At 73.6% G+C, this 55,798-nt stretch carries 52 protein-coding genes and 4 pseudogenes (2 of these 56 running past the window's edge); 29 read left to right on the top strand and 27 right to left on the bottom strand.

The annotated features are described in order from the left end of the window. A protein-coding gene (locus DRB89_RS17095) for a transglycosylase domain-containing protein (RefSeq protein ID WP_112463325.1) crosses the window boundary here: on the top strand, positions 1–235 show its 3' end. Its footprint begins 1,916 nt before the window's first position; only the last 235 of its 2,151 coding nucleotides appear in the window; its start codon lies off the left edge, out of view; it ends in the stop codon at positions 233–235. 87 nt (positions 236–322) lie between these two features. On the opposite strand, the gene DRB89_RS17090 is transcribed toward DRB89_RS17095, so the two are convergent. The 4 genes from DRB89_RS17090 to DRB89_RS17075 form a co-directional block, all read right to left on the bottom strand. Further along, a complete protein-coding gene (locus tag DRB89_RS17090; RefSeq protein WP_112446821.1) occupies positions 323–1,783 on the bottom strand; it encodes a catalase in 1,461 nt (486 codons plus the stop codon). Positions 1,784–1,833: 50 nt separating this feature from the next. Next, entirely contained in the window at positions 1,834–3,909 is a 2,076-nt protein-coding gene (locus tag DRB89_RS17085; protein ID WP_204357633.1) for an ATP-binding SpoIIE family protein phosphatase, read from the bottom strand. A gap of 277 nt (positions 3,910–4,186) precedes the next feature. After that, entirely contained in the window at positions 4,187–4,918 is a 732-nt protein-coding gene (locus DRB89_RS17080) for a DUF402 domain-containing protein (protein ID WP_112446822.1), read from the bottom strand. Between the two features lie 112 nt (positions 4,919–5,030). Continuing rightward, positions 5,031–6,446 carry a class II fumarate hydratase gene (locus DRB89_RS17075; RefSeq protein WP_112446823.1) on the bottom strand — a complete coding sequence of 472 codons (1,416 nt, stop codon included), beginning with the start codon at positions 6,444–6,446 and terminating at the stop codon, positions 5,031–5,033. Between the two features lie 107 nt (positions 6,447–6,553). On the opposite strand from DRB89_RS17075, the gene DRB89_RS17070 reads away from it, so the two are divergent. After that, positions 6,554–8,095, top strand: a complete 1,542-nt coding sequence (locus DRB89_RS17070; protein ID WP_112446824.1) for a ricin-type beta-trefoil lectin domain protein — start codon at positions 6,554–6,556, stop codon at positions 8,093–8,095. 87 nt (positions 8,096–8,182) lie between these two features. Here DRB89_RS17070 and DRB89_RS17065 read toward each other — a convergent pair whose 3' ends face one another. Further along, positions 8,183–8,950: a glycerophosphodiester phosphodiesterase gene (locus DRB89_RS17065; protein ID WP_112446825.1), complete on the bottom strand. Its 768-nt coding sequence runs from the start codon at positions 8,948–8,950 to the stop codon at positions 8,183–8,185. 53 nt (positions 8,951–9,003) lie between these two features. Between DRB89_RS17065 and DRB89_RS42995 the strand changes: the two genes are divergently transcribed. After that, the gene (locus DRB89_RS42995; protein WP_162688611.1) at positions 9,004–9,366 is read left to right on the top strand and encodes a hypothetical protein; all 363 of its coding nucleotides are present in this window, start codon (positions 9,004–9,006) and stop codon (positions 9,364–9,366) included. A 53-nt stretch (positions 9,367–9,419) separates the two neighbouring features. On the opposite strand, the pseudogene DRB89_RS17060 reads toward DRB89_RS42995, so the two are convergent. After that, positions 9,420–9,545, bottom strand: a pseudogene (locus tag DRB89_RS17060) (fumarate hydratase C-terminal domain-containing protein); the annotation flags it as partial. 187 nt (positions 9,546–9,732) lie between these two features. After that, positions 9,733–10,284, bottom strand: a pseudogene (locus DRB89_RS17050) (PadR family transcriptional regulator); the annotation flags it as partial. 135 nt (positions 10,285–10,419) lie between these two features. Here DRB89_RS17050 and nadE point away from each other — a divergent pair. Continuing rightward, positions 10,420–11,250 (top strand): ammonia-dependent NAD(+) synthetase, encoded by an 831-nt coding sequence (gene nadE, locus DRB89_RS17045; RefSeq protein WP_112449201.1) that lies wholly within the window; start codon positions 10,420–10,422, stop codon positions 11,248–11,250. A 304-nt stretch (positions 11,251–11,554) separates the two neighbouring features. Beyond that, positions 11,555–11,842, top strand: coding sequence for a hypothetical protein (locus DRB89_RS42990; RefSeq protein WP_162688610.1), 288 nt, complete (start codon positions 11,555–11,557; stop codon positions 11,840–11,842). A gap of 142 nt (positions 11,843–11,984) precedes the next feature. Here the strand turns inward: DRB89_RS42990 and DRB89_RS17035 are convergent. The 4 genes and pseudogenes from DRB89_RS17035 to DRB89_RS17020 form a co-directional block, all read right to left on the bottom strand. Beyond that, positions 11,985–12,137: pseudogene (locus DRB89_RS17035) on the bottom strand (DNA alkylation repair protein); the annotation flags it as partial. Positions 12,138–12,208: 71 nt separating this feature from the next. After that, positions 12,209–12,616 carry a peptidoglycan-binding domain-containing protein gene (locus DRB89_RS17030; protein ID WP_112453482.1) on the bottom strand — a complete coding sequence of 136 codons (408 nt, stop codon included), beginning with the start codon at positions 12,614–12,616 and terminating at the stop codon, positions 12,209–12,211. Between the two features lie 98 nt (positions 12,617–12,714). Beyond that, entirely contained in the window at positions 12,715–13,704 is a 990-nt protein-coding gene (locus tag DRB89_RS17025) for a helix-turn-helix domain-containing protein (protein WP_162688609.1), read from the bottom strand. Positions 13,705–13,950: 246 nt separating this feature from the next. Further along, positions 13,951–14,337 carry a hypothetical protein gene (locus tag DRB89_RS17020; RefSeq protein ID WP_112449199.1) on the bottom strand — a complete coding sequence of 129 codons (387 nt, stop codon included), beginning with the start codon at positions 14,335–14,337 and terminating at the stop codon, positions 13,951–13,953. Positions 14,338–14,448: 111 nt separating this feature from the next. On the opposite strand from DRB89_RS17020, the gene DRB89_RS17015 reads away from it, so the two are divergent. Next, on the top strand, positions 14,449–14,637 hold the full coding sequence (locus DRB89_RS17015; protein WP_112449198.1) for a DUF6381 family protein: 189 nt from the start codon (positions 14,449–14,451) through the stop codon (positions 14,635–14,637). 31 nt (positions 14,638–14,668) lie between these two features. Here DRB89_RS17015 and DRB89_RS44575 read toward each other — a convergent pair. From DRB89_RS44575 to DRB89_RS16995, 4 genes and pseudogenes are all read right to left on the bottom strand, one after another. Then, positions 14,669–14,821: pseudogene (locus tag DRB89_RS44575) on the bottom strand (iron-containing redox enzyme family protein); the annotation flags it as partial. Between the two features lie 251 nt (positions 14,822–15,072). Further along, complete coding sequence (locus DRB89_RS17005; protein WP_343234524.1) at positions 15,073–15,555, bottom strand: methyltransferase domain-containing protein; 483 nt, start codon at positions 15,553–15,555, stop codon at positions 15,073–15,075. 298 nt (positions 15,556–15,853) lie between these two features. After that, entirely contained in the window at positions 15,854–18,280 is a 2,427-nt protein-coding gene (locus tag DRB89_RS17000) for a SpoIIE family protein phosphatase (protein ID WP_112449197.1), read from the bottom strand. Further along, positions 18,277–22,311, bottom strand: a complete 4,035-nt coding sequence (locus DRB89_RS16995) for a HAMP domain-containing protein (protein WP_112449196.1) — start codon at positions 22,309–22,311, stop codon at positions 18,277–18,279. Before DRB89_RS16995 ends, DRB89_RS17000 begins: the two co-directional genes overlap by 4 nt. Before the next feature lie 241 nt (positions 22,312–22,552). On the opposite strand from DRB89_RS16995, the gene DRB89_RS16990 reads away from it, so the two are divergent. Continuing rightward, complete coding sequence (locus DRB89_RS16990) at positions 22,553–22,990, top strand: ATP-binding protein (protein WP_112453481.1); 438 nt, start codon at positions 22,553–22,555, stop codon at positions 22,988–22,990. A gap of 12 nt (positions 22,991–23,002) precedes the next feature. Here the strand turns inward: DRB89_RS16990 and DRB89_RS16985 are convergent, their stop codons facing one another. Then, entirely contained in the window at positions 23,003–23,347 is a 345-nt protein-coding gene (locus DRB89_RS16985) for an STAS domain-containing protein (RefSeq protein WP_112449195.1), read from the bottom strand. Between the two features lie 212 nt (positions 23,348–23,559). On the opposite strand from DRB89_RS16985, the gene DRB89_RS16980 reads away from it, so the two are divergent. The 5 genes from DRB89_RS16980 to DRB89_RS45975 all read left to right on the top strand — a co-directional run bounded on the left by DRB89_RS16980 (position 23,560) and on the right by DRB89_RS45975 (position 26,731). Then, positions 23,560–24,486 (top strand): SigB/SigF/SigG family RNA polymerase sigma factor, encoded by a 927-nt coding sequence (locus DRB89_RS16980; RefSeq protein ID WP_112449194.1) that lies wholly within the window; start codon positions 23,560–23,562, stop codon positions 24,484–24,486. Positions 24,487–24,495: 9 nt separating this feature from the next. Further along, positions 24,496–24,927: an STAS domain-containing protein gene (locus tag DRB89_RS16975; protein ID WP_112449193.1), complete on the top strand. Its 432-nt coding sequence runs from the start codon at positions 24,496–24,498 to the stop codon at positions 24,925–24,927. Beyond that, on the top strand, positions 24,924–25,907 hold the full coding sequence (locus DRB89_RS16970) for a sensor histidine kinase (protein WP_112449192.1): 984 nt from the start codon (positions 24,924–24,926) through the stop codon (positions 25,905–25,907). The genes DRB89_RS16975 and DRB89_RS16970 overlap by 4 nt, the downstream gene beginning before the upstream one ends. 182 nt (positions 25,908–26,089) lie before the next feature. Beyond that, positions 26,090–26,521: an ATP-binding protein gene (locus tag DRB89_RS16965; protein WP_112453480.1), complete on the top strand. Its 432-nt coding sequence runs from the start codon at positions 26,090–26,092 to the stop codon at positions 26,519–26,521. A gap of 87 nt (positions 26,522–26,608) precedes the next feature. After that, positions 26,609–26,731: a hypothetical protein gene (locus DRB89_RS45975; RefSeq protein ID WP_275431898.1), complete on the top strand. Its 123-nt coding sequence runs from the start codon at positions 26,609–26,611 to the stop codon at positions 26,729–26,731. Positions 26,732–26,750: 19 nt separating this feature from the next. Here the strand turns inward: DRB89_RS45975 and DRB89_RS16960 are convergent, their stop codons facing one another. Further along, the gene (locus DRB89_RS16960) at positions 26,751–27,821 is read right to left on the bottom strand and encodes a mechanosensitive ion channel domain-containing protein (RefSeq protein WP_112449191.1); all 1,071 of its coding nucleotides are present in this window, start codon (positions 27,819–27,821) and stop codon (positions 26,751–26,753) included. A gap of 227 nt (positions 27,822–28,048) precedes the next feature. On the opposite strand from DRB89_RS16960, the gene DRB89_RS16955 reads away from it, so the two are divergent. The 3 genes from DRB89_RS16955 to DRB89_RS16945 all read left to right on the top strand — a co-directional run bounded on the left by DRB89_RS16955 (position 28,049) and on the right by DRB89_RS16945 (position 30,175). After that, entirely contained in the window at positions 28,049–28,498 is a 450-nt protein-coding gene (locus DRB89_RS16955; protein WP_112449190.1) for an SRPBCC family protein, read from the top strand. A gap of 5 nt (positions 28,499–28,503) precedes the next feature. Further along, positions 28,504–29,328 carry a DUF1206 domain-containing protein gene (locus DRB89_RS16950; protein ID WP_112449189.1) on the top strand — a complete coding sequence of 275 codons (825 nt, stop codon included), beginning with the start codon at positions 28,504–28,506 and terminating at the stop codon, positions 29,326–29,328. Positions 29,329–29,566: 238 nt separating this feature from the next. Further along, positions 29,567–30,175, top strand: coding sequence for a response regulator transcription factor (locus tag DRB89_RS16945; protein WP_112449188.1), 609 nt, complete (start codon positions 29,567–29,569; stop codon positions 30,173–30,175). Between the two features lie 78 nt (positions 30,176–30,253). Here DRB89_RS16945 and DRB89_RS16940 read toward each other — a convergent pair whose 3' ends face one another. The 5 genes from DRB89_RS16940 to DRB89_RS16920 form a co-directional block, all read right to left on the bottom strand. Beyond that, positions 30,254–32,080 carry an ABC transporter ATP-binding protein gene (locus DRB89_RS16940; protein ID WP_112463324.1) on the bottom strand — a complete coding sequence of 609 codons (1,827 nt, stop codon included), beginning with the start codon at positions 32,078–32,080 and terminating at the stop codon, positions 30,254–30,256. Then, positions 32,077–33,945, bottom strand: coding sequence for an ABC transporter ATP-binding protein (locus DRB89_RS16935; RefSeq protein ID WP_112463323.1), 1,869 nt, complete (start codon positions 33,943–33,945; stop codon positions 32,077–32,079). The genes DRB89_RS16940 and DRB89_RS16935 overlap by 4 nt, the downstream gene beginning before the upstream one ends. A gap of 68 nt (positions 33,946–34,013) precedes the next feature. Beyond that, positions 34,014–34,151, bottom strand: a complete 138-nt coding sequence (locus DRB89_RS16930) for a SapB/AmfS family lanthipeptide (RefSeq protein WP_112449185.1) — start codon at positions 34,149–34,151, stop codon at positions 34,014–34,016. Positions 34,152–34,226: 75 nt separating this feature from the next. After that, on the bottom strand, positions 34,227–36,782 hold the full coding sequence (gene lanKC, locus DRB89_RS16925) for a class III lanthionine synthetase LanKC (protein WP_112449184.1): 2,556 nt from the start codon (positions 36,780–36,782) through the stop codon (positions 34,227–34,229). Positions 36,783–36,873: 91 nt separating this feature from the next. Beyond that, positions 36,874–37,458 carry a VanZ family protein gene (locus DRB89_RS16920; RefSeq protein ID WP_239516192.1) on the bottom strand — a complete coding sequence of 195 codons (585 nt, stop codon included), beginning with the start codon at positions 37,456–37,458 and terminating at the stop codon, positions 36,874–36,876. A gap of 136 nt (positions 37,459–37,594) precedes the next feature. On the opposite strand from DRB89_RS16920, the gene DRB89_RS16915 reads away from it, so the two are divergent. Then, entirely contained in the window at positions 37,595–38,491 is an 897-nt protein-coding gene (locus DRB89_RS16915; protein ID WP_112449183.1) for a YihY/virulence factor BrkB family protein, read from the top strand. On the opposite strand, the gene DRB89_RS16910 is transcribed toward DRB89_RS16915, so the two are convergent. Beyond that, entirely contained in the window at positions 38,436–38,990 is a 555-nt protein-coding gene (locus DRB89_RS16910; protein ID WP_239516191.1) for a helix-turn-helix transcriptional regulator, read from the bottom strand. The genes DRB89_RS16915 and DRB89_RS16910 overlap by 56 nt on opposite strands. Before the next feature lie 135 nt (positions 38,991–39,125). Here DRB89_RS16910 and DRB89_RS16905 point away from each other — a divergent pair, with 135 nt between their 5' ends. The 3 genes from DRB89_RS16905 to DRB89_RS16895 are packed head-to-tail and all read left to right on the top strand — an operon-like array spanning position 39,126 to position 40,442. After that, complete coding sequence (locus DRB89_RS16905; RefSeq protein WP_112448644.1) at positions 39,126–39,479, top strand: VOC family protein; 354 nt, start codon at positions 39,126–39,128, stop codon at positions 39,477–39,479. Continuing rightward, positions 39,479–39,931, top strand: coding sequence for a pyridoxamine 5'-phosphate oxidase family protein (locus DRB89_RS16900; protein WP_112448643.1), 453 nt, complete (start codon positions 39,479–39,481; stop codon positions 39,929–39,931). The genes DRB89_RS16905 and DRB89_RS16900 overlap by 1 nt, the downstream gene beginning before the upstream one ends. A gap of 55 nt (positions 39,932–39,986) precedes the next feature. Continuing rightward, a complete protein-coding gene (locus DRB89_RS16895; protein ID WP_112448642.1) occupies positions 39,987–40,442 on the top strand; it encodes a DUF1801 domain-containing protein in 456 nt (151 codons plus the stop codon). Positions 40,443–40,479: 37 nt separating this feature from the next. Here DRB89_RS16895 and DRB89_RS16890 read toward each other — a convergent pair whose 3' ends face one another. The 3 genes from DRB89_RS16890 to DRB89_RS16880 form a co-directional block, all read right to left on the bottom strand. Further along, a complete protein-coding gene (locus DRB89_RS16890; RefSeq protein WP_112448641.1) occupies positions 40,480–41,325 on the bottom strand; it encodes a GNAT family N-acetyltransferase in 846 nt (281 codons plus the stop codon). Between the two features lie 103 nt (positions 41,326–41,428). Further along, positions 41,429–42,229 (bottom strand): PaaX family transcriptional regulator C-terminal domain-containing protein, encoded by an 801-nt coding sequence (locus DRB89_RS16885; protein ID WP_112448640.1) that lies wholly within the window; start codon positions 42,227–42,229, stop codon positions 41,429–41,431. Between the two features lie 9 nt (positions 42,230–42,238). Next, complete coding sequence (locus tag DRB89_RS16880) at positions 42,239–43,897, bottom strand: AMP-binding protein (RefSeq protein ID WP_112453395.1); 1,659 nt, start codon at positions 43,895–43,897, stop codon at positions 42,239–42,241. A gap of 184 nt (positions 43,898–44,081) precedes the next feature. Between DRB89_RS16880 and DRB89_RS16875 the strand changes: the two genes are divergently transcribed. From DRB89_RS16875 to DRB89_RS42985, 3 genes are all read left to right on the top strand, one after another. Beyond that, positions 44,082–45,242, top strand: a complete 1,161-nt coding sequence (locus tag DRB89_RS16875; protein ID WP_112448639.1) for an acyl-CoA dehydrogenase family protein — start codon at positions 44,082–44,084, stop codon at positions 45,240–45,242. Further along, complete coding sequence (locus tag DRB89_RS16870; RefSeq protein ID WP_112448638.1) at positions 45,239–45,637, top strand: RidA family protein; 399 nt, start codon at positions 45,239–45,241, stop codon at positions 45,635–45,637. The genes DRB89_RS16875 and DRB89_RS16870 overlap by 4 nt, the downstream gene beginning before the upstream one ends. 170 nt (positions 45,638–45,807) lie before the next feature. After that, positions 45,808–46,164: a hypothetical protein gene (locus tag DRB89_RS42985; protein ID WP_162688608.1), complete on the top strand. Its 357-nt coding sequence runs from the start codon at positions 45,808–45,810 to the stop codon at positions 46,162–46,164. A 57-nt stretch (positions 46,165–46,221) separates the two neighbouring features. Here the strand turns inward: DRB89_RS42985 and DRB89_RS16865 are convergent, their stop codons facing one another. Further along, positions 46,222–47,604 carry an aminopeptidase P family protein gene (locus DRB89_RS16865; protein ID WP_204357712.1) on the bottom strand — a complete coding sequence of 461 codons (1,383 nt, stop codon included), beginning with the start codon at positions 47,602–47,604 and terminating at the stop codon, positions 46,222–46,224. A 172-nt stretch (positions 47,605–47,776) separates the two neighbouring features. Here DRB89_RS16865 and DRB89_RS16860 point away from each other — a divergent pair, with 172 nt between their 5' ends. The 7 genes from DRB89_RS16860 to DRB89_RS16830 form a co-directional block, all read left to right on the top strand. Beyond that, a complete protein-coding gene (locus DRB89_RS16860; RefSeq protein ID WP_112448637.1) occupies positions 47,777–50,173 on the top strand; it encodes a collagenase in 2,397 nt (798 codons plus the stop codon). Between the two features lie 79 nt (positions 50,174–50,252). After that, positions 50,253–51,434 (top strand): FAD-binding oxidoreductase, encoded by a 1,182-nt coding sequence (locus DRB89_RS16855; RefSeq protein WP_112448636.1) that lies wholly within the window; start codon positions 50,253–50,255, stop codon positions 51,432–51,434. Positions 51,435–51,520: 86 nt separating this feature from the next. Then, entirely contained in the window at positions 51,521–51,856 is a 336-nt protein-coding gene (locus tag DRB89_RS16850; RefSeq protein WP_204357711.1) for a (2Fe-2S)-binding protein, read from the top strand. Next, a complete protein-coding gene (locus DRB89_RS16845; RefSeq protein ID WP_112448635.1) occupies positions 51,837–53,318 on the top strand; it encodes an NAD(P)/FAD-dependent oxidoreductase in 1,482 nt (493 codons plus the stop codon). The genes DRB89_RS16850 and DRB89_RS16845 overlap by 20 nt, the downstream gene beginning before the upstream one ends. A 79-nt stretch (positions 53,319–53,397) precedes the next feature. Then, positions 53,398–54,327 carry a dihydrodipicolinate synthase family protein gene (locus DRB89_RS16840; protein WP_112448634.1) on the top strand — a complete coding sequence of 310 codons (930 nt, stop codon included), beginning with the start codon at positions 53,398–53,400 and terminating at the stop codon, positions 54,325–54,327. A gap of 31 nt (positions 54,328–54,358) precedes the next feature. After that, the gene (locus tag DRB89_RS16835) at positions 54,359–55,363 is read left to right on the top strand and encodes a proline racemase family protein (RefSeq protein WP_112448633.1); all 1,005 of its coding nucleotides are present in this window, start codon (positions 54,359–54,361) and stop codon (positions 55,361–55,363) included. Next, a protein-coding gene (locus tag DRB89_RS16830) for a proline racemase family protein (RefSeq protein WP_239516190.1) crosses the window boundary here: on the top strand, positions 55,360–55,798 show its beginning. 596 nt of this gene lie beyond the right edge of the window; 439 of the gene's 1,035 nt are visible here — the first part of the coding sequence; it begins with the start codon at positions 55,360–55,362; its stop codon lies beyond the right edge, outside the window. Before DRB89_RS16835 ends, DRB89_RS16830 begins: the two co-directional genes overlap by 4 nt.

The raw sequence follows: 55,798 nt of genomic DNA, 5'->3' as shown, positions 1-55,798 counted from the left end.
CCGCGCGGGCGGCTCCAGCTTCCCGGCCGCGATCTGGAAGCACTACACGCTGGCCGCGCTCAAGGGCCAGGACAGCGGCTCCTTCGACCTGGAGGAGGCCGAGATGGGCAAGGTGCAGACGCCGACCGGCAGCACCTCCCCGACGGGCACGCCGAGCCAGACCACCACGCCGACGCCGTCCGGGCCCACGCCCTCGGCGCCCAGCCCGACCCGCACGCCGGTGCCGGAACTGTAGGCGCTGAGGCCCGAGGACGGGAACGAGGAAGGGCCACCGCCCCGCAGCCGCGGGGCGGTGGCCCTTCCTCGTTCCCGTCCTCGGGCCTCAGCCGGAGACCGCCGCCGCGATCCGGTCGCCGAGCGCCTTGTCCACGTTGCGCCAGTACCGCACGGCCCGCTCCAGGACCGGGGCGCTGACCCCGTCCAGCAGGTGCCCGCTGATGTTCGACACCAGCCGGTCGCGGGCCGCATCGTCCAGCACCTCGCGGACCATCGTGCCGGGCTGCCCCCAGTCGTCGTCCGCGCTGTGCAGGCCGTACGCCTCGCGGACCATCTCGCCCGCCGAGGCCCAGCCGGCCGGCTCGCCGAAGCGGGCCGTGTCCGCCGCGGGGCCGCCGTAGGAGTTGGGCGCGTACGGGCGGGCCGCGGCCGAGGCCTCGAAGCGCATCGCACCGTCCTTGGAGTACGAGGAGACGAGCGAGCGGGCCCGGTTGGGCGGCAGTTGCGCGTAGTTGGCGCCGATCCGGTAGCGGTGCGTGTCCGGATACGAGAACAGCCGGCCCAGCAGCATCTTGTCCGGCGACGGACCGATGCCCGGCACCAGGTTCGAGGGCTCGAAGGCGGCCTGCTCGATGTGGATGAAGTAGTCCGCCGGGTTCTTGTCGAGGGTCATCCGCCCGACCTCGATCAGCGGGTGGTCGGCGTGCGGCCACACCTTGGTCAGGTCGAAGGGGTTGAAGCGGTAGCCGGCCGCGTCCTCGAAGGGCATCACCTGGATCCACAGGGTCCAGCTCGGCGGCTCACCGCCCGCGATCGAGTCGAACAGGTCCCGCCGGTGGCGGTCGGGGTCCTCGCCGGCGATCCGGTCGGCATCGGCCTGCGTCAGGAACTCGATGCCCTGGTCCGTCTTGAAGTGGTACTTCACCCAGAACTTCGCGCCGCCGCCGTTGACCCACAGATAGGTGTGCGAGCCGTAGCCGTTCATGTGCCGGTACGACTTCGGGATGCCGCGGTCGCCCATCAGCCAGGTCACCATGTGCGCGGACTCGGGGGAGAGGGTCCAGAAGTCCCACTGCATGTCGTGGTCGCGCAGCCCGTTGTCGGGACGGCGCTTCTGGGAGCGGATGAAGTCCTGGAACTTGATCGGGTCGCGGACGAAGAACACCGGGGTGTTGTTGCCGACCAGGTCGTAATTGCCGTGCTCGGTATAGAACTTGAGGGCGAAGCCGCGCGGGTCCCGCCAGGTGTCGGGCGATCCCTGTTCACCGGCGACCGTCGAGAAGCGGGCCAGCATCTCGGTCCTTCGGCCCGGCTGGAAGACATCGGCCTTGGTGAACTGGCTCACGTCGTTCGTCACTTGGAAGACGCCGTAGGCGCCCGCGCCCTTGGCGTGGACCACCCGCTCGGGCACCCGTTCCCGGTTGAACTGGGCCATCTTCTCGATGAGGTAGTGGTCCTGCATCAGGATCGGGCCGTCGGCACCCACGGTGAGCGAATGCTCGTCGCTCTCCACCGGAATGCCGACGTTGTCGGTCGTGTACGGGATCTTCTGCGCGTCCTGGGTCACGAGCGTCCTCCCCATGGGTCGGTTGGGTCGCTTCGTCTGCTTCTGCCCAGTCAACGCCGATCATGCGCCCCCGGCAATGCGAGCTCGAACCAGACCACCTTTCCGCTGCTCAGCCGGGTGGCACCCCACCGCTTGGCCATCCGGTTGACCAGGAACAGGCCGCGGCCGCCCTCGTCCGTGTCCCGCGCGCGGCGCTGGCGCGGCAGCTGCGGGGAGTCGTCGCCGACCTCGCAGCGCAGCACGTCCGTGCGCAGGAGGCGCAGCGTGACCGGCCGCTCCGCGTACCGCACGGCATTGGTCACGACCTCGCTGACCAGCAGCTCCAGCGAGTCCTGGAGCTCCTCCAGCCCCCAGCGGGCCAGCGCGCGGCGGGCGAACCGGCGCGCCCGGCCCGGAGCGGTCTCCTCCGGGTCCAGGAACCAGTACGCCACGTCACTGGGCGCGATCCCGTCGAAACGGGCGGCGAGCAGCGCGATGTCGTCGTCCCGGTCACCCGGGCCCAGCATGTCCAGGATGTCGTCGCACAGGGCCTCCAGCGGCGGCGGGTGGTCCAGGCCCGTCAGCTGCGCGGTCGTGGCCAGGCGCTCGCGGAGCTGCTCGATGCCGGTCCACACGTCCCGCAGCCGGGACTCGACCAGGCCGTCGGTGTACAGCACGAGGGTGGCCCCGGCGGGGGCGTCCAGCTCCACCGCCTCGAAGTCCACGCCGCCGACGCCGATGGGGGCGCCGGGGGGTACGCGCAGCACCTCGGCGCGCCCGCCCAGGTGCAGCAGGACCGGCGGCGGGTGGCCGGCGTTGGCGATGGTGATCCGGTGCGAGACCGGGTCGTAGACGGCGTAGAGGCAGGTGGCCATCCGGTCGGAGCCCAGCCGCTGCGCCTGCTCGTCCAGGTGGTGCAGGACCTCGGCGGGCGGCAGGTCGAGCTGCGCCAGCGTCTGGGCCGTCGTACGGAGCTGTCCCATGATCGCCGCGGAGGTCATGGAGTGGCCCATGACGTCGCCGACGACGAGCGCGACCCGGCTGCCGGGCAGGGGTATGGCGTCGTACCAGTCGCCGCCCACCCGGGCCGTCTCGGCGGCGGGCAGGTAGCGGCTGGCCAGGCGGACCCCGGTGGGCTGCGGGAGGCTGTCGGGCAGCATCGTGCGCTGGAGCTCGTCGGCGATGTACGCCTCGCGCCCGTAGAGCATGGCCTTGTCGATGCCCAGCGCGGTGTGGGTGGCCAGCTGGGCGGCGACCAGCAGGTCGTTCGTCTCGAAGGCGGGCCGCTCGGGGGTGCGCAGGAACACCGCCGCGCCGATGACGCGGCGGCGGCCCCGCAGCGGGGCGAGGATGGCCCGCTGCCCGCGCGGTACGGGGTGGTCCGCGCCCAGCAGCTCCGGCAGCGCGGCGCGGGCCGCGGCGGAGGACCCGAAGACGGGCCGTACGCCGCGCAGCACCTCGGCGAGCGCCCCGCCGGGGCGGATCTCGCACAGCTCGGCGGCGGGCAGGTCGCCCTGCGGGCCGACCAGGGCCAGCTGGCTGAAGTCGAGCTCGCCGTCCGAGGTCGTCGCGCCGGCGCCGGCGGCCGCGGCGGTGAACTCGTCGATCGGCCGGAGCCGGTCGGTGCGCCGGAGCCTTAAGACGACGGGCCCCACGGGCCGCTCGTCGCCCACGGGCAGCGGGTCGCGCAGGTAGACGAGGATGGCGTCGGAGAAGGTCGGCACCGTGGCCCGGCACAGCCCGAGCACGATCTCGTCCAGGTCGATGCCGCGCGCGATCCGCCGCGTGGCCGCTCCGACGAACCGCAGCCGGTCGCCTTCGCGCCGGGCGATGGCCTCCGGGGCGTTGCCCTGTGCCGCCTGTGCCGCCTGTGCCGCCTTTGCCGCCTGTGCCACTTGGGCCGCCGGGGCAGCGGCGGCCGCGGCGCGCGCTGCCTCGGTGTCGCGGGCGCCGCTGTTCGCGGCGGCGGTCTCACGGGGGCGGGGGAGGCCGGAGGCGGGCTGGTCGGCCCCCTGGACCTGCGCATGCGTGCGTACGGCCTCGGCGGCCGGGACCGGGGCCTTGCCGTGGCCCAGCTCATCCGTGCGGCCGCCGGAGGCACCGGCAGCCGGCTGTGAGCCCTCCTGAGAGGTGGGGTACTCCGTCACGCGTGGCATTCCGTCCGTTTGCGCTCGATGTGCGCTGCACTCAACTCGGTCAGTCGCGGTATACCCGCTCAGCGGCGGGGACACCACCACCCCGCGGTTCCTCCCCCAAACTTAATCCGGGGGGACCCCCGCCCGCTCATCGCCTCTCGTCGTGCGCCGGCCTCCGGTCAAGTCCCGCGTGCGGCACGAGATTCGAGGTCGGACCCTCTCGCGGCGACGCCACACGCTGCCGCGGAGGACGATCCTACGGTCGCACCCCCGGGGCGCATCAAGGGTCTCATGAGGTCATATGCGCCGGAGTGCGGTCCCAGTCCTTCGGCAGCACCGGAACCTCCCAGGCCGGGTCCGGCCGCCAATCCTGCCAGGCTTCCGAGAACGGCGGGCCCCAGGCCTCGATCACGCCCACCGCGGCCCGCCCGGCGGCCCGCACCCGGTCCGCCTGTTCCGGGTCCATCAGCCCGGACCGCTGGGCCTGCGCGAACTCGTCCTCGTCCCGCCATTTCCACGTGCGGTCCGGATAGACGGAGACGTCGAGGAAGTGGTCCACGGAGTCGATCCCGCCGGACCACCGCGTCCGCGGCTCCTCGAGGTTCACGTACCAGCTCTTGAAGCGCCAGCCGTGCTCCCAGAACAGCCACACCGACCACGGGTCCCCGGGCCGCGCCAGCTTCAGCACGCCCGCCCCGAACCAGCGCGACCGTACGGTGGTCCGCGGCGCGGTGTACCGGGTGGCGAGCGGCTCCTCGTGGACCGGGGTCCCGTCGGCGAGCACCGGTTTGACGCACTCGGTCCCCGGAGCCATCCACACGGCGAGCAGCTCGTCGGTGTCGGCGACCACGGTGACGGGCCGGCAGATGTGCACGGCGCCCTTCAGGCCGGGCGCGTGGTCGCGGTAGCGCCACAGGATCTGCTCCCCGGGCGCCCAGTGCCCGCCGTGGCGCGCGTCCTGTGCCGAGTCCCGCGCGGCACTGCGCGCACTGCCGCCCCCGCGGCCTCCGGTACCTGTCATGGCCAGATCTTAGGGCGGGGGCCCGGGGAATCGCTGCGGTGCAGGTCACCGAGGTGTTCGAGGACCGGAAACGACCGGATCCGGACCCCGCCCGGGGGGCGGCGGGCCCGGATCAGGGCCGGGTCATCCGCAGTACGTCGAGCGCCTCGTCGAGCTGTTCGAGGGTGAGGTCGCCGCGCTCCACGTAGCCGGACTCCAGGACGACCTCGCGGATCGTCTTGCGCTCCGCGAGCGACTTCTTGACGACCTTGGCGGCCTCCTCGTAGCCGATGTAGCGGTTCAGCGGGGTCACCACGGAGGGCGAGGACTCGGCGTACTCCCTGGCCCGGGCCGTGTTGGCGGTGATTCCGTCGATCGTGCGGTCGGCCAGCAGGCGGCTCGCGTTGCCCAGGAGGCGGATGGACTCCAGGAGGTTGCGGGCCATCACGGGGAGCATCACGTTGAGCTCGAAGTTGCCCGCCGCGCCCGCCACGGCGACCGCCGTGTCGTTCCCCATCACCTGGGCCGCCACCATCAGCACGGCCTCCGGGACGACCGGATTGACCTTCCCGGGCATGATCGAGGACCCCGGCTGGAGATCCGGGAGATTGATTTCGGCCAATCCGGTGCGCGGGCCCGAGGCCATCCAGCGGAGGTCGTTGCAGATCTTGGTGAGCGAGACGGCGACCGTGCGGACCATTCCCGAGGTCTCCACCAGCGCGTCCCGCGCCCCCTGGGCCTCGAAGTGGTCCCGGGCCTCGGTCAGCGGCAGCCCCGTGGCCGCGGCCACCTCGGCGATCACGGCGGCGGAGAACCCGGGCGGGGTGTTGATCCCGGTGCCCACCGCGGTCCCGCCCAGCGGCAGTTCGGCCAGCCGGGGCAGCGCCGCGCGCAGCCGCTCGACGCCGTAGCGGAGCTGGACCGCGTACCCGCCGAACTCCTGGCCCAGGGTGACCGGGGTGGCGTCCATCAGGTGCGTCCGCCCGGACTTGACCACCTCGGAGAACTCGGCGGCCTTGCGCTCCATCGCCGCGGCCAGGTGGTCCAGGGCGGGGATCAGCTCACCGGTGACGGCGGCGGTGGCGGCGATGTGGATGGAGGACGGGAAGACGTCGTTGGAGCTCTGCGAGGCGTTGACGTCGTCGTTGGGGTGGACGGCGCGGCCGAGCCGCTCGGTGGCCAGGGTGGCGATCACCTCGTTGGCGTTCATGTTGGACGAGGTGCCGGAACCCGTCTGAAACACGTCGACGGGGAAGTGCTCGTCCCAGCGGCCCTCGGCGACCTCGCCGGCCGCCGAGACGATCGCGGCGGCGATGTCCTCGTCGATTACGCCGAGCCGGGAGTTGACGGCGGCCGCGGCGGCCTTGATCCGGGCCAGCGCCGCGATGTGGGCACGCTCCAGGCGCTGCCCGGAGATGGGGAAGTTCTCCACCGCGCGCTGGGTCTGAGCTCGCCATTTGGCGTGCGCGGGGACGAGTACGTCGCCCATGGAGTCGTGCTCGACGCGGAACCCCTCGGGGCCCGGTTCGGTCTGCTGATCCTCGGTCATCTGTGGTGCCTCCTCAAAAAGTTGAGCAATTGTCTTGTTCGGACTGTTCCCAACTCACCTACTGACCAGTAAATACCGGGGGTAACACTGAGATCGGGGAGGCGTTCATGGCACGTGTCCGTACACAATCCAGGCTCAGATCTACCTTCGCCGCCGTCGCGGCGGTCGCGGCCGCCCTCGGGGGCGTCACCGCCATCACCCCCATGGCCCACGCGGCTCCCGCCGCCGGGTCCGCCGCCGCGGCCGCGGCCACACCCCTCACGCCCGAACTGGAGGCCATCCGGGCCGCCGAGGCCGTCAAGATCTACGGCGACTCGGCGATCCGCCCGCTCGCCGACCGCAAGACCGGCCTGATCTCGCTCGGCGACAGCGAGATCTCGGGCGAGGGCGTCGGCAACTACGATCCCGCGACGAACACCGCGTCCAACCAGTGCCACCGGTCGCCGGACTCGGCGATCCACCGCACCGGCATCGCGGCCGACTACACCTTCAACGCCGCCTGCTCCGGCGGCTACACCGGCAACATCAGGATCGGCGGAGGCAAGCAGTACGCCGACGAGCTGGTGCAGAGCGACAGTCTCGCCATCAAGGCCCGCAACACGAAGATCAAGATGGTGGTGCTGGTCGCCGGGGCCAACGACGACCTGCAGTTCGGCCCGGTCATGACCGACTGTGTCACACGCTGGGTGCTCAGCCAGGGCACCTGCGAGCCGAAGTACGGCCCCGGCTGGCAGGGCCGCGTCGACGGCCTGAAGCCCAAGGTGGAGGCGACGATCGGCGACCTCAAGACGGTCATGCGCGACGCCGGCTACGCCGACTCCGACTACAAGCTGGTCGTGATGGGCTACCCCAGCCCGATCGGCCCCGACTTCAACGACAACCCCGACTTCCCCGGCAAGCTCCCCGGAGGCTGCGCCGGCTACGACTCCGACGCCGCCTGGGGCCGCAACTACGCGGTGCCCACCTTCGAGAAGGGCATGCGCGCGGCCGCCCTCGCCGCGGGCGCGACCTACCTCGACAACTCGAGGCTCTTCCAGGGCCACGAGGTCTGCATGGAGGACACCTGGGCCCGCGGCCTCTACCTCGACCTCGGGGACCACTTCCCGTGGGACGAGAACACCGCCCGTCAGTCCTTCCACCCCAACTACCGCGGCCACGGCGCCTTCGCGTCCTGTCTGACCCAGCTCTACGCCTCCGGCCTGCGCGAGGCCTCCTGCGCCGACCCGGCGAGCACCGGCACCCCCGTCCTGCAGGCCGGGGCCTGGGACGACCTGTACAAGCCGCTCAAGAACGAGGCGACCGGCAACTGCCTCGACTCCAACGGCGGTTCCAGCGCCAACAACACCAAGGTCATCGGCTGGGACTGCCACGGCGGTCGCAACCAGGGCTGGTGGTACGACTCCGCGAAGAAGTCCCTCCACATCGAGCTCACCCATGACCGCTGCCTCGACGCGCCCGCCGCCAACTACGGCAACGGCACCGCGATGATCATCTGGAACTGCCACGGCGGCGCCAACCAGCAGTTCGTCCGCGACGGAGCCACCCTGCGCCCCGCCGCCGCCCCGGGCATGTGCGTGACGGTGGCAGGGGCCCACGAGCCGCTGCGCCTGCAGACCTGCAACGGCTCGGCCAACCAGCGCTTCGTGTAACACCCCGGCAGGACCAGTACCGCCAGACCTGTACCCCCGTCAGGTCGACCACCCCCCACACCCGGCCGGCGCACCCCGGCCGGGTGTTCACATGTCTTGGAGCAGCTTGCGCACGTCGCGGGGCCGGTTGGTGATGATCGTGTCCACGCCCAGGCGCACGCAGAGCTCCAGGTCCTCGGGCTCGTCCACGGTCCACACGCGCACCCGGAGCCCCTTCGCCTTCAGCCGGCCCACCAGCCCCGGATCCCGCCGTACGAGCTCGATGCCCGGGCCCGCGTGCGTGGCGTACGGGGGACGCACCGGCCGTAGCCCGCGCTCGATCAGGTACACGGCGGGCAGTCCGGGCGCGAGCCGGTGCAGCCGGGTCAGGGCGGTCCGGGAGAAGCTCATCACCTCGACGCGGCCGCCGCGGCCGTCCGCGAGCCCGTGCTCCCGCAGCACCCGTACGAGCTCGGCCTCCAGCCGGCCGCCCGCGCGGGTGGGGTGCTTGGTCTCGACGGCCAGCCCGACGGGGTACGGCGCGGCCAGCGCCTCCTTGAGCAGGTCCTCGAAGAGCAGCACCGGGGACCCGGCGTGCTCGGCCCCCTTCCAGGCGCCGAAGTCGAGGGCGCGCAGCTCCTCGTACGTCATCTCCGAGACGATCCCGCGGCCGTCGGAGGTCCGCTCGACGCGGCGGTCGTGCACGCAGACGAGCCGGTGGTCGGCGGTGAGCCGCACATCGCACTCCAGGGCGTCGGCCCCGTCGGCGATGGCCTGCCGGTAGGCCTCGATGGTGTGCTCGGGGTGCTCGTGGGAGGCCCCGCGGTGAGCGATGACCCGCGTGCCGCGGGCCGCAGGGAGGGACGGCTCAGTCATACCCCGAACGTTATCCGGATGCGCCTGGCGGGCCGGCGCGGGACCCTGCACCGATGGCTGAACAGTTCATGACGCTGCACTGCGCGCCCTGCGCCTCCTGCCGGTACGAGACATGGCAGCGGATCGTCGACGGCCGCCTGTGCTGGGATGACAACTACTACTGCGCCGAGTACGGAGTCCACGCGTGCGACCAGGGCTGGGGAGTGCCCCCGCCGTTGATGCGCGAGCGGATCGTCGCTGCGGAGGGCACCGTGCGCCTCGCTGTCGGCGGGCCGGACGGTGTGCCGCTGAAGGTCGTCCGCGAGTTGTACCGACTCACGCTCCCGCAACTGCGCGAGGCGCGGGCCCACGGCCTGGACGCGACCCCGGTGGAGGCAGAGCTCCTGCGCGGGCTGCGGAGCGGACCCCAGGTGTGATCATCCCCGGGCCGCCACGTCGGGCCGGTCCCGCCCTGCCGGCTGCGGTGGGTCGGGGCCGGATCGACGAAGAAGTCGTTGCCCTTGTCGTCGACCACGATGAAGGCCGGGAAGTCCTCGACCTCGATCTTCCAGACCGCCTCCATGCCGAGCTCCTCGTACTCCAGGACCTCGACCTTCTCCTCCCCGGTCCGGACCTCGGATCCGATACCGGCCCCCGACGCCGCCGAGGGGCTCTCCGTCTGGCCCGCCTCGGCCCGCCCGGCCGCCGGAGGCGACGTCACCGTCGCCGGGATCTCCCTCACCGCAGCGGCCGACCGGTTCGGCACCCCCCTGCACGCCCTGGACGAGGGCGCCCGGGGGACGCGGCGCCGCGAGGCGGTGGAGCGTGGCGAGCACGTCCTCCAGCCAGGCGAGCTGCATCCGCTCGTAGGCGATGCCGCCGCGCAGCACGACGTGCTGGAGTTCGCGCCCGGCGTCGGAGGCGTCCGGAGCTTGCGGACCGGTGAAGTCGCGCAGTTCGCCCGCCAGGTAGTGCGTGAGCCGGTCGGCGTGCGCCCGGTGGTGCCGCTCGACCTCGAGGATCAGTGCGGCCGGGTCGTCGAAGGCCGCGCCGCGGATCTTCACGGCGAGCTCGTGCCGGACGCTGTCGGGCTGGATCGGCTCGTGGAGCCAGCCCGAGAGGGCGGCCCGGCCGACCGCCGTGACGGAGTACTCCTTCTTGTCCGGCCGGGACAGCTGCGGCACTTCGCGGACGTCGAGCCGGCCGTCGCCCTCCATGCGCCCCAGCACGCGGTAGATCTGCTGGTGGGTCGCGGTCCAGAAGTAGCCGATGGACCGTTCGAACCGGCGGGCCAGCTCATAGCCGGACCCCGGCTGCTCCAGCAGGGAGACGAGGATCGCGTGCTCAAGGGCCATGCCCCGATCCTTCTATGCAACTCGTTGCATAGACAAGCGCCGCCACCCCGGTGAGACGCGGGTCACCCGGCCGCCTCGGTTAGGGTCGGCGGGACAGTCCATCGCGAAAATGACGAACGACCACGAGGAGCAGACGTGAGCCAGCCGGCGTCCACCGCCCTGCAGCAGGAGATCGCCCGGGACCTCCTGGTGGCCGAGACCTTCGACGCGCAGCGGGAGATCGAGCGCCGGGTGGCGTTCCTGGCCGAGCGCCTCACCTCGACCGGTCTGCGGTCCCTGGTGCTCGGGATCAGTGGCGGGGTCGACTCCACCACGGCCGGCCGGCTCTGCCAGCTCGCCGTGGAGCGGGCCCGCGCGGCCGGCCACGACGCGACGTTCTTCGCCATGCGGCTGCCGTACGGGGTCCAGGCCGACGAGAAGGACGCCCAGCTCGCCCTCGGCTTCATCAACGCCGACCGGGTGCTGACCGTGGACGTCAAGTCCGCGAGCGACGCGGCGTTGGCGGCCTCCCTGGCCGGCGGCACCGTCTTCCGGGACGCCCACCACCAGGACTTCGTACAGGGCAACATCAAGGCCCGCCAGCGCATGATCGCCCAGTACGCGGTGGCCGGCGCCCACGACGGCCTGGTCGTCGGCACCGACCACGCCGCCGAGGCGGTCTCCGGCTTCTTCACCAAGTTCGGCGACGGCGCGGCCGACCTGGTTCCGCTGACCGGTCTGACCAAGCGGCGGGTACGGGCCTGCGCGGACGCCCTGGGCGCCCCTGCCGAGCTGGTCTGGAAGACGCCCACCGCGGACCTGGAGACCCTGGACCCGGGCAAGGCCGACGAGGACGCGCTCGGTGTGACGTACGACGAGATCGACGACTTCTTGGAGGGCAAGCCGGTCGGTGAGCGCGCCTTCGACACGATCGTCCGCCGCTACCGCCTGACGGAGCACAAGCGGCAGCTTCCGATCGCGCCGTAGCCGTTTCCGGGGCCTCGGGCCGAGTGCCGGGGACCGATGGCCGCGCAATGACGGCCGCGGACCGATGGGAGGCGCTCCGCGCCTCACCATCCGCGCTGTGGCTCGCCGAGCACCTCGCCGCCGATGTGCGCGGCGAGGTGCCGGGCCCGGGCCGCGGCCCCCCGGCCGCCGCCCCGTGGACGAAGACGGTGTGGTGCCCGGTCCACCGGCCCAAGTGGGCGTCGTCGCCGTGGAAGACGACCTGGACCCCGTCGTACTTCGCGTTCGCGTACTGGCCGGCGTCCGGTTCCTCCGGCCAGGAGCCGTGCCAGTCCATGGCGGCCGTACCCTGGCCGAGAGCCGCCACGAAGTGTTCCTCGACGCTCCCCGTCGGGAGGTTCTCCATGGCGTCCAGCGGCAGGCCGGCCTCCAGTGCGGCATCGTCCGCGGCCGTCACGTCGAGGTCGAACCACAGCTCCTCGCCCGCCGGGCCGGTACGCATGCCCGTGTAGTCGAACCGGGCCCCGGGCAGGACCGCGGCCATCCGCCGGACGTCTTCGACCGTGCGCAGCTCGGCGAAGAACCAGACCTCGTCCTCGCGTCGCGCCAGTAGCGCGCGCAGGCGCTTGGCCTGCGCGTACGCCGTGGTCGCGTCGCTCGTGCGGAACACCGGCCATGTCGTGGAGTTGCCCATGGACCGTACCGTCACACGTCCATGGGAGGACCCGCCACCGCATTGGACGCGGCCGTCGCGGTCAGCCCCGCCCGCCGTCCTTGCGGCGGACCATCTCGGTGATCCGGACGGGCGCGAACGGAATCGCCCACTGCGGGCGGTCCGGGGCGTCCTTCGTGCGCGCCTCGACGACGGCGAGCAGTCCCACGAGATCGAGGCCCTCGGGCTTCTTCGCAGCTTACGAGCGATCAGGGCGACAGGCGGCGTCCCTCCTCGGCGTCACCTCGGTGCACGCCCCGCGGCTGGTCAGCAGCCGGGGTTGAGGAGCGCGTGCCAGGTCTTCGGCCCGACGATCCCGTCCACGGCCAGCCCGCAGACGTTGTGGAACTTGTTCTGGAATCCGACGACCGCGGCCCGGGTCTTGGATCCGAACTGCCCGTCGGTGGCGCCCGGGTCGAAGCCCCAGTACTTCAGCAGGCACTGCAGTTCCTTGACCGCCGAGCCGGAGGATCCCTGTGCGATCTGCGGGTGGTTCGTGACGGGGTTGCAGCCGAAGGCGGCCGGGCCGGCGACGACGGCCGGGGCGTTGGCGGGCGACGCCTGGGCGCCGGGGGCCAGGACGAGTCCGGCGCCCAGGGCGGTCGTCGCCGCCAGCAGGGCGACCCTCGTCCGGATCTTCGCGGCCGGGTTCCGGGTCGTGGTTCCTCGTGTCATGGGCTTCTCCTGAGAGCGGTGGAGTGCGTCGGCGAGCGGCATGAGCTTCGCGGAATTCGTCCTCCGCCCTTGGCAATCCGGCGCGGCGCTCCAGGACTTCAGCGCACTTCTGGGCCGCCCAGGATCTGACCGCGGTGCTCCCTGGGAGTGGTCCCGTAGGCGGTCCGGAAGACCCGGCTGAAATACGACTGGTCCAAGAAGCCCCAGGCCGCCGCGACGGCGCCGATCGATCGCGTGCGCAGCCGGGGGTCGGCGAGGTCCCGGCGCGCGCCTTCGAGCCGGCCGCGCCGGATCTCGTCGGCGACCGAGACCTCCTGGTCCTGGTACAGGTGGTGCAGGGACCGGACGGAGAGGTGGTGGGCGGCCGCGATGCCGACCGGTGTCAGGTCCGGATCGGCGAGGTTCCGCGCGATGAACGTGCTGACCTGCCGCCGCAGGACCGCCCGCCTGGTCTCGGGCGCCAGTTCTTCGCCGGCCCGCGCCACTTGGGCGAGTGTCGCGCAGAGCAGGTCGAGGGTGGCGGCGGCCAGCCGGGCCACGTCGGCGGCCCCGTACGACGGCCCCTGTTCCGTCAGTCCGGTCAGGTAGGTGCGCAGCAGCATTCCGAGGCCCGTGTTACCGGGGATCCGGGTCGTGGAGAGGCGGTCCAGGGTCTGCGAGCGCAGGGGCAGTGCGCCGCGCGGCACTTGCACGATGAGGGAGGAGATCCGCTGCGCGTGGCCGGTGGGGGCGATGTGGCCGTGGTACGGGTGTGAGGAGTCGTAGAGCACGAGGTCGCCCTCACCCACTTCGGCGGTCCGGCTGCCGAGGTTGAGCTCGATGCCCCCGCTCACGGTGAGCCAGAGGTGGTACACCTCCGGGTCGCTCTGGCGGACCTGTCGGGGGCTGCGGCGGACTTCCATCGGCGGGTAGTCCTGCGTGAAGACCTGGACGGCGCCCAGGTTCAAGGCCCGGGAGCCGGCCCGGAAGTCGCACAGGTGCGGGCCGGCGCAGGTCGTGCGCATCAGCGACTGGCCGGTGACGTGCTCCCAGTGGGCGAAGCGCTCGGCGGCGGGCAGGTGGTCCGTCGAGAACTCTGACCAGATCATGGCGGCGGGCATCCCTACGGTCAGCGGCGCACGGAACGGGACGGGGCTCCCGAGGACCTGCTGGGAGCAGCCGCAGCCTGTCGTGACGGCCGGCGCCCGGACAAGGACAGATCGCGCCGTTCACGGGGCCGGGAACACGCTCGCCCTGACACCACCGCCGACTCCGGCAACGCCAACCTCGACAGCGTCACCCCCACCGACCCGCCACCGTCCGCCGCGTCACCCGGTACGGGCGGGCGGACATCGCTACGGCATGTCGGGGGAGATCTTCGCGGCGTGCAGGGTGAGCCGACCGATCCGCGTCTCGTGGCTGGTCGCCGTCGTGCTGTGGTCGGTGACCGTGTCCGGCCTGGCGTCGGTGAGGTACCACGTGGTGAGCGGGGCCACCGCGCCCGGCCGCACCTCCTCGATCTTGATGTGGCAGGGCTCCGCCGGAGCCTCCGCGGACAGTGCCCAGTCCCGTGCCCCGGGCGCGTCGGTGAGGACGCAGTCGTCGAGGGTGACCGTGAGCACCTGCCCGGGCAGGCCCAGGTCCCCCTGGGGACCCAGGCCCGTCACCCCGCCGCAGGTGAACCGTTCTCCGCGGACGGTGACGTAGTAGCTGCTGGACGCGTTCGCAAGGGATCCGTTCATACCCCCCGCTTGCCCGGCCCGCCCCGTCCCAGACACCGTGAGGTGGCGCGGGCGCCCCGTCGCTGTTTGTCTGGGAGACGTCCGTACGCCGTATCCACCCGAGGAGTGACCATGAGCGGTGACAGCCAGCCGAGCGAGCGGGCCCGGCAGATGCGCGACAAGGCCCAGGAGCTGGAGCAGGCGGCGCAGCACGCCACCGATCCGGCGGAGCGGCAGCGGCTGAGGGACAAGGCCCTGCGCATCCGGGAGAAGAGCGAGCAGGAGAACGGCAGGGGCAGCGGCACCATGGACCCCATGTAACACCCGGGCCCCATGGCGGCCTGCCGGCCGCTCACGCCTCCGGCAGGGGCGATCGCAGGGCGCTGCGGCCCTGGTTCCAGGCCTCGCGGACGTGGTGCGCGAGGCGGTCCTCCAGCAGTACGGTCGCCGCGCAGCCGAAGGCGATGTCCGCTTCCAGGCCGGGCTCGTCGGCCAGCAGGCCTCCGCGGGTGCCGCCGCGGGCGCCGGGTCGGGAGCGTTGTCACGGGCGGCACGGCCAGGGGCCGCTTCGTCAGAGGCTGCGGGCACGGATGCTCACCAGCTCTTCCCATTTGGCGGCCGCGGCCGCCAGGCCCGTCGCGACCGCAGGACGGGGCCCCACGGCACGGAGGTCCTCGCGGTGACCTCCGCGGCCAGTCCCTGCCCCGCCGAGCCGGTCGAGGGTCTCCTGCGCCCCGCACATGCCCGAGTGCACCATCAGCAGGACGCCGCCGGGGCGCAGCAGGTCCGGCGCGCTCGCGCAGATCCGGTCGATGACCCCGCGCCCGTCGAGGCCGGCGTCCCAGGCGCGCTCGGGCCCGTGGGACGGCAGCCGGGCGCGCGGGGCGGGGACGTACGGCGGGTTGGTGACGACCAGGTCGAAGCGGCGCCCCGCGGTGCGCGCCTCGAAGTCTCCGTGCAGGACGCGCAGGGGCAGCGCCGGTGCAGGGCGTTCAGGCGGGCCGTGGCCACGGCGGCCCAGGAGACGTCGACCGCCGTGACGCGCGCTCCGCTTCCGGCCATGCGCAGGGCGAGTGCGCCGGTTCCGGTGCCGATCTCCAGCGCGTCCGTCCGGGGCCCCAGGCTCTCGTCCGCGAGTGCTCGGGCGAGGAAGCGCGTGTCCGCGCGCGGCCCGTGGACACCCGGCAGCGCGATCAGGCCGGCGGGCAGAACCGCCGAGGTCAGGGCGGTGGTGGACATCGTGGGCCTCCGGATCGAGGGCAGGCCCGGCAGCGGCGGACCGAGATGGCTGGTCAGGCTGTGCGACTGCCCCGTCGAAGGCTCCGCATCCGCCATCGCGCGGATCTTCGAAGGATCGAACGAAGGCGGGGAGCATGCGCCGGTGCGCTCAGCGCCGATTCCGCTTCCTCCCGCGGCCGCCGTCGCGACCGCTCCGAGCAGGACCGCCGACTTGATTCTCGGCACGTCGTGCCGGTGCCCCGGAGACCGGGCGCCGATCCGGGCGTCCGCCGCCCCCGCCCGGTGCGGTGGCTTCGCCTCAGGCGACGCGGATGCCGATCAGGCAGGTGTCGTCGTCCGTGTCGGACCGGCTCTTGGCCAGGAGGCGGTCCAGTTGTCCGTCCAGGTCCCCGGCCACGGTGGCCGCCGTGCGCACGAGATGGCCGAGCGACTCCTGGACCGAGGAGTCGCGCCGTTCGACCAGCCCGTCCGTGAACATCAGCAGCGTGTCGTCCGGTTCGAGCTGCACCTCCCGCTCGATGTAGGTGACATCGGGGAGGGCGCCCAGGAGCAGGCCCTCGATGAGCGGGAAGGCGTCGGCCTCGCCCCCGCGCACGAGCACGGGCGGCAGGTGGCCCGCGCGCGCCCAGCGCATCACCCGGGTGCTCGGGTCGAAGATGCCGCAGACGGCGGTGGCCGTCACGTGCTTGGCCAGGTGGTGGGTGACCGTGTTCAGCCAGGACAGCAGCTGCGCGGGGCCCGCGCCCGTGACGGCCAGGCCGCGCAGGGCGTTGCGCAGGACCACCATGCCGGTGGCCGCCTCGATGCCGTGCCCGGCGACGTCGCCCACGGACAGCATGATCAGCCCGGAGGGCAGGACCACGGTGTCGTACCAGTCGCCGCCGACGAGCGACTCGGTCTCCGCGGGCCGGTAGCGGACGGCGACCCGCAGGCCCGGGGCGTCCACGGCCGAGGGGGTGGGCGGCATGATGGCGTGCTGGAGCTGGAGCGCCAGCCGGTTGCGTTCGGCGGACTCGGCCTCGGTGTGGGCGAGCTGGTCCCGGGTCGCGGCCAGGGCGACCTCGGTCCAGTGCTGGGCGGAGATGTCCTGGTAGGCGCCGCGCACGGCGTGCAGCCGCTGGTCCGAGTCGAGGACGGGCTCGGCGACGACCCGGATGTGGCGGGTGATCCCGTCGGGCCTGCGGAACCGGAGGTTGACGGAGGCGGGGCGGCGCAGGCTGAACACCGCGCGCAGGAAGCGGTCGAGGGCGGCGGAGTCGTCCGGATGGGCGTAACCGGGCAGCTCGCGCAGCCGTACCGGGGGCGCGGTGGCCGGGAGTCCGTGAAGTGCGTAGAGCTGCGCGTTCCAGGTGGTCTCCCCGGTGGCGAGGTTCTCCTCGAACCCGCCGATCCGGCCCAGGCGCTGGGCGTGCTGCAGGAGGTCGGCCAGCCGGGCCTTCTCGTCCTCGATCCGCCAGATCAGCAGGACGGCGGCGCCGTGCCGGCTGACGCTGATGTCGGCGACCGCGGTGAGCGGGATCTGGTCGACGAGCGCGGTCAGGCTCATGCGTTCGGCCCGGAAGGCCTCTCCCGTCGCGTGCACGCGCTCGATGACCTCGAACAGCCCGCTCTCGCCGGCGGCCATCGGATAGGCCTCCAGCAGCAGGGCGCCGTTGACGGCGCCGCGCGGCCGGCCGGCCGGGTCGGCGAAGCGGCTGCCGACGTGGCGGATGCGGAAGTCCACGAGCCGGCCCTCGGAGTCGAGGACCGGGGTGAGCACCACGGCGGGATCCCGCAGTCCCTCGGCGAGGTCGATCAGCTCGGTGACGTCGGGGAGCACCGCCTCGGCGGTCGTGAGGTCGCGCGGGGGCGAGGCGTCCATGGTGTGGGCGCAGAGCTCGGCGAGGGCCTCGACCTGGCGCTCGACCTGCGGCCGCTGTGGCGCCAGGGGCTGCGGCCAGCAGATTTCGAGGACGCCGTGGATCCGGCCGCCCGTCCCGGCCGGTACGGCCATCCGTCCGCCGTCCGGCCACTGGAGGTGGCCGATCGAGGGGAGTCCCCCGCGTTCGAGGCGGGCGAGGGTGACCAGCCGGCGGTCGCGCAGGGCGAGGCGGGCGACGGTGGCGACGCCCGGGGGCACGTGGCGCCAGCGCGCGGCCTCCCCCGGCGGGAACCCGGCGTGTCCGGCGAGGGCCAGCGATCCGTCGGGCACCGCGGTCCACACGGCGACGGCGACGGCGCCCAGGGGACCCAGTGCGTTCGCCAGGAGGGATTCGGCCACGGCCTGGGTGTCGGCCGCTGCGGCCAGCATGCCGCTCTCGGCGGTGCGCAGCCGGACCGAGAGGGTGGCGGCGCGCTGTTCGTCGGGGTCGCCGACCGTGCCCGTGCGCTCGACGAACTCGGCGGCGATCTCGCTGACGTGGTCGCGGGCCGCCTGGTTGACGATGTCGGCGGCGAGTTCGAGGGGCGACATCCCGCTCTCGCGGCACAGCACGTCGAGCTGCCGGGCGGCCGCGGCCGGGGTGCAGTTCAGCTGTCCGATCAAGATGCCCTTGGCGAGTTCGACCAGGGCCCGGCCGTCGGCGGCCGCCTGTGCCTCCAGCACCTCCCGGCGCAGCCGTTCGACGGTGGCGACCAGGCGTCCCAGCGGGGTCGGGCACTGGTGGGGGACGACGCCCGCGGCCCGGTCGGCGGCCGGGGCCGGCCGCGGGCAGGCGTCGTCGTGCCGTTGGGTGTCCCGGCTCATCGCGCGAGCCAGTGCCGGACGCGGGCGATGAGGTCGTCGGCGTCCACCGGCTTGGTCACGTAGTCGCTGGCGCCCGCGGCGAGGCTCTTCTCCCGGTCCCCGGGCATCGCCTTGGCGGTGACCGCGATGATGGGCAGGCCCTCGTACGCGGGCATCCGCCGGATCTCGGCGGTGGCGGCGTATCCGTCCAGCTCGGGCATCATCACGTCCATCAGGATGAGGTCGACCCCGGTGTTGTGGGTGAGGGCGTCGATGCCCTTGCGGCCGTCCTCGGCGTGCAGGACGCGCATGCCGTGCAGTTCCAGGATCCCGCTGAGGGCGAAGAGGTTGCGTGCGTCGTCGTCGACGACGAGGACGGTGCGTCCGGCCAGTTCGGCGTCGAGCACGTGGTCGCTCTGCTGCGGCTGCGCGTCGCCCCGTACGAGGGGGAGCACGTCTCCCGGCTGTTCGGCGAACAGGTGGAGCGCGATGCGCTCGCGCAGTTCGTCCAGGCTGGAGAGCAGTTCCAGGTGGCGTGAGGCGGAGCGCTCCCGCAGGGCGGCCTCCTGGCCGCTCCTGACCCGGGGGTTGTTGTGGGCGAGGACGGGGAGCGAGGAGAGGGCGGGGTCTCCGTCGAGCGCGTCGAGGAAGCGCAGGGCTTCGCCGTCGGGCATGTCCAGTTCCAGGACCACGCAGTGGAAGGAGTGGGAGGCCAGGGCGGCGGCGGCCTCGCGCGAGCTGGTGGCGTTGACCACCTGGATGCCGCCGTGCTCCCCCGTCGCCTCGTGGCGGGGGGCGAAGTCCCGGTCGGCGCTCTCGGCGACGAGGGAGAGCAGGCCGCCCAGCCGTTCCTCGATCACCAGCAGGCGCCGGGGCCGCCGCTGGGCGGGGAGTACGGGCGCCTGCGCGCGGTCCGGGCGCGTCGTCCCGGGCGCGCCGCCGGCGGAGTGCGTTCCCGGGGCGCCCTGGTCCTGGGCCTCGAAGCGGGGTGCGTCCTCGTAGTCCGCGCGGCTGACCGGCAGGTAGAGGGTGAAGGTGCTGCCCTGGCCGGGGGTGCTCTGCGCGGTGACGGCCCCGCCGAGGAGCTGGGCGATCTCGCGGCTGATGGAGAGTCCGAGGCCGGTGCCGCCGTACTTGCGGCTGGTGGTGCCGTCGGCCTGCTGGAAGGCGCCGAAGACGGACTCCAACTGCTGCTCGGGGATGCCGATGCCCGTGTCGCGGACCCGGAAGGCCAGCATGGGGCCGCGCCGGGAGAGCCCGGCGGGGGTTTCGGCGGGCGTCGCCGGTTCGATGCGCAGCTCGACGCCGCCGCGCTCGGTGAACTTGACCGCGTTGGAGAGCAGGTTGCGCAGGATCTGGCGCAGCCTCGAATCGTCGGTGAGCAGGTCGTCGGGGGCGCCCGGGGCGGTGGTGACGGTGAAGTCGAGGCTCTTCTGCGTGGTCATCGGGCGGAAGGTGGCGTCGACGTACTCGAGCAGCTGGGGCAGGTGCACCCGCTCGGGGTTGATGTCCATCTTCCCGGCCTCGACCTTCGACAGGTCGAGGATGTCGTTGATCAGCTGGAGCAGGTCCGAGCCGGCCGAGTGGATGATGCCCGCGTACTCGACCTGCTTGGGGGTGAGGTTGCGCGTCGGGTTCTGGGCGAGCAGCTGGGCCAGGATGAGGAGGCTGTTGAGCGGGGTGCGCAGCTCGTGGCTCATGTTGGCCAGGAACTCGGACTTGTAGGTGGAGGCCAGCGACAACTGCTGGGCGCGGGTCTCCAGTTCTTGCCGGGCCTGCTCGATCTCCAGGTTCTTGGCCTCGATGTCGCTGTTCTGGCTGGCGAGGAGGGCGGCCTTCTCCTCCAGCTCCGCGTTGGAGCGCTGGAGTTCCTCCTGCTGGACCTGGAGTTCCTCGGAGCGGGCCTGGAGTTCGCCGGTCAGCCGCTGGGACTCGCCGAGGAGCTCGTCGGTCCGGGCGTTGGCGACGATCGTGTTGACGTTGGCGCCGATGGTTTCCATGAGCTGGGCGAGGAAGTCGCGGTGCACGGCGGTGAAGGCGCTGAAGGAGGCGAGTTCGATCACGCCGAGGGCCTGGTCGTCGACCACGATCGGCAGGATGATCAGGCTGCCGGGGGTGGTGTGGCCCAGCCCGGAGGAGATGACGTACCCGCCGGGGACCTGGTCGGTCGCGATGATGCGGTGGCTGCGGGCGGCCTGTCCGACGAGGGAGCGGCCGAGGGCGAATCCGGTGTCCTCCTCGGCGTCCGCGGGGCGCCCGTAGGAGCCGACGAGGGTGAGCACCGTGCCGCCGGGGCGGTCCTCGGCGAGGTAGAAGGCGCCGTACTGGGCGGCCACCAGCGGGGTCAGTTCGTCCATGACGAGCTCGGCGACGGCGGCGAGGTCCCGGTGGCCCTGCATCAGGTCCGAGATGCGGGCGAGGTTGGACTTGAGCCAGTCCTGCTCCTGGTTGGCCCGGGTGCTCTCGCGCAGCGAGCCGACCATGGAGTTGATGTTGTCCTTGAGTTCGGCGACCTCGCCCGAGGCGTCGACCGTGATCGAGCGGGTCAGGTCGCCCTCGGCGACCGCGCTGGCGACTTCGGCGATGGCCCGGACCTGGCGGGTCAGGTTGCCGGCCAGTTCGTTGACGTTCTCGGTGAGGCGCTTCCACGTCCCGGAGACGCCCTCGACCTCGGCCTGGCCGCCGAGGCGGCCCTCGCTGCCGACCTCGCGGGCGACGCGGGTGACCTCTGCGGCGAAGGAGGAGAGCTGGTCGACCATCGTGTTGATGGTGGTCTTCAGCTCCAGGATCTCCCCGCGGGCGTCCACGTCGATCTTCTTGGACAGGTCGCCGTTGGCGACGGCCGTCGTGACGAGGGCGATGTTGCGGACCTGGCCGGTGAGGTTGTTGGCCATGGAGTTGACGTTGTCGGTGAGGTCCTTCCAGGTGCCCGCCACATTGGGGACCTGGGCCTGGCCGCCGAGCCGGCCCTCGGTGCCGACCTCGCGGGCCACGCGGGTGACCTCGTCGGCGAAGGCGGACAGCGTGTCGACCATCGTGTTGATGACCCCGGCGAGCGCGGCGACCTCGCCCTTGGCCTCCACCACGATCTTCTGCGAGAGGTCGCCGCGGGCGACGGCGGTGGCCACCTGGGCGATGGAGCGCACCTGGCCGGTCAAGTTGGACGCCATGACGTTGACGTTGTCGGTGAGGTCCTTCCAGGTGCCGGAGACCCCCCGGACCGTGGCCTGGCCGCCGAGGTTGCCCTCGGTGCCGACCTCGCGGGCCACCCGGGTGACCTCGTCGGCGAACGCGGAGAGCTGGTCGACCATCGTGTTGATGGTCTCCTTCAGCTCCAGGATCTCCCCCCGCGCGTCGACCCGGATCTTCTGGGTCAGATCGCCCTGGGCCACGGCGGTGGTGACCTCGGCGATGGAGCGCACCTGGGCGGTCAGGTTGTCGGCCATGACGTTGACGGACTCCGTGAGGTCCTTCCACGTCCCGGAGACGCCCTTGACGTCCGCCTGGCCGCCGAGGCGGCCCTCGGTGCCGACCTCGCGGGCCACGCGCGTGACCTCGCCGGCGAATCCGGAGAGCTGGTCGACCATCGTGTTGATGGTCTCCTTCAGCTCCAGGATCTCCCCGCGCGCGGTGACGGTGATCTTCTGCGAGAGGTCGCCCTTGGCCACCGCGGTCGCGACCTGGGCGATGGAGCGCACCTGGGCCGTCAGGTTCCCGGCCATGAAGTTGACCGAATCCGTGAGGTCCAGCCAGGCGCCGCCGACTCCCGGTACGTCGGCCTGGCCGCCCAGCGTCCCCTCGGTGCCCACCTCGCGGGCCACGCGCGTCACCTCGGAGGTGAACAGCGACAGCTGGTTGACCATCCCGTTGAAGACGGTGGCGATCTCCCCCAGCAGTCCGTCCGCCGCATCGGGCAGCCGGGTGCGGAAATCGCCGTCGCGTACGGCGGTCAGCCCGGCCAGCAACTGGCGCAGCTCCGACTCGCCGATCCCGCCCTCACCCGGCAACGACTCTGGTCCGCCCGGTGATTCAGTGCCGGCCCGCTCGGCCATCCGTCAACCCCACTCTCGATAACCACCATGCTGAAGGCTAGTGCTGTGACCGGAAAGGTCTACCGGGTCGCGGCGCCCGGCACGGCACTAGCGCCGCCGAAAGGACGATAGGGCACGGTCGATCACACCGGGGACAGCGCGTCCCGCACCGTGGGCCGCGAAGCCCTTGGGTGCTTCCACGGGTTGCGGGTAGACGAACCGGAGACACTCGCGCACAACGGAGGAAAAGGGGGTGAAGGTCATGGCGGTCAAAGCGGTGGGCTGGGCACGTTCGTTCCCGGTCGCGGAGGGCGTCCGGGCCGCACGGCAGTGGACCGCGGAGCACCTGGCGTCCCTGCCGTGGAACGGTTCGGCGGCCGACACCGTGCACTCCGTGCTGATCTGCGTCTCGGAACTCGTCACCAACGCGCACCTGCACGCGGTCGGCACCGCGCACCTGGTGCTGACCTGGGACGGCCGGTGCCTGCACGTGAGCGTCGCCGACGCCGATCCGCGACTGCCCGGCCCCCGCGCACCCGATGCCGACACGGCCGCCACGTCCGGCCGCGGGCTGGGGATCGTCAACGCCCTGGCGGATTCACTGGATGTTCACGCGTGCCACGGCGGCAAGTCGATCACGGCGTGCTTCCGGCCCGAGGGCGGACCGGACCCGCACCCGGCGGGCAGCCGGGCCGGCTGACCGCCCGGGAGGTCACTCGCCGAGAGCGTCCCCGACGCTCGCGTGCAGGGACAGGACCGTGTCGGCGCCGGTCAGGGCGAAGAGCCGGCGCAGCTGCTCGCCGGAGGCGGCGATGCGCAGTTCCGTGACGCGGTGCGTCCGGAGCAGCAAATTCAGGAAGGAGGAGTCCCCGAAGGTGACCTCGCCGACGTCCAGGACCACCAGCGGGTACTGGCCCGCCGCGGCGTCGAGCGCGGCCTCCAGGGGCGCCAGCGTGTCCTGGTCGAGCTCCCCGTGCGCGCTCACGACCCATCCGGCTCCGGCCCGGCGGCCTTCCCCGACCGTGCCCCTCTGCTGTGCGTCCCCTGCTCCGGTCATGTCCGCCTCCCCGGGTCGTCGTATGTAACACGCTCCGGAAGGGAGTATGCCTGCTCCGCCCACCGGGGAGGACGCCGCGGTCGCCGTGCCGCCCTTTTCGGCGGCCCGGCACGACCCGTGGGAAGATCCGGCGGCATGACGGCGTGTAGAACGCCGGAGCCGGGGCAGAAGCGCCCCGGCAGCCGTCAGTCAATCGGGAGGGAGCGGCCACCATGTCTCGCTCGGCCACCGTCGTAGGCCCCATTCGTGCAGCAGACGCGCACGTCCCTGTATGTGACCCCGGCACCGCGGGAGCCCCTGCGCCGGACGCGGAGCTGTTCCGGGTGGAGAACGCCCGTGAGATGGCACCCGGCGACGCACGAGAGTTGTCGCGCCTGTTCTTCGTGAGACTGCGCACCCTGGAGGAGGGGACGCGCGAGTACCAGTACACGCGCAACACCCTGATCGAGATGAACCTCTCACTGGTGCAGTTCGCCGCACGCCGTTTCCGCACCCGTGTGCTCGGCGGCGGTCTCGACATGGACGACATCATCCAGGTGGGGACCATCGGCCTGATCAAGGCAATCGACCGCTACGACCCGGAGCGGGAGGTCGAGTTCTCCACCCTCGCCCTCCCCTACATCACCGGTGAGATCAAGCGCCACTTCCGCGACACCACCTGGGCCGTGCACGTCCCGCGCCGCCTGCAGGAACTGCGTACGGAGCTCGCCAAGGCCCAGGAGGCCCTGACGGACGTCCTGGGCCGGGCGCCGACGGTCAAGGAGCTCGCCGCGCACCTGGAGCTGTCCGAGGACGAGGTCATCGACGGGCTGGTGGCCGCGAACGGCTACACGAGCGGTTCGCTCGACACCGTCGGCTCGGACGACGACGCGGCGTCCACCTCGAGCCGAACCTCCCGGCCGCTGGCGGAGCGCCTCGGCGGCGTCGATCCCGCCATGGAGCTCTTCGAGGAGTTCCACACCCTCGCTCCCCTGCTGGAGCAGTTGGACGAGCGCGACCTCCTCATCCTGAAGATGCGCTTCGGCCAGGAGCAGACGCAGGCGGAGATCGGCGCCGAGCTCGGCATCTCCCAGATGCAGGTCTCCCGCATCCTGTCCCGGACGCTGGCCCGGCTGCGTGCCGGCATGCTCACCGTGTAGGCACCGGCCATGGCATCCCTTCACCGGCACGACCGGTCCGACTCCCCCGCCGACGCGCGGACGCGCCAGGAACACGGCGCGGGGGCGGACGCGGCCGTGCGGCTCCCGGCGGCGCCGGGCGGACCGGACGCGGCGGCGCTGACCGCGCTGCCGCTGCGGGACCGGCCCGGCGCGCGCCTGACCGGCAGCTGCGACCTCGACACCCGGCACGCCCTGTCGACGGCGCTCGGCATCGTGAGCGGGATTCCGGGACCCGTCGTCCATCTCGATCTGTCCGCCGTGCTCTTCCTCGACACGGTCGCGATCGCCGCGCTGGTCCAGGTTTCGGCCGCCCTGAACGGCGAAGGCCGGCGCCTGTTGCTCCACGACCCGCCATACTCACTGCGCAAGGTAGTGCAGATGTTCCCGGACGAATGCGCCGCGCTGGAGGTCGCAGCATGATCACTGTTCCTGCGCCCACCGGGCCCGGGGCCTTCGTCCACCCTGCCCTGTTCTACCGGGACCTCGACGAGTACGTGGCCGGCGTGGGCGGCTTCGTGCGCGCCAGCCTGTCGGCCGGGGAACCGGTCCTCGTCGCCGTGCCGGGCCCGCACCTGGACGCCCTGCGCGAGAGCCTCGGTGCGAACACCGGGAAGACCGGGAACGCCGGGAACGCCGCGGACATCGTGTGGATCGACATGACGGAGCTGGGACGCAATCCCGGCCGCATCCTCGCCGCCCTGCAGGATTTCGCCGACCTCCACGTGAGCCGGGCGGCCCGCATCGTCGGCGAACCGATCTGGCCCGGCCGCACCCCCGCCGAGGTGCTCGAGGCCACCCGTCACGAGGCCCTCATCAACTCGGCCTTCGCCGGCCGGCCCGCCACCGTGCTGTGCCCGTACGACGTACGGGGGCTGGCGCCCGGGGTACTGGCCGACGCCCGGCGCACGCACCCGACGCTGATCGAGGCGGGCCTCGACCAGCCGAGCCCGCAGTACACGGCCGCCTCCGCGGTCTCCGCGGACTGCGACCGCCCGCTGCCCGAACACGACGGCGAGGTGCCCCGCCTCGAGTACTCCCACGGAGAGCTGGCCGGGGTCCGCGAGTTCGCCGAGTCCTGGGCCCGTACGACGGCCCTGACCCCGGCGCGCCGCGGCGACCTCGTCCTCGCGGTCAGCGAGGCGGCGGCCAACTCCCTGTCCCACGGCGGCGGGAAGGGCACCCTGCGGCTGTGGAGCACCACCGGCGCCGGAGCGGGGGTCGTCGCCGAGATCCAGGACGGCGGGCGCCTGGCGGACCCCCTGGCGGGGCGTCGGCGTCCTTCCCTCGCGTCCGCCAACGGCGGCCGCGGCCTGTGGATGATCCACCAGCTCTGCGATCTGGTCGAGGTCCGTGCCACGGACGCCGGCTTCACACTGCGGCTCCACGTCGCCACGCCCTGATATCGCCGGTCCCCTACACTGGGGTGGGCATGATCGAGCGGCCCCGGGGCCGCTCGGGAACGCAACAGAAGTCCAGGCCGTCGGCCTCGGCCCCGCCGGGCAGATGCCGCAAGCACAGACCAGTGTCAACGTGGGGGTGGAAGACCACAGTGGAGACCGTCGGACCGGAAACGGGTGATCCGGTGAACGCGGGCCTTCCCGTCGCGGGGCAGCGCCGTCGGCTCGCCCTGACGGGCGTGCGCGGTGCCGTGGCCAAGGGCCGCGACTTCACGCGCCGGGCCCTGCAGGACTGGGGCTGGGACGGGACCGAGACCGCCGAGGACGCCCTGCTCCTCGTTTCCGAGCTGCTGACCAACGCGTCACTGCACGCGGACGGTTGCCACGAGCTCGTGCTCACGTCCGGGGACGTCCTGCGCATCGAGGTGTCCGACGGCTCGTCGGCCCTGCCCGTGCTCCACCCGGCCCCGCAACGCGGCATCCCGGGCGGGCACGGCCTGCACATCGTGGAGCGGCTGTCCGATCGCTGGGGCGCGCAGGCACTCGGCCGCGGGAAGGCCGTCTGGGCCGAGATCGAGGCCGCCCGGCTGCTGTCCGGCAGGCCCGCGGGCCGCTGACGGCGCCGGCGCCCCGATCCCCGGCGCCGGGGATCCCTTTCGCCGGGCCGCTCGCGTCAAACCGGCCGCCGGGGGCAAGCGCGTTCCATGACCTCACATCAGCTCGTCCAGCTGTCCCTGTCCCCGGCGCCCGGCCCCGCCTGGGTGCACCTCCTCGTCATCGCCTTCTCGCTGGTCGTGCTGGTGCGCACCCTCGCCCGCCACAGGTAGGAATCCGCTCCGCGGCCCCTCACCGGCGGCCGTGCCCGTCCACCGTGTCCCGGGCTCCCGGTGCCCGGTCCAGGAGGACGCGGGGCAGGGCGTCCGGGTGCTTCTCCGCGAGCCAGGCGATCAGCTGCTCGCGTACGGCGCAGCGCACCGTCCACAGGTCGTCGGCGTCCTTGGCCGTCACGATGGCCCGCACCACGATCGTCGAGGGCGTCGTCTCGGTGACGGCGAGGTCCCAGCCGCGGCCGTCCCACTCCCGGCAGTTGTGCAGGATCTCGTGGACCTTGTCCCGCAGGAGGTCCACGGGCGCACTGTGGTCGCAGTGCAGGAAGACCGTTCCGGTCATCTGGACGCCGCCGCGGGACCAGTTCTCGAAGGGGCGGGTGGTGAAGTACGAGACGGGCATGGTGATGCGCCGCTCGTCCCAGGTGCGTACGGCGAGGAAGGTGAGGGTGATGTCCTCGACCACCCCCCATTCGCCCGCCACCACGACCGTGTCGCCGATGCGCACCATGTCGCCGAAGGCGATTTGGAAGCCGGCGAAGAGGTTCCCGAGGGTGGACTGGGCCGCGACGCCGGCGACTATGCCGATGATCCCGGCGGAGGCGAGCACGGAGGTGCCGAGCGCGCGGAAGCTCGGGAAGGTCAGGAGCATCGCGGCGGCCGCGACGAGGGCCACGACGACCGTCACGACCCTCGTGATCAGCGTCACCTGGGTACGGACCCGGCGCACCCGGGCCGGGTCGCGGGTGCCGGTGGCGTAGCGGGCGTACCCCGACTCCACGACGGCGGAGGCCACGACCACGATCAGCCAGGCCCCGGCGCCGATCAGGGCGAGGGACAGGACGCGGCCCACGGTGGCCGCGTTGTCGCGAAGCGGCGGCCACCCGGTCTGCCGGTAGCCGCCCTTGAACAGTGCGGCGAGCAGCACGATCTGCAGGGCGTGGCGGCAGCGGCGCAGCAGGTTCCACAGGGGCGTTTCCGGGTGCCGTGCGTCGGTGCGGCGGAGCAGTAGGTCGACGGCCCACCCGGCCGCGGCGGTGAGCAGGACCGAACCCCCGAGGACGGTCATCAAGCGTAGGGCGCTGTTCATATCTCCCCAGTGGGTGGAGGCGGCATGGACCCCGACGCGCCTGCCCCGCGGGAAGCGCCTGACACACGGGGAGGGCACGGGGGCTGCGACGGGGGGCGTGCAGACCACGAGGCCGCCCCCGGTCCGCGCATGGGGCTCCCGGAGGGGGGTAGCCGCGCCCCGAGACGTCCTGAAGGACGACCCGCACCTGGGGGTGCGGGACCGCTGACGACACGGAAGGGGTGCGCATGTCGCACGTCGAGGAGTACGTCGAGGTCAATGTCCCCGTACGCACGGCCTACAACCAGTGGACGCAGTTCGAGGACTTTCCCGTCTTCATGGAGGGGGTCGAGCGCATCGTCCAGCGCACGGACACGCTCACCCACTGGGTGACGAACGTGAACGGCGTGCAGCGCGAGTTCGACGCGCAGATCACCGAGCAGCTCCCGGACCGGCGCGTCGCCTGGATGACGGTCGACGGGGAGGCCCGCCAGGCCGGGCTCGTCACCTTCCAGCCGATCGACGCGACCACCACCAAGGTCGTGCTGCACATGAACTGGGTGCCCGACGGGCTGGCCGAGGCCGCGGCCGACAAGCTCGGCTTCGTCAAACGCCAGGTCGCCGGTGATCTGCAGCGGTTCAAGCTGTTCATCGAGGAACGCGGGACCGAGACCGGCGCCTGGCGCGGGGAGGTCTGAGCGCGATGAGAATCGGGGCCGCGAGCAGGGGCGCCCGGTCGGCGTCCCGCGGTGGCGGGGCACGGGAGGTCACGGCCCGCTGCGGGCTGCTGGCGCGCGGGGTGCTGTACGTCCTGATCGGGTTCCTCGCCTTCCGCGTCGCCTTCGGTGGCGCGGAGGGCAAGGAGGCCGACCGTCAGGGCGCCCTCCAGGAGCTCTCGGGGAATCCCCTCGGCCGCGTCCTGATCTGGGCCGTGGGCATCGGGCTCGTGGGCATGATGCTGTGGCGCCTGTCGGAGGCGGTGTTCGGCGCGGCCGGCCCGCGGGGCGGCAAGCCCCTGAAGAGGGTGGCCTCGGCCGCCCGGTGCGTCTTCTACGGGGTGATCGCCTTCTCCGTGCTCACGTTCGCGGCGGGCGGCGCCGGGCGTTCCGGAGACGAGCAGTCGCGCGATGTGACGGCCAAGGCGCTGGGTCTGCCCGCCGGCCAGTGGCTGGTGGGCGCGGCCGGGGTCGGGATCGCCGCCGCCGGCGTGGTCATCGCGGTGCAGGCGGCGCGGCGCACCTTCCGCAAGCACCTGTCAATGGGCGGGGCCTCCGCGCGGTGGCGCGGGGCCGTCGACTTCCTCGGGGTGAGCGGTGGCCTGGCCCGGGGCGCCGTGTTCGCGGCGGCCGGCTGCTTCGTCGTGTTCGCGGCGGTGCGCTACGACCCGGCGCAGGCGAAGGGTGTAGACGACACCCTTCGGTCGTTCACCGGCACTCCGGCGGGGCCGTGGCTGCTGGTCGCGGTCGCCGTCGGGCTGGTGCTCTTCGGACTGTTCTCCTGGGCGATGGCCCGGTGGCGCGAGGTCTGATCCGGCGGGTGGGGCGCCCGGAGCGGGACGGAGGCCGACCTTAACCGGCCTTCACCACCCTTCACCACCCTTCACCACCCTTCAAGGGGGTAACCCGCCGAAGGGAAGCAGGTACACCCCGGGTATCTCGGCCAAAGTACCCGTACGCCCCTGCACGCCCCCCGCAGAGACGTTCCAGCAGCCCCGTACGGGGGCAGCCGCGTGGTGCTGTTGGTCCGTCTACCGAGGAGAGCACACGATGACGAAGGTCCTCGTCCTGCACAGCGTCAGCCTGGTCCGATCGGCACTGGCCGCCCTGCTGAGATCCGAAGGGTCCTTCGAAGTCACCTCGGCGGGCTGGCGGACCGCGGTGCGCCAGGCCGAGTGCTTACGACCAGACGTGACGGTCGTCGACCTCGACTGTCCGGGGACGACGGCCGTGCTGGCCGACGGCGGACGCGCGGACCGCCCGTTCCTCGCGTCCCCCTCCTCGGTGCTGGTCCTCGCCTCGACCGGTGCGCCCGGTTCGCTGCACCGGGCCTTCCGGGCCGAGGCACTCGGCTACGTCGACAAGGACGGTTCGCCGGGGCGGCTCGTGCGGGCGGTCCGGAAGGTCGCCGCGGGGGAACGTTTCATCGACGCCTCGCTGGCCTCGGCCTTCATGGAGGCCGACCCCGTGCCGCTGAGCCCGCGGGAACTGAGCGTGCTGGTCCGGGCCGCGGAGGGCGATTCCATCGCCGAGATCGCCCGTACGCTGCACCTGGCGGTGGGGACGGTGCGCAACTACATGGCGGCGGCGACCCGCAAGACCGGCGCGCGCAACCTCATAGACGCGATCCGGATATCCCGGCGGTCGGGCTGGGTGTGATCCGCGGGCGCCCCGGACGGTGAGGGCCCCCGGACGCTGAGGTCCCCGGACGGCACGGCCGCCGCCCGGACGTGCGCGTCACTCGTCCGCGGTCCGGTCCCACTCCCCCACCAGATCGCGGTACAGGGGCGATCTGGCCGGGAGTTCCGCATGGGTGCCGCACACGGCGCGGGTCCCGTCGAGGACGAGGACCCGGTCGGCGCGGGCCGCGGACGAGATGCGGTGGGCCACGACGACGAGCGTGCCGGGCCGGGCCGCGAGGACCCGTTCGGCGCGCTCCTCCGTACGGGGATCCAGGTGGCAGGTGGCCTCGTCCAGGAGGAGCAGCGGGGCCGGCGAGAGGTAGGCGGCGGCGAGCGCGAGGTGCTGGCTCTCGCCCTGGGACAGCAGCCGGGGGGACACCTCGGCGTCCAGGCCGCCGAGCCGCTCCACGAGGTCCGCCAGCCCCAGGGCGCCGACGGCGCGCAGCACGTGGGCGTCCCCGGGCACGGGGACGCCCGGGTGGGCGGCCAGGTGGGTGAGGTTGTCCCGCACGGTGCCTGTGAACACGTAGGCCTGCTGGGGCAGCAGGGTCCGCCGCGGGTCGGGTCCCCCGGCGCCGGCTTCCCGGTGGGCGGCCGCGCCGGCGACCAGGACCGTACCCGCGCCGGGGGACAGCATCCCGGCGAGCAGGGCGGCGAGCGTGGACTTGCCGATGCCGCTCGGCCCGACGACCGCGAGGTGCTCCCCCGGCCGCACCACCAGGTCGAGTCCGTCGAGCACGGGGGCCGCGCCGGGTCCGTAGGCGAAGGTGACGCCGCGGAGTTCGGCCGCCGCGGCGGCCGGCCGGCGGTCGCCGCCGGCGTCGCCGCCGTTGCCGGCGTCGCTGTCGTCGCTGTCGTCGCCGTCTTCGGGCTGCCGCGGCTTCGGCGCGCTGTCGCCGCCCCCGGCCGGGGACGGCGGCGGCGGCTCGCAGAAGCGCTCGAGGACCACGAACAGCCGGGTGCCGGCCGAACCCACGGCCGCCATCAGGGTATTGAGGGCGGGCAGCAGGGCCTGCACCAGGTAGGTGAGGCCGCCGGCCAGCGTTCCGGCGGTGATCCCGCGTCCGAGCAGCCAGGGCGTCGCGGCGAGCAGCGCGACGACCGGCAGCCGGCCCGCCGTGCCCAGGGCCAGGGTGCGCACGGCCGTCCAGCGCGCGAGCCGGCGGGCCAGCCGCTCCTGGGCGGCGATCAGGGGTTCCACCCGGGCCCGCGCCGCCGCCTGTCCGCCGCAGGCGACGATGTCGCGCAGGCCCTCCGCCACCGCCCCCACCCGGTCCGACAGCGCCTCGTCGGTGTCCAGGGACCGGCGCTGTACGGAGGCCATGGGGCGCAGCGTCGCCAGGAAGGCGGCCGCGCCCAGCAGCAGCGGGGGCAGCACGATCAGCAGCAGCTCGGGAGCCAGGGCCGCCATGCCCGCGAAGGCGCCCACGGCGGTGAAGACGAACGACCGTGCCGTCAGGACCAGCCCGGCGAAGGAGTCCCGGGCCATTTCGGTCTGCTGGGTGAGCCGGGACACCGCGCCCGCGCCGGGAGTGCGCGCCGGGTCGGCGACCGCGCGGTCCAGCGCCTGGCGCACCGCCCGCCGGACCAGGCCGTCCCGCAGCGGCTCCACGAGGTCCGCGAGCCCGGCGAACACGCCGCGCAGCGCGAACCCGCCGAGCAGTGCTCCGGCTCCGGCCGCGGCCAGCCAGGCGAGGCCGGTGGCGGTGCGGCCCGCCAGGAAGCCGTCGTCGAGGGCGCGGGCCACGCCGTAGCCGCCGAGGAAGGTGTGCGCGGACTCCAGGAGCGACCAGGCCCCCAGCCGGCCCAGGGCGCGCCCCCGGCCGCGCAGGAACCGCCGGCCCTCGGGGGCCACCCGGCGCCAGGTCTCGCCCTCGGTCACCGTGCCGCCTCCCGGCCCCCCCGGGAGGCCGAAGCATCCTCCGGAGCCGCGACGGGCTCCGCGGCGGGCTCCGCGACGGGCCCACTGCCGGACTCCGCGGCGGGCTCCGCACCGGCTCCCGGTTCCCCGTCCGCGGCGAACACCGCCCGATAGGCCGGCTCGTGCCGCCACAGCACGCCGTGCGGCCCGGTCGCCCGTACCCGGCCGTCCTCCAACCAGACGACGAGGTCCGCCCGGGCCGCGGACGAGAGGCGGTGCGCGACCACGATCCGGGTGCCCGGCCGGACCTCCCGGGCGAGCGCCCGCTCGACCTCGCGGGCGGTGACGGTGTCGAGGCTGGAGGTCGCGTCGTCCAGCACGAGGAGCCGGCCCGCGTGACAGAACGCCCTGGCCAGTCCGAGGCGTTGGAACTCTCCGCCGGACAGCGGGGCGTCGGCGAGCGGCGTGTCGTACCCGTGGGGCAGGCGGCGTACGAACCCGTCGGCGCCCGCGGCCCGGGCCGCGGCGCGGACCGCGTCCCGGCCGGGGGCCGGACCCGAGCCGAAGCCGATCGCCTCGCCGACCGTGTCCCCGAGCAGCGCCGGCCGGTCGAAGGCGTACCCGACTTCGCGGCGCAGCGCTTCGGCGCCCACCTCCGGCAGGGGTACGCCGTCCAGCAGCACCCGGCCCGCGTCGGGGTCGGCGAGCCGGCCGGCCACGGCGGCGAACTGGGTCTTGCCGGCGCCCGAGCGGCCCACCACCGCCACCGTGGAGCCCCCGGGGATGACCAGGCTGATGTCGTGCAGGACCGTCGATCCGTCGCGCACGACCCTGACGCCGCGCAGCTCCAGGGTGCCGGGGCCGCCCGCCGGCAGCTCCTCCCGGCCGTGGCCGAGCACGGGCAGCGTCAGCAGGGCGGCGGTCCGGCGGGCGGCGGCCCGGCCGCGGGCCACGGCCGCCAGTCCCGCGGTCACGGCGCCGACTCCGGCGGCGAGGGCCGCGTACCTCGACGCGGCGAGGAGCTCGCCGACGCCGATGGCCCCGGCCGACAGGCGGATGCCGCCGACGGCGAGGACCGCGTACAGGAGGATCGGCATGAGGGCGGCCGACCGGGCCGTCGTACCGCCGAAGACCTGCCACATGCGCCGCCCCTCGGTGCCGAGCTCGGGCAACTGCGCGAGGATCCGGTCGCGTTCGCGCTCCGCGGTGCCGGCGGCGGCGATCGTGCGGGCCCCGGCCAGTGCCTCGACGAGGCGGCCGGCGGTCGCGAGCTGCACCTGCTGGTAGCGGGCGACGCTGGTGAGGGTGTCCCGGGAGAAGGTCCGCAGCAGCAGCACCAGCAGCGGGACGCCCACGAGGAAGGCGAGCGCGGTCCACAGGTCGATGAGGAGGAGCGCGACGACCGCGCCGAGCGGTGGCAGCAGGGCGGTGACGGCGTGTGCGGCGGCGGCCGGGACCTTTCCGGCCTCGGTCGCGTGCGCGGTCAGCCGGGCGGCGGTTTCGCCGGGTGCGTGGCGGGCCGCGTGGTGCGGGGCCGTCCGCAGCAGGCGGGCGAGGCCGAGCCGACGCAGTCGGGCGGTGGTGCGGCCGTCCACGTCTCCGGTCAGCCGGGCGGCGGCGGCGTCCAGCGCCACTTCGGCCGCGATGACCGCGGCGCACAGCAGGGTCCAGGCGGGGCCCGCCGGGTCGCGGCGGAGCAGCAAATCGAGGGTGTGGCCGAGGACCGCGGGTTCGGCGAGCGCCGCCGCGGCGGCGGCCAGCGCGCAGCCGAGGACGGCGGCGGTGCGCCCACCGCTGTGCCGGGCCGCCGCCACCAGCGCCCGGTCGGCCTCGCGTGCCGCGTCCGGCGCCCGGGCTCCGTCGGCCGCCTCGTCGGGGGGGCTCATCGGCGGGTGCCTCCAGGGGTGTGGTGCGGGCCCGGGCGGTGAACCGCCCGGGCCCGATGTGACCTGGGTCAGTTACAGGTCGTGATGCTCAGGCTGCTGTCGCCGCAGAGCAGCAGGCTGGCCCGGCTGCCGCCGCCACCGCCGCCGTGCAGCTCGGTGGTCTCTTCCTTCGGGGTCTCCATCGACTGCAGGTCAAGAAGCGTCATGGCTGTTTCCTCTTCTTCCGTCGAGTGGTGCGTCGGGTCACGGCCCCGGACGGGGCCGGCTCTGGGGCCGCCGCGCTAGCGCAGCGGCGGGAGGAACGGCAGGTGCGCGCGCCCGCCGGGCGCGGCGCTGCCGAGGGCGAGGAGGACGCCGGCCGTGCCCGTGGAGAGGTCCATGGACAGCCGCATCATCTGCTCGCCGGGGAAGGCCAGATGGCCCTGGTACGGGACGGCGTGCCGGGCCAGCGCGTCGATCTGGCGGGCGACGTCCCCGGGTCCGGTGCCCGGGCCGGGCGTGGTGGTCCGGGCCAGGTGCAGGACCATGCCGGCGGCGCCGCGCATCAGCCCTGGCTGGGCGTAGAAGGTCGCTTGCGCCGCTCGTACGATCTCGCGCCGGGCCTGCTCGAAGCGCTCGTCCGGGCCGTGCTCCAGCCAGTCGTCGAGCACCATGCCGATGCCGACGCTGCCCTCCCCGAGGTACGGCATCGTGCGCCAGCCCTCGTTCACCTGGAGGGTGCCGAACGCGCTGGTGACGCACCGGTCGAGGTCCCGGTGCAGGGCCTGGGCGGCCTGGGTCAGGAGTTCCTTGTCGCCGGTGCGCTCGTACAGCCGGACGAGGAGGAGGGCCGGGCCGGAGTGTCCGTACAGCAGTCCCGCGCGGGCGGGGCGGTGTTCGGGCCGGGCGAGCAGTTCGGCGCAGCGCAGGGCCGCGGCGTGCAGCTCGCTCTCGCCGCTCGCGGTGCCCAGCGCGTCCAGGGCGAGGCCGATGCCGGCGAGTCCGCCGTACAGGTCGGGGCCCGCGCTCTCCCAGGGCTGGTGGAGCAGCTGTTCGGCGAGGTCGAGGGCGCGGCCCGGGTGTCCGAGGCGTTGCAGGGTCCAGGCCGTGCCGGCGAGGCCGTCGTAGAAGCCGAGCGGGGTGCCGGACTGCGGTTGCCCGGTCCGGGCGAGCAGCCATTCCTCGGCCTCGGGCCAGGGTTCGCCCCCGGTCTCGGCGAGGGCGTGGAGCACTCCGGCGATCCCGTGGCCGAAGCCGATGCCTCCGCCGGCGTTCGCGAACTGCGCGATGTCGCCGGGGACGAGGCGGTCCTCGCGGTCCGGGGTGGCGCTCGCGCGGAGCGCGGCGGTCATCGACGTACGCGCGGCGGGCCATTCCCGCGGCTCGACCGGCAGGTACGGTCCGGCCGGTGCGGGCAGGCGGCTTCCCGGTGCGCCCCGCGGGACGCCGGACATGATCTCCTCGACGGCCTCGTCGAGGAACTGCCGCGGCACGGGGAACTGTTCGGCGGCCACGGCGGCCAGATGGGCGGCCTTGGCCCGGTCGAGGACGAGGAGGCTGGTCAGCGGGAGGAACAGGGCGAGGCGCAGGCAGGCGAGGGCGTAGCGGTCGACGGAGAACCCGCGCCGCTCGGCCGGGGCGACGAAGGCGGGGTTGGCGACGGTCTGCCGCAGTCCCTCGTCGACGTGCGCGGCGGCTTCGAAGTCCAGGAGCGAGACGGCGGGTTCGCCGCTCTCGTCCTCCGCGACCATGATGTTGAAGAGGTGGAGGTCGTTGAAGACCACGCCGCGGGCGTGCACGGCGTCGACGGCCTCGGTGACCCGGCGGTGCACGGTGAGCGCCCACTCGGTGTAGGAGGCGAGTTCCGCCGGGTCGGGGTCCGCCTCGATCAGCGGGTGGCGGCGGGCGAAGTAGGTGTTGAGCGGTTTGCCCGCGAGGTGTTCCAGCACCAGGAAGTGGTGGTCGCCGACGGTGAAGGTGCCGCGGACCGCCGGGACGCAGTCCAGTCCCGCCAGCCTTTCCAGTGCGGCCTGTTCGCGGTGCAGGCGGGTCACGGCGTCGGCTCCGTCGGCGGCGAGGCCCGCGTACGGCCGGGCCTCCTTCAGGACGACGGACTCGCCGGTGCGGGTGTCCTTGCCGACGTAGACGCCGCCGCCGTTGGAGAAGTGCAGCGCCCGCTCCACCGTGAAGGGGATGCCGGTCAGGGTGAGCGCGGAGCGCGCTTCGAGGTGGGGCTTCAGGAACGCGGGGAGTTCGAGCCACTCGGGCGGCTGGAAGACCGGTCCCCGGCGGTCCGGCACGAGGCGCCCGTCGGGCGTCTCGATCGCCGGGACCAGCTCGCCGTGCTCGTCGTAGCAGTGCCGCAGGGTGAAGCTGCCGTAGCGGAGGTGGACCGGTCCGGCGCCCCAGCGCAGATCGCTGAGGATGTACGGGCCGGCCGCTCCCGCCAGCGCGGCGTCGAGGTCCTCCGCGATCCGCCGGCACTGCTGCTCGCCGGCCGGGTAGACGGTGATGAACTTGCCGCTCGCCGCGCGCTCGGCGTACTTGGCGTTGCGCAGGTGCAGCAGGTAGCGGCTCGGGACGAACTTGAAGGCGATCCGCCGGGCGGTGCAGTACTCGTACACGGTCGTCAGCAGTGCCTCGGCGTTGTCGAGCGTGGCCGAGACGTGGATCTTCCAGCCCTGTGCGGGAAGTTCGGCGTCGTCCGGCCGCAGCGCGAGCCAGTCGCCGCTCCGGTGGGAGCGCCATCCCTGCGGGACGGGGGCGAGGGCGGCCGGGTAGCTCTCCGCGGCGCGCCGGTACGGCGCGTCGTAGAACCAGCGGTCGGCGTCGCAGAAGGCGGCGTACCCCTTGTTCACACCTGCTCCCTCGGTCGGTTGCAGTACCGACCGTGTCACGCCCGGTGCGTGCGGTGACAGTCACCGCTGTCACCGCCGGGGTGTGCAGTACTCACGAGTCACTTGGCGCGGGGGTCCCCTTTCCGCGGCGGCCGGCCCGGTGCCACCAGTGCCGGCGGCGCGGGTGCACGGCCCGGCCCAGCCGCCGGCCGATCAGCAGGTAGCCGAGGAGCGCTCCGGCCGTGTTGAGGATGACGTCGTCGATGTCGAAGACGCGTCCCGTGACGAGCGCGCCCTGGATGAGCTCCACCAGCGTCATCAGACAGACCGTCACCGCGGCGACCCGCAGCAGTCCCCGGGCCGGGGGCATGAGGACGGGCAGGAGCACCCCGAACGGCAGGCCCAGCAGCAGGTTCCCGCCCAGCTGGCGCACCGCCTCGGTGGTCGACGCCCCGTCCAGGTAGGCGCTGATCGAATGGCCGGGCCGGACGTTGCTGTGCACGAGGGCCACCGAGGCGGCGGACGGTTCCAGCGTGAGCCGGGCCAGGACCACGCTGAACAGGACGGTCCCGACGAAGGCCGCCAGCATGGCCAGCGCCCGGACGGCGGGGTGTGCCGGACGGCGTCGTGTCCAGGGGGCCGCGACGGCCCCGGTGTCCGGCTCCTCGGCGCGCCGCGGCGCGTATGTCCATTTCATGCGGCGCGTCTACCCCGGGCCCGGTCCGGTACGCGCGCACCGCCGACGGCCCGTCACGGCGGGCCCGGTGGCCCGGTGGCCCGTACACGGGGCTTCCCGGGCGCATGCGCACAGCCCTGTCGGGCACTCGCACGGCATGACCGACATCCCCCGCAGCGCATCAGGCCGAGCCCGTCCGTACGGCGCGGCCCCCGTGGCGCGCACCCGTGCCGAGCTGCGGCGCACGGCCGTCCGCGTGTGGACCGACAACCTCGCCGACCACGCGGCCGCCCTCACCTACTACGCCGTACTGGCGCTCCTGCCCGCGCTCGTCATCGCGGTCTCCCTCGTGGGGCTGCTGGGCGGGGCCACGAGGGACCGGCTGACCGCCCAGCTCACCTCGTACGTGCCGCCCCAGTCGGCGCAGGTGCTGCGCGAAGCGCTCGGCGGGCTCGCGGCGGAACACTCCTCGGTATGGGCCCTGTTGATCAGCGGAGTGCTGAGCGCCCTGTGGTCGGCGTGCAGTTACCTGGCGGTGTTCCGCCGTGCCCTGCACGCGATGCACCGGGTGCCGGACACCCGGACCGCGCTGCGCGCCGCCCACACCCTGATCGTCAACGCCGTGCTGCTGCTGGTCCTGCTCGTCGTCGGCGCGGTGGGGCTGGTGGTGTCCGGGCCGACGGCCCGATGGGTGGCGCGGGCCGCGGGCGGGCCCGGCGCCGAGGGCCTCGCGCTCCTGCGCTGGCCCGTGCTGCTGGCGGTCGTCACCCTGCTGGTGCTGATGCTCTTCCGGACCGGCCCGGCCCAGAGCCGCGGGACCCGCCGGGGACTGCCCGGCGGCGTACTGGCGGCCCTGCTCTGGCTGGCCGCCTCGGGGCTCTTCACGCTGTACACGGAGCTGGACACCTACGGCCGGCTCTACGGTTCGCTGGCCGGCATCGTGGTCTTCGTCATCTGGCTCTGGTTCGCGAACCTCGCGCTGCTCACCGGAGCCCAGTTCAACGCCGAACGGGCACGGGAGCCGGACCTCCCCCGGCCGCCGGCCCGAGGCTAGACCGCCGGGGGAGGTCCGGCTCCCGTGCCCGTTCGGCGCCCATGGCCGCCGCGACCGCCGCGCCCACCCGCCCGGGATCGGTGACCGGGACCAGGTCGACGAAGCACACCCCGTCGGCGAAGTCGCCCGCCGCGTCGGCCGCCACCGCCAGCGCGAGCCGCGTCTTGCCCACCCCGCCCAGACCGACGGCGGTCACCAGCCGACGTGCCGTCACCGCAGCGGCCAGCTCCCCGCGTTCCCGTGCCCGGCCGACGAACGCCGTCAGCGGTGCCGGAAGCGCGGGGGCCCGGCGCGCCGGTTCGCCGCGCGCCGGTTCGGGCGCGTGCCGGGACAGCGCCCGCCGGTCCGGCACCTCCAACTTCCTGAGCAGCGAGGAGACGTGCGATTCGACCGTCCGTACCGAAATGAACAGCCGCGCGGCTATCTCCGCGTTGCTCAGGTGCTCCCCGAGCAGTTCGAGTACGTCTGCTTCCCGGGCCGAGATCACTGGAGTGGACACCGGGCCATTATCCGTAGTGCTCTCCGTGGTCAGCACGGAGGCGCCCCGTACCCCGGACGGGGGAAGCTTCGGTCACGAGGAACGAGCCCGGCGGACCACACCGGGGCGATCGGTTCCGCGACGACAGGAGTGACCGTGACCAGCTCTTCCACCCAGGGGATGAAGACCGTGCTGCACCCCGTTTCCGACCTCGCCCAGGCCAAGGCGGTGTACACCGCGCTGCTCGGTGTCGCGCCGCAGACCGACGGGCCCCACTACGTCGGCTTCGAGGCCGCCGGCCAGCACGTCGGCCTCCTCCCGGGCGGCGGGCCGCAGGGCCTGACCGCGTCGCTCGCCTACTGGCACGTGCCGGACATCGAGGCGAAGCTCGCCGAACTGACCGCCGCGGGCGCCGCCGTCAAGGAGGCCGCGCACGACGTCGGCGGCGGCCGCCTGGTGGCCACCGCCATCGACCCCGACGGAAACCTCATCGGACTGCTGCAGGACTGATGAGCACCCCACCCCGCTCCCGCGAGCAGCGCCGTCGCGAGACCGAGCACCGGCTCGGCCATGACATCGACGTCTGGGTGGCCAGTGCCTCGCCGGACGGCGCCCCACACCTGGTGCCGCTGTCCTTCGACTGGGACGGCGAGGCGCTCTTGGCGGCCACCCCGGCGGAAAGCCCCACCGGCCGGAACCTGGCCGCCACCCGGACCGCTCGGCTCGCCCTCGGCCACACCCGCGACGTCGCCATGATCGAGGGGCACGTCGAGGTCCTCGCCATCGACGCACTGCCGCCGCACCTGGGTGACCGGTTCGCCGCACGCACCGGCTTCGACCCCCGCTCGCTGACCACCGGGTACCGCTGGTTCCGCATCACTCCCCACCGCATCCGGGCCTGGCGGGAGGAGAACGAGCTGGCCGGCCGTGAGCTGATGCGCGACGGTCGCTGGCTGGTCTGACGCCCCGCCCCTGTTCGAGATCCACCCATCCAGAGCCTCACGAGGGAGACCCGCCATGAGCAGCACCACCGACAACCGCACGCACGAGGGATTCACGGCCGAGGAGCGTGCCGCGATGAAGGACCACGCACAGGAGCTCAAGAAGGCGGCGCGCCGCAGCTCGAAGGCGGACAAGGCGGCCGAGGCGGAACAGGACGTCCTCGCGAAGATCGCCGAGATGCAGGACGCGGACCGGATCATGGCCGAGCGCGTCCACGCCGTCGTCACCGCCACCGCCCCGGTCCTCGCGCCGAAGCTCTGGTACGGGATGCCCTCCTACGCGCTGGACGGAAAGGTCGTCTGCTACTTCCAGAGCGCGGAGAAGTTCAAGGCGCGCTACGCGACGCTCGGCTTCAGCGACCAGGCGCAGCTGGACGACGGCCCGATGTGGGCGGCCGTCTTCGCCCTGACGGAGGTGACGGCCGAGGTGGAGGCGCGGATCGCCGCACTCGTGAAGCAGGCGGTGAGCTGACCCCGAGCAGGCGGCGAGCCGCGGCCCGGCCGGGTGCTCAGGCCGCGACCACCTCGACCTCCACCCGGTCCTCGATCGGGGTGTAGCCCAGGCGCCGGTAGACGCCGTTGCTGGTCGGGTTGGCCAGGTCGGCGAAGAGCAGCACCTCCACCGCGCCGGCCGCGTACGCCGCCTCGCTCACGGCGTGGGTGACCCCGGCGGCGTAGCCGCGGCCCCGGCGCTCGGGCGGGGTGTAGACCGGGCCGATGCGGGCCACCGCGCCGACCGGGCGGAAGAAGCCGGCCAGCGAGACCGGGTCCCCGGCGTCCTCCCAGAGCAGCATCCCGCCGTACGAGAGCCGGTCGCGCAGGGCGGCTTCGGAGGCGGTGCCGCCCTCGCCGGACTCCTGCTTGAAGGCGGTGACCCAGTCCAGCAGCAGCGGGAGGTCCGCCGGGCCGGCGAGCCGGGCCCGCCCGGCCGGTACGGGGTCCGGTGCGAGGAGTCCGGCCAGCCGGTAGAGCCGGTTCTCCTCGGCGACCTCGGTGGGCTTGCCCCAGGCGGCGGCCAGCACCCGCGCGTCGTCGCGGCGGGCGTTCAGCGCGTCGACGCCGGCCAGCACCGGCTCGGAGCCGAGCGCGGCCCCCAGCTCCCGGACGGCCCCGGCGGGCAGCGTCCCGATCAGCAGCGGGTACGGCGGGGTGCACAGCAGGGCGCCGGCGACGGCCCCGTCTTCGCCGGTCCACCAGCCGAAGAAGGGGGCGTCCGGGCCGTAGGCGTCAGGGCCCCGCCGCTCCAGGGCGTCGATGACGGTCAGCAGCGAGGTGTTGGCGACGGGCTCGGCGGCGATGGCCGGGCGCGCCGCGGCCAGATAGGCCGCCAGGTCGGATGAGAAGGTCCACGTCATGGGTCATGGTCACCCGCGCCCGGCCGGCCGTGCAGCCGGTTTTTCCGCCGCCGCCCGGCCGCCCGGCCGCTCGGCTGCCCGCCCGCATCCCCGCCGCCCGCGGCTACGGCTGCGCGAATCCGGCGCCGATGTCCCTCAGGCGGTCGTGGAGTTCGGCGAAGACCGCCGCCGAGCGGTCGCCCGGCCAGTCCGCCGGGAGCAGGTCGCGGGGCAGGCCCGGATCGGCGTACGGGAGGCGGCGCCAGGCGTCCAGGGCGAAGAGGTAGCCGCGGTAGGCGGCCTCCGGCTCCGGGGCCGGGCCCGACTGCAGGGCGCGCAGGGCGGGTTCGTGGAGGTCGAGGAACTCCTCGTGCTGCTTGGCCAGCGCCGCCAGGTCCCACCAGCGGGACACCGACTCGGCGGTCGGGGCGAAGCCCAGGTGGGCGCCGCGGAACAGCTCCACGTACGCCGTCAGGTGCAGCCGGTCCAGGGTGCGCCGGGTCTCCCCCTCCAGGTGGGCCGGGGCGATCCACACGCCCGGCGCGACCGCGCCGAAGCCGAGCCGGGCGAGCCGGGAGCGCAGCAGGTGCCGTTTGGCGCGCTCCTGCTCCGGTACGGAGAAGACCGCGAGCAGCCACTCCTCGGACCGGCGCGGAGCCCCGTAGATCCGCCGGTCGCCGTCCTCGAGCAGTTCGCGGGCCTCCCCGGAGAGCCCGTACGCCGCGGAGCCGTCCGCGGTCCGCGCGGGCAGCAGGAAGCCGCGCCGCTTGAGCCGGGACACCGACGAGCGGACGGACGGAGCGTCCACGCCGGCCGCGCCCAGCAGGCGCACCAGCGCGGACACCGGGACCGGGCCCCGGAAGGCCCGCCCGTAGGCTCCGTAGAGCGTGACGATCAGGGATCGCGGGGGATGTTGCTCGGCCACGGATTCACTCTAGGACCTGTCGGGCCTGCCGGGCAGGTCAGGGCTGGTGGACGGGCCTTCCTCGCGCAGCCGGAACCGCTGCAGCTTGCCCGTGGCGGTCCGCGGCAGGGCGGGCAGGAAGACGAAGGAGCGCGGGCATTTGTGCGGCGCGAGCTCCGCGCGCATGAAGGTGCGCAGGGCGTCCTCGGTCAGGACGGCGCCCTCCCGGGCGACGGTGTAGGCGACCACGACCTGCCCGCGCCGCTCGTCGGGGCGGCCGACCACCGCCGCCTCCAGTACGTCGGGGTGGCGCAGCAGGGCCTCCTCCACCTCCGGGCCCGCGATGTTGTACCCCGCCGAGATGATCATGTCGTCGGCACGGGCCACGTAGCGGAAGTAGCCCTCCGCGTCGCGGACGTAGGTGTCTCCCGTGACGTTCCAGCCGTCCCGCACGTACTCGCCCTGCCGCGGGTCCGCCAGGTAGCGGCAGCCCACGGGCCCCCGGACGGCCAGCAGCCCCGGCTCGTCGTCCGGGACCGGCCGGCCCGCCTCGTCCACCACCCGGGCCTGCCAGCCCGGGACCACCCGGCCCGTCGTGCCCGGGCGGATGTCCTCGTCGGCCGCCGAGATGAAGATGTGCAGCAGCTCGGTCGCACCGATCCCGTTGATGATCCGCAGGCCCGTCCGCTCGTACCAGGCGTGCCAGGTGGCGGCCGGCAGGTTCTCGCCCGCCGAGACGCAGCGGCGCAGCGCGCCGAGGTCGTAGGCGCCCGTGTCGTACGGGCCCAGCGTGTCCAGCATCGACCGGTACGCGGTGGGCGCCGTGAACAGCACGGACACCCGGTGCTCGGCGAGCGCGGGCAGCAGCCGGCGCGGGGACCCGTCCGCCAGCAGCAGGGCCGAGGCGCCGGCCCGCAGCGGGAAGACGACCAGCCCGCCGAGGCCGAAGGTGAAGCCGAGCGGCGGGCTGCCCGCGAAGACGTCGTCGGGGCGGGGGCGCAGCACCTGGCGGGAGAAGGTGTCGGCCACCGCGAGCAGATCGCGGTGGAAGTGCATGCAGCCCTTGGGGCGCCCGGTGGTGCCCGAGGTGAAGGCGATGAGCGCGACGTCGTCGGCGGAGGTCTCGACCGCGGTGAAGGGCTCCTGGTGGCGCCCGGACGCGGCCAGCCGCAGCAGGTCGTCCGGGGCCCCGCCGCCGTACGCGGTGATCCGCAGGCCCGGTACCTGCGCCTTGACCAGGTCGTCCACCACGTCCGCGTGGCACAGGGCATGGCTCACCCGGGCCATCGCGCACACGGTGGCCAGCTCCTGCGCGCGCTGCTGGGCCAGCACGGTGACGGCCACCGCGCCCGCCTTCATCACCGCCAGCCAGCAGGCGGCGAGCCAGGGGCCGGTGGGGCCGCGCAGCAGCACGCGGTTGCCGGGGACCACGCCGAGGTCGGCGGTGAGGACGTGCGCGAGCCGGTCGACGCGGGCGCGCAGCTCCCCGTACGACCACACGGTGCCGTCCCCGCCGCGGAAGGCGGGGCGGTCGGGGCCGAACCGGTCGATGGTGGCGTCGAGCAGCTCCACGCCGCAGTTGAGCCGGTCGGGATAGGCCAGCTCGGGGAGTTCGAAGAGGAGCCGCGGCCAGGCGTCGGCGGGCGGCAGATGGTCGCGGGCAAAGGTGTCACGGTGGGCGGAAGGCATGAGCTCCAAGGCGGGTTCGCCCCCTTGCAACGGTCCGGACCCCGGGGTCGGGGCCGGACCCTCCGTATGGACCTTGCTGTGGAACCTGGCACCGAATGTGCGGAGCCTGCCGTGCGGTCGCAGCACGAGCGTATCGTCATGGTGACGGCAGTCAACAGGACGCGATAGAGGCTGGGGCATTCGGATGACCGGATTCGCGGGATCCGCAGGATTCGCGCTCGGGGCGGACCAGGAGGAGTGGTGCGCGCGGCTGCGCGCACTGGCGGCGGAGCGGCTGCGGCTGCTGGCGGAGAAGGGGGAGCCGGGCCGGGTCAACAGGCCGCTGCTCGCGGCGCTGGGCGAGGCGGGCCTGCTGGAGCGGCTGTTCACCTCGGGCGCGCTGGAGCTGTGCCTGCTGCGCGAATCCCTCGCCTACGGCTGCACGGAGGCCGAGACGGCGCTGGCCCTCCAGGGGCTGGGCGCGTACCCGGTCCTGAGGTCGGGCAGCGCGGGGCAGCGCGAACGCTGGCTGCCCGGGGTGCGCACCGGACGGACGGTGGCCGCCTTCGCGCTGAGCGAGCCCGGGGCCGGCTCGGACGCGGGGGCGCTGGAACTCGAAGCCGTACGGGAGGAGCGCGGCGGGGCGCCGCTCTGGCGGCTCAGCGGGAGCAAGTGCTGGATCTCCAACGCTCCCGAGGCCGACTTCTACACCGTCTTCGCGCGCACCGGCGAGGGCCCGGGGGCCAAGGGGATCACCGCCTTCCTGGTCCCCGCCGACCGGCCGGGCCTGACCGGCGAGGCCGTCGACATGCTGTCCCCGCACCCGATCGGGTCGCTGTCCTTCGACGGGGTCCCGGTCGGCCCGGAGGATCTGCTCGGCGAGCCGGGGCGCGGCTTCAGGGTGGCCATGGACACCCTGAACCTCTTCCGGCCCAGCGTCGGCGCCTTCGCCGTCGGGATGGCCCGCGCCGCCCTGGACGCGACGGTGGCGCACACGGCGGCCCGTACGGCCTTCGGCGGGGTGCTGGCGGACCTGCAGGCCGTGGCGCACCGGGTGGCCGAGATGGCGACGCGGACCGAGGCGGCCCGGCTCCTGGTCTACGCGGCGGCCGGGGCCTACGACGCCGACGCGGGTTCGCCGGAGGTGCCGCGCCGGGCGGCCATGGCGAAGCTGCTGGCCACCGAGACGGCGCAGTACGTGGTCGACCACGCGGTGCAGCTGCACGGGGCGGTCGCCCTGCGCCGGGGCCACCTGCTGGAACACCTCTACCGGGAGGTGCGGGCCCCGCGGATCTACGAGGGGGCCAGCGAGGTGCAGCGCACGATCATCGCCAAGGAGCTCTACCGGGAGGTGCGGGAAGCGTGAGCCTGGAGCGGATCAACCCGGAGGAGCTGTCCCCGGCCACGGGCTTCTCGCACGCAGTGGTCGCGAGCGGGGGCCGGCTGGTCTTCCTGGCGGGGCAGACGGCGCTCGACGGTGCGGGGAAGGTGGTGGGGGAGACGCTGGCGGCCCAGTTCGAGCGGGCGCTGGCGAACCTGCTGGCGGCACTGGCGGGGGCGGGCGGCTCGCCGGCCGATCTGGCGCGGGTCACCGTCTACGCGGTGGACGTGGCGGACTACCGGGCCCGCGCGCCGGAACTCGGCCGGATCTGGCGGCGGTTGGCCGGGCGCGAGTACCCGGCGATGGCGGTCGTGGGGGTGGTCCGGCTGTGGGACGAGGAGGCGCTGGTCGAGCTGGACGGGCTGGCGGTGCTTCCGTAGGTCTTTCCGCAGGTGGGAACGGGTGCCTTTGACAGTGGGCAGGGGAGGGTGGAGGGTGGAAATGCCTCATAAGCGGAGTAATCCACCCTTCTTCTCGGAGGTGTATGACTATGCGCCGTGGGTTCGTTGCGGCAGCCGTGGCGGGGGCCGCCGGGATCACACTCGGCCTGATGCCCGTCAGCAGTGCCTTTGCCTCGAGTCTTCCGCAGACATATCGGTGTTCCGACTGGCGTTCGAACGACTGGCGCGGGGACGACTGGTGGCGAAACTGCTGCGACTCCTCGCGCGGGTACGACCGCCCCAGCTGGTGCTGGGACAACGACAGTTGGAACCACGACAGCTGGAACAGCAACTGGGACAACAACAACTGGAACCACGACAACGGCAACCGGAACCACGACAACTGGAACGACAACGACAGTTGGAACCACGACAACGGCAACTGGAACAACCACGACAACGGCAACTGGAACAACGACAACAACTGGCGTGACGGCGGTCGCAACGGGAACAACTGGAACGACTGACGCGAGGCCCGGTCGCGTGAACCGCGCCGGGGCCCGCCCCGTTCCCGACCCGGAGGCTCAGCCCTCCAGCAGGTTCCCCATCCACTCCTCGATACCCGCCACCGTCCGCGGCAGGGCGCCCGACATCAGCCGGGCGCCCTCGGCCGTGATGACCAGGTCGTCCTCGATGCGCACGCCGATGCCGCGCAGCTCCGGCGGCAGGGTCTCGTCGTCGGGCTGGAGGTAGAGTCCCGGCTCCACCGTGAGCACCTGGCCCTCCTCCAGGATCCCGTCCAGGTAGGCGTCCGCCCGCGCCTGCGCGCAGTCGTGCACGTCCAGGCCCAGCATGTGCCCGCTGCTGCACAGGGTGTAGCGCCGGTGCAGGTCGCCCTCCGCGTGCTTGAGCACGCCCCACTCCGCGAGCCCCTCGGCGATCACGCGCATCCCGGCCCGGTGGAAGTCGCGGAAGCTGGCGCCCGGCCGCAGCGCCGCCATGCCCGCGTCCTGCGCGGCCAGCACCAGTTCGTACACCTGGCGCTGGACCGGTGAGAACCGCCCCGACAGCGGGAGGGTGCGGGTGATGTCGGCCGTGTAGAGGCTGTCGGTCTCCACGCCCGCGTCCAGCAGGAGCAGCTCGTCGCCGCGCAGCCGCCCGTCGTTGCGGATCCAGTGCAGGACGCACGCGTGCGCGCCCGACGCCGCGATCGTGTCGTAGCCGGTGCCGTTGCCCTCCGCCCGGGCGCGGCGGTTGAAGACCCCCTCGATCCACCGCTCCCCGCGCGGGTGCGCCAGCGCGCGCGGCAGGTCCCGTACGACGTCCTCGAAGCCGGTGACGGTGTGGTCGACGGCCAGCTGTAGCTGGCCCACCTCCCACGCGTCCTTGACCAGGCGCAGCTCGGAGAGCGCGGCGCCGAGGTCCGCGTCCGTGGCGGCCTCGCGCCCCGACGGGGAGCCGAGCGAGTCCAGGTGCGCGCAGCGGATGCCGCTGAGCCGCTCGGCCTCCGCGAGGTCGGGGCGCCGGCCGACCCAGAACTCCCCGTAGCGGCGGTCCCGGTAGAACTCCTCGGTGCCGTCCCCGCGCGAGGAGCGGGGGCGCAGGTACAGGACGGCCTCGTGGCCGTGCGGCCCCGAGGGTTCCATGACCAGGACGTGGCCCACCTGGTCCTCGCCGGTGAGCCCGGTCAGCCAGGCGTAGGCGGTGTCCGGGCGGAAGCGGTGGTCGCAGTCGTGGGTGCGGGCCCGCAGTTCACCGGCCCGGACGATCAGGCGCTCGCCGGGGAAGCGGGCCGAGAGGCGGGCGCGGCGGGCCGGGGTGAGCGCGTGCGCGGGGACGCGGTCGGTCTCCGGGAGGGGCGAGGCGGCCCAGTCGGACGCCATGAAGCGGGACAACTCGGGTGATACCGGCAGGTCATGGCTGCCGATGTTGAGCCCGGTGGTGGGGCGGGAGTGGGGGTCGGTCACGGGAGCTCCCTCAAGAAGATGCGAACTGGTGGGCGCACGGGTCTTGTCAGTGCAATTTCACATTACTATGTTACAGGTCACACAGCGGTTCGTTAATCCCCGTCAAACGCCGCGTGAAGCAGGGCAGTTCGCGCACCACTTCCCCCACCTCCCCTCCCAGCAGGAGTTCTTGGTGTTCCAGCACAGAGCCGTGCGTACGTCGCTCCTCTCCGCCGCCGTCGCGGTCACCCTCCTCGCCACCGCCGGCCAGGCCGTGACCCAGGCCGCCGAGACCGGCGCCGGCGCGAAGGCCGCGGGCGCCGCGGCGCAGGCCCCGGGCGCCACCGCGCCCGACACCTTCGCCGCGGGAGCCCAGGGCGCCAACCCCTTCGACGAGGTCGACCACCTCGCCGACGCGCCGAAGACGGACCCGGCCCCCGCTCCGGCCCCCGGCGGCCAGGCCGTCACCGACGGGCAGGTCCCGGGCCCCGTGACCAAGCCCGCCGCCGCGAGCACCGCGAAGAGCGGCAAGCTCGCCGCCGCCGCCCAGGGACTCGCCTCGGGCGTCCCCTGCACCCTCGACGGGATCACGAACCTCTCTCCCGAGCAGTTCGCCGACTTCCTCGCCGACCCGGCCGTCACCGCAGGCTCGGGCGGCTGCCTCTCGGGCCTCATATGGACGTGGGACGCGCGCCTGGCCCCCGTCATGTCCGACGCCCACGTCCAGGCCGTCTCGCGCCGCATATCCACCCTCGCCGCCGCCCACGACGGCCGTAACTCCTCGCACCTGGAGGAGATGTTCACCTACCTGCACGCGGTGGCCTACCACGACTTCTCCCGCACCGAGATCGACGTCACCGACGCCCCGACCGTGGACGCGATGCGTCGGGCCGTCGCCGACTTCGGCTCCGCCGCCCGCACCTTCGACGCCACCGCCTCCAACGCCCGCACCCTGCGCGAGGCCCTGTACGCCGCCAGCGCCCCCGGCCTGCGCCAGCACCAGCTCGGCCTGATCACGAAGGTCCTGGCCACCATGGACCCGTCGCACCCCGCGACGCACCTGGACACCGCCTGGGCGGGCGCGGCGCTCGCCGCCCTCTCCGTCAACTACCTCGGCGTCAACAACCAGGACGCCGCCTTCCGGGCGGCCGCGGCCGGCGACCCCGCGTACCGCGCCGTCTTCAAGAACTTCGCGACGTACGCCCACCTCAAGGGCGCCACCAACGCCTGGGTGGCGCGCGACGCGCTGGCCGAGTACGGCCGCTTCGGCCAGATCCCGAGCCTGCGGGACGCGATCACCGCCGACCTCGGCGCGCTGCTGGGCCCGGTCAGGTCCACCTTCGGCGACGGCAGCGAGCAGTGGGCGAAGGTCGTCTCCTGGCTCAACTACTACCAGGCGTGCAAGCCGTACGGGGTGTGCAAGGAGGACATCGAGAGGCAGCTCTTCCCGAACACCTTCACGTACGACAACGGCGCCATCAAGGTCCGCACCGGCCTCGACCGGGCCACCGTCGACCAGCTCTACTACGCGAGCAAGCAGGTCAAGACGCAGTTCCACCGCGTGCTGGGCACCGAACAGCCGCTCGCCGGAGACGCCAACGCCACGCTGAACATCGTGCTCTACGCCTCGCGCGCCGACTACGTGGGCTACCACCCGGTCCTGACCGGCTACGGCACCAACAACGGCGGCATCTACATCGAGAACGGCGCCACCTTCTACACCTACCAGCGCCGCGTCCCGCAGGACTCCTCGCTCACCCTCGAGGAGCTCTTCCGCCACGAGTACACGCACTACCTCAACGGCCGCTTCGCCGTCCCCGGCTCCTTCGGCCAGGGCCCCTGGTACCAGAACGACCGCACGACCGCCATGGACGAGGGCACCGCCGAGTTCTTCGACGGCGCGACCCGCGACAACGGCATCGCCGTGCGGAAGTCCCTGGTCCGGGGCATCGTCAACGACACGGCCGGCGGCGGCCCGCGCATGACGGTGGACCAGCTGCTGCACGCCACCTACGACGGCGACGGCTTCCGCTTCTACAACTACGCCGGCACCTTCTTCGAGTTCCTGTGGACCGAGCACCCCTCGGTGCTCAAGGAGATGTACGGCCTCCTGCGCGCAGACGACCCGGCGGGCTACGACGCCTGGCGCACCCGGCTGGGCCAGGACTCCTACCTCCAGCGCGACTACGACCGCTTCCTCGACGCCCAGATCGCCAAGCTGGACCAGCTGTACGTGCCGAACACCTCCTTCACCCCGAACGGCCTGCTGCGCGACGCGGCGCTCGCGGACGTGAAGTCGGCCTTCGCGACGGCCACGTACAGCAATCCGGACTGCGTGGAGAACGGCGACCCCGGCAAGCGCCGGTTCACCTGTACGGGCAAGATCACCGCGAACCTGACGAAGTGGCGCAGCGACGACCAGAACTTCAAGGACATGTCCGAGACGGTCGACTACTTCCTCCTCGACCGGGCGGGCGCGGCCTCGAACAACCTGGCCGACATGAACTGCTCCTTCGGGCCCGTGGAGATCTGGACCAACCACGTCGCGGGCACCTCGAGTTACTCCTGCGAGGGCCCGCTGCGCAGCTGACCGGTCCGGGCCGGTCCCGGCGGGGGCCGGCCCGTTCCACTCCCTGTTCCCTCGATAAAGAATGTGACATATTACTGCCGTGCCCAAGAGAACCTCCCCGGACGTCGTGATCATCGGCGCGGGCGTCGTCGGCGCCGCGTGCGCGTACTACGCGGCGCGCGCCGGACTGCACGTGGCCGTCGTCGACCGCGGCCCGGTCGCGGGCGGTACGACCGGCGCCGGCGAGGGCAACCTGCTCGTCTCCGACAAGGAGGCGGGCCCGGAGCTGGACCTCGCCCTGCTGTCGGCACGCCTGTGGCGCGAACTGGCGCCCGAGCTCCCCGAGGAGATCGAGTACGAGGCCAAGGGCGGTCTGGTCGTCGCGGCCGACGGGGACACGGTGAAGGGGCTGCGGGGCTTCGCGCAAGGCCAGCGCGCCGCCGGGGTCGACGCGGTGGAGGTCGGGCCGGAGGAACTGCGCGAGCTGGAACCCCACCTGGCCCCGGGCCTGGCGGGCGGCTTCCACTACCCGCAGGACGCGCAGGTCCAGCCGGCCCAGGCGGCGGCCCGGCTGCTGGCGGCCTCGGGGGCGCGGACGTACCTCGGCGAGGAGGTGACGGACCTGCTGCTCGACCCCTCGGGATCGGTCCGGGGCGTCCGCACGGCCCGCCGGGACCTCTTGGCCCCGGCGGTGGTCAACGCCGCCGGGACCTGGGGCGGCGCGGTGGCCGCCCTGGCGGGAGCCTCGCTGCCGGTGCTGCCGCGCCGGGGGTTCGTCCTGGTCACGGAGCCGCTGCCGAGGGTGGTGCGGCACAAGGTCTACGCGGCGGACTACATCGCGGACGTGGCGAGCGGATCGGCGGCGCTGCAGTCATCGGCGGTCGTCGAAGGCACCCCGGCGGGCCCGGTGCTGATCGGGGCGACGCGCGAGCGGGTCGGCTTCGACCGCTCGCTGTCGACGGAAGCGCTGCGGCGGCTCGCGGCGCAGGCGGCGGCGCTGTTCCCGGTGCTGTCGTCCGTCAAGGTGCTCCGCACCTACCACGGCTTCCGCCCGTACCTGCCGGACCACCTCCCGGCGATCGGCCAGGACCCCCGGGTGCCGGGGCTGCTGCACGCGTGCGGCCACGAGGGGGCGGGCATCGGCCTGGCCCCGGCCACGGGCTCCCTGATCACGGCGGCCCTGACGGCCACGGCCCCGCCGCTGGACCCGACCCCCTTCGCCCCGTCCCGCTTCGACCCGGGCGATTCCGGGCCGGGCAAACTCAGCCCCGCCGGCGTTTGAGGCGCGGGGTCCGGGGCGGAGCCTCAGGACGGGTCCGGGCAGAGCCCGGGGAACCGAGCAACCGAGCACCGAGGAGAACGGAAGCGATGAGCGAAGCGACGAGGGGCCGGCGAAGGTCGCCCCGCGACCTGGTCGGCGGCACCCCCACGGCAACGTGGAGCCTCCGCTTCGACGGCCGCGAGCTGTCCGCGCAGGCCGGTCAGAGCATCGCCGCCGTCCTCTGGTCCGCCGGCATCCTCGCCTGGCGGACCACCCGGGAGACCGGCGCCCCGCGCGGAGCGTTCTGCGGGATCGGGAGCTGCTACGACTGCCTCGTCACCGTCAACGGCCGCCCGAACCAGCGGGCGTGCCTGGTGCCCGCCCGGCCCGGGGACCGCGTCACCACTCAGGAAGGAACGGGCCATGGCGACCTCGCCGTCTGACCGCGACGCGCGCCGCGCCGACACCGGACCCGACTCCGGACCCGGCACCGGCACCGCCCCCGCCGGGGCGGACGGCGGGCCGTGCGACCTCGCCGTCGTCGGCGCCGGCCCCGCCGGCCTCGCCGCCGCCGTCACGGCCGCCGGACTCGGGCTGCGCGTCACCCTCCTGGACGCGGGGGAACGCCCCGGCGGGCAGTACTACCGCCACCCGGCGCCCGCCCTCGGCGCGGCCCGCCCCGAAGCCCTGCACCACGGCTGGAGCGCCTTCGCCCCGCGCGAAGCCGCCCTGCGCGCCCACGAGGCGGCCGGGCGGATCACCCACCTCCCCTTCCACCACGTCTGGACCGTCGTCCCCGACGGGGCGGCGGCCCCCGGGTGGATCCTGCACGCCGTCGCCGGACCGGAGGAGGGCCCCGCGCGGGTGCGGGCCCGCGCCGTCCTGCTCGCCACCGGCGCGTACGAGCGCCAACTGCCCTTCCCCGGCTGGACCCTCCCCGGGGTCGTCGGAGCCGGCGGGGCCCAGGCCATGCTCAAGAGCGGGCTCGTGCTCCCGGGCAAGCGCGTCGTCGTCGCCGGGAGCGGGCCCCTGCTGCTCGCCGTGGCCGGCTCGCTCGGCGCCGCCGGGGCCCGCGTGCCCGCCGTGGTCGAAGCCGCCGCCTACACCGGCTACGCCGCCCACACCCCGGTCCTGCTGCGCAACCCCGCCAAGCTCGCCGAGGCGGCCACGTACGGCAGCGCCCTGCTCCGCCACGGCATCCGCTTCCTGACCCGGCACGCCGTCACCGAGGCCCACGGCACCGGCCGCGTCGAGGCCGTCACCGTGGCCCGCCTCGACCGCGACTGGCGCCCGGTGCCCGGCACGGGCCGCCGCATCCCGTGCGACGCCCTCGCGGTGGGCCACGGGCTCGTGCCCCAGCTGGAACTGGCGACCGGACTGGGCTGCGCCACGGCCACCGGCCCCGACGGGGCCGTCGCCCTGGAGCTCGACCCCGACGGCCGCACCTCCGTCCCCGGGATCTGGTCCGCCGGGGAGACCGGCGGCGTCGGCGGCGCCCAACTGGCCCTGGCCGAAGGGGAGATCGCCGCCCACGCCCTCGCCGGCCGACCCGTCCCGGCCCGGCTCGCCCGGACCCGTACGAGGCTGCGCGCCTTCGCCGCCGCGATGGCCGCCGCCCACCGCCCGGGGCCCGGCTGGACCGGCTGGCTGCGCGAGGACACCGACGTGTGCCGCTGCGAGGAGGTCCCGGCCGGCCGGATCCGGGAGGCCGTGCGGGACCTGGGGGCGCGGGACGCTCGTACGGTCAAACTGCTCACCCGGGCCGGGATGGGCTGGTGCCAGGGCCGGATGTGCGGTCCGGCCGTCGCGGCCCTGGCCGGACACGACCCCGCGCCCGACCGCAGACCGCTGTCCTGCCCGGTCCCGCTGGGCCACCTCGCGGAACTTCCTCCCGCGGACCACTGATTCGGGTGTGCCGCGAGTCTTGTGGCCACCTTGTACCCACTAGTAAAATGTCACACACCACTCTAGGGAGAGCTCACTCATGAACCACGCGCACACCCCCGCGCCCGCCGGTACCGACACCCGTACCCGCCCCTGGCACGGCATCATGGTCGCCACCGCGCTACCCCTGCGGGAAGACCTGAGCGTCGACTACGACGCGTACGCCGAGCACGTGGCCTGGCTGATCGCGAACGGCTGCGACGGCGTCGTCCCCAACGGCTCCCTCGGCGAGTACCAGACCCTGACCGACGAGGAGCGCGCCCGCGTCGTGCGCACCGCCGTCGAGGCCGCCGGCGACGGCGCCCGCGTCATGCCCGGCGTCGCCGCCTACGGCAGCGCCGAATCCCGCCGCTGGGCCGACCAGGCCGCCGAGGCCGGCGCCGGATCCGTCCTGCTGCTGCCCCCCAACGCCTTCCGGGCCAACGAGGACACCGTGCGCGCCCACTACGCCGAGGTCGCCCGCGCCGGGCTGCCCGTCGTCGCGTACAACAACCCCATAGACACCAAGGTGGACCTCGTCCCGTCCCTGCTCGCCCGGCTCCACGCCGACGGCTCCGTCGTCGCCGTCAAGGAGTTCAGCGGCGACGTGCGGCGCGCCTACGAGATCGCCGAACTCGCCCCGGGCCTGGACCTGCTCATCGGCGCCGACGACGTCCTGCTCGAACTCGCCCTGGCCGGCGCCGTCGGCTGGATCGCCGGCTACCCCAACGCCCTCCCGCAGTCCTGCGCCACCCTCTACCGGGCCGCCGTCGCCGGAGACCTCACCACGGCCCTGCCGCTCTACAAGTCCCTCCACTCGCTGCTGCGCTGGGACTCCAAGACCGAGTTCGTGCAGGCCATCAAGCTCTCCATGGACCTGGCCGGCCGCCCCGGCGGCGCCACCCGCCCGCCCCGCTTCCCGCTGACCGGCGAGATCGAGGCCGCCGTCCGCGCCGCCACCGAGAAGGCCCTCGCCGAGGGCCTCAACTGACCACGCCGAACCGCCAGCCAGGGGGGACCCCATGCGCACACGCCACATCTACCACGCGGTGGACTCGCACACCGAGGGCATGCCCACCCGGGTGATCACCGGAGGGGTCGGGGTGATCCCCGGCGCCACCATGGCCGCCAAACGGCTCCACTTCATCGAGCACCTGGACCACATCCGGACCCTGCTCATGTACGAGCCGCGCGGCCACTCCGCCATGAGCGGCGCCATCCTGCAGCCCCCGACCCGCCCCGACGCCGACTTCGGGGTCCTCTACATCGAGGTGTCGGGCCTGCTCCCGATGTGCGGGCACGGCACCATCGGCGTCGCCACCGTCCTGGTCGAGACCGGCATGGTGCCCGTCGTCGAGCCGGTCACCACCGTCCGGCTCGACACCCCGGCGGGCCTGGTGAGCGTGGACGTCCGCGTCGAGGACGGGGCGGCCACCGCCGTCACCCTCACCAACGTCCCGTCCTTCAGCGTCGGGCTCGACCTCAAGGCCGACGTCCCCGGCTACGGCACGGTCACCTACGACCTCGCCTACGGCGGGAACTTCTACGCCTTCGTCGAACTCGACGCCCTGGGCCTGCCCTTCGACCGGGAGCGCGGGGACGAGCTGCTCGCCGCCGGACTGGCCGTCATGGAGGCGGTCAACGCCTCCGCCGACCGGCCCGTCCACCCCGAGAACCCCTCCATCGCCGGGGTCAAGCACGTCTACCTCGCGGCCCCCGGCTCCGACGCCCGCCGCTCCCGGCACGCGATGGCCATCCATCCCGGCTGGTTCGACCGCTCGCCCTGCGGTACGGGGACCAGCGCGCGCATGGCGCAGCTGCACGCCCGGGGCCAGCTCGCGCTGGACACGGACTTCGCCAACGAGTCCTTCATCGGCACCGAGTTCACCGGCCGGCTGGTCGGCGAGACCACGGTGGGCGGACTGCCGGCCGTCGTGCCGACCGTCACCGGGCGGGCCTGGATCACCGGCACCGCCCAGTACTTCCTCGACCCGTCCGACCCCTTCCCGGGAGGGTTCCTGTTGTGACCACCACCGTTCGGACCGAGGACTACCACGCCGCCGGGGAGCCCTTCCGCATCGTCGACACCCGCGCGGCCGGCCTGCCGCCCGTGCCCGGGGACACGGTCGCCGAGCGGTGCGCCACCGCCATCGGACCGGGCGGATCCGGCACGGCGCCGCGCCGGAGCGCCCTGGACGACGTACGCCGGCTCCTGGTGCAGGAGCCGCGCGGGCACGCGGGGATGTACGGGGGCTTCGTGGTGCCGCCCGATGACGACGGGGCCCACTTCGGGGTGCTGTTCTGGCACAAGGACGGCTACTCCACCGCCTGCGGCCACGGCACCATGGCGCTCGGCGCCTGGGCCGTGGACACCGGCCGGGTCGCCGCCCCCGACGACGGGGACGTCCAGGTACGGATCGACGTGCCCTCGGGGCGGGTCTGCGCGACCGTGCACCGCGCGG

Source organism: Streptomyces sp. ICC4, from assembly GCF_003287915.1.
Lineage (GTDB): Bacteria > Actinomycetota > Actinomycetes > Streptomycetales > Streptomycetaceae > Streptomyces > Streptomyces tritrimontium.
This window is presented reverse-complemented; position numbering and strand designations above follow the sequence as displayed.

Coding starts and splice junctions, on each gene's coding strand:
- DRB89_RS16875 (WP_112448639.1), top strand. CDS start 44,082: ATGACCGGATTCGCGGGATCCGCAGGATTCGCGCTCGGGGCGGACCAG.
- DRB89_RS16835 (WP_112448633.1), top strand. CDS start 54,359: ATGCGCACACGCCACATCTACCACGCGGTGGACTCGCACACCGAGGGC.
- DRB89_RS16990 (WP_112453481.1), top strand. CDS start 22,553: ATGGCGGTCAAAGCGGTGGGCTGGGCACGTTCGTTCCCGGTCGCGGAG.
- DRB89_RS17080 (WP_112446822.1), bottom strand. CDS start 4,918: ATGACAGGTACCGGAGGCCGCGGGGGCGGCAGTGCGCGCAGTGCCGCG.
- DRB89_RS17005 (WP_343234524.1), bottom strand. CDS start 15,555: ATGTCCACCACCGCCCTGACCTCGGCGGTTCTGCCCGCCGGCCTGATC.
- DRB89_RS16900 (WP_112448643.1), top strand. CDS start 39,479: ATGAGCACCCCACCCCGCTCCCGCGAGCAGCGCCGTCGCGAGACCGAG.
- DRB89_RS16960 (WP_112449191.1), bottom strand. CDS start 27,821: ATGAACAGCGCCCTACGCTTGATGACCGTCCTCGGGGGTTCGGTCCTG.
- DRB89_RS17025 (WP_162688609.1), bottom strand. CDS start 13,704: ATGATCTGGTCAGAGTTCTCGACGGACCACCTGCCCGCCGCCGAGCGC.
- DRB89_RS17015 (WP_112449198.1), top strand. CDS start 14,449: ATGAGCGGTGACAGCCAGCCGAGCGAGCGGGCCCGGCAGATGCGCGAC.
- DRB89_RS17020 (WP_112449199.1), bottom strand. CDS start 14,337: ATGAACGGATCCCTTGCGAACGCGTCCAGCAGCTACTACGTCACCGTC.
- DRB89_RS42985 (WP_162688608.1), top strand. CDS start 45,808: ATGCCCGTCAGCAGTGCCTTTGCCTCGAGTCTTCCGCAGACATATCGG.
- DRB89_RS16945 (WP_112449188.1), top strand. CDS start 29,567: ATGACGAAGGTCCTCGTCCTGCACAGCGTCAGCCTGGTCCGATCGGCA.
- DRB89_RS17075 (WP_112446823.1), bottom strand. CDS start 6,446: ATGACCGAGGATCAGCAGACCGAACCGGGCCCCGAGGGGTTCCGCGTC.
- DRB89_RS16840 (WP_112448634.1), top strand. CDS start 53,398: ATGAACCACGCGCACACCCCCGCGCCCGCCGGTACCGACACCCGTACC.
- DRB89_RS16955 (WP_112449190.1), top strand. CDS start 28,049: ATGTCGCACGTCGAGGAGTACGTCGAGGTCAATGTCCCCGTACGCACG.
- DRB89_RS16895 (WP_112448642.1), top strand. CDS start 39,987: ATGAGCAGCACCACCGACAACCGCACGCACGAGGGATTCACGGCCGAG.
- DRB89_RS45975 (WP_275431898.1), top strand. CDS start 26,609: ATGACCTCACATCAGCTCGTCCAGCTGTCCCTGTCCCCGGCGCCCGGC.
- DRB89_RS16950 (WP_112449189.1), top strand. CDS start 28,504: ATGAGAATCGGGGCCGCGAGCAGGGGCGCCCGGTCGGCGTCCCGCGGT.
- DRB89_RS16890 (WP_112448641.1), bottom strand. CDS start 41,325: ATGACGTGGACCTTCTCATCCGACCTGGCGGCCTATCTGGCCGCGGCG.
- DRB89_RS16995 (WP_112449196.1), bottom strand. CDS start 22,311: ATGGCCGAGCGGGCCGGCACTGAATCACCGGGCGGACCAGAGTCGTTG.
- DRB89_RS17000 (WP_112449197.1), bottom strand. CDS start 18,280: ATGAGCCGGGACACCCAACGGCACGACGACGCCTGCCCGCGGCCGGCC.
- DRB89_RS16980 (WP_112449194.1), top strand. CDS start 23,560: ATGTCTCGCTCGGCCACCGTCGTAGGCCCCATTCGTGCAGCAGACGCG.
- DRB89_RS16985 (WP_112449195.1), bottom strand. CDS start 23,347: ATGACCGGAGCAGGGGACGCACAGCAGAGGGGCACGGTCGGGGAAGGC.
- DRB89_RS16920 (WP_239516192.1), bottom strand. CDS start 37,458: ATGAAATGGACATACGCGCCGCGGCGCGCCGAGGAGCCGGACACCGGG.
- DRB89_RS16850 (WP_204357711.1), top strand. CDS start 51,521: ATGAGCGAAGCGACGAGGGGCCGGCGAAGGTCGCCCCGCGACCTGGTC.
- DRB89_RS16880 (WP_112453395.1), bottom strand. CDS start 43,897: ATGCCTTCCGCCCACCGTGACACCTTTGCCCGCGACCATCTGCCGCCC.
- DRB89_RS16930 (WP_112449185.1), bottom strand. CDS start 34,151: ATGACGCTTCTTGACCTGCAGTCGATGGAGACCCCGAAGGAAGAGACC.
- DRB89_RS42995 (WP_162688611.1), top strand. CDS start 9,004: ATGGCTGAACAGTTCATGACGCTGCACTGCGCGCCCTGCGCCTCCTGC.
- DRB89_RS16915 (WP_112449183.1), top strand. CDS start 37,595: ATGACCGACATCCCCCGCAGCGCATCAGGCCGAGCCCGTCCGTACGGC.
- DRB89_RS16970 (WP_112449192.1), top strand. CDS start 24,924: ATGATCACTGTTCCTGCGCCCACCGGGCCCGGGGCCTTCGTCCACCCT.
- DRB89_RS17070 (WP_112446824.1), top strand. CDS start 6,554: ATGGCACGTGTCCGTACACAATCCAGGCTCAGATCTACCTTCGCCGCC.
- DRB89_RS16975 (WP_112449193.1), top strand. CDS start 24,496: ATGGCATCCCTTCACCGGCACGACCGGTCCGACTCCCCCGCCGACGCG.
- DRB89_RS16845 (WP_112448635.1), top strand. CDS start 51,837: ATGGCGACCTCGCCGTCTGACCGCGACGCGCGCCGCGCCGACACCGGA.
- DRB89_RS17030 (WP_112453482.1), bottom strand. CDS start 12,616: ATGACACGAGGAACCACGACCCGGAACCCGGCCGCGAAGATCCGGACG.
- DRB89_RS17065 (WP_112446825.1), bottom strand. CDS start 8,950: ATGACTGAGCCGTCCCTCCCTGCGGCCCGCGGCACGCGGGTCATCGCT.
- DRB89_RS16935 (WP_112463323.1), bottom strand. CDS start 33,945: ATGAGCCCCCCCGACGAGGCGGCCGACGGAGCCCGGGCGCCGGACGCG.